General features: G+C 61.0%; 48 protein-coding genes, 1 tRNA gene and 1 other RNA gene (2 of these 50 only partly in view). 19 read left to right on the top strand and 31 right to left on the bottom strand.

Going from position 1 to position 57,671, the window contains the following annotated elements:
- Positions 1-767, bottom strand: the 5' portion of a protein-coding gene (locus tag AC0N03_RS11025; RefSeq protein WP_474288807.1) for a TIGR01459 family HAD-type hydrolase. The gene continues 139 nt to the left of window position 1, outside the view; only the first 767 of its 906 coding nucleotides appear in the window; its start codon is at positions 765-767; its stop codon lies beyond the left edge, outside the window.
- A 99-nt stretch (positions 768-866) separates the two neighbouring features.
- Between AC0N03_RS11025 and AC0N03_RS11030 the strand changes: the two genes are divergently transcribed.
- Together AC0N03_RS11030 and aptA are read left to right on the top strand one after the other, a co-directional pair.
- Positions 867-1,310, top strand: coding sequence for an organic hydroperoxide resistance protein (locus tag AC0N03_RS11030; protein WP_474288808.1), 444 nt, complete (start codon positions 867-869; stop codon positions 1,308-1,310).
- A 301-nt stretch (positions 1,311-1,611) separates the two neighbouring features.
- Positions 1,612-2,940: an omega-aminotransferase AptA gene (gene aptA / locus AC0N03_RS11035; RefSeq protein ID WP_474288810.1), complete on the top strand. Its 1,329-nt coding sequence runs from the start codon at positions 1,612-1,614 to the stop codon at positions 2,938-2,940.
- 386 nt (positions 2,941-3,326) lie between these two features.
- Here the strand turns inward: aptA and AC0N03_RS11040 are convergent, their stop codons facing one another.
- The 6 genes from AC0N03_RS11040 to AC0N03_RS11065 all read right to left on the bottom strand — a co-directional run bounded on the left by AC0N03_RS11040 (position 3,327) and on the right by AC0N03_RS11065 (position 10,506).
- Positions 3,327-3,554, bottom strand: a complete 228-nt coding sequence (locus tag AC0N03_RS11040; RefSeq protein ID WP_474288811.1) for a formate dehydrogenase subunit delta — start codon at positions 3,552-3,554, stop codon at positions 3,327-3,329.
- Complete coding sequence (gene fdhD, locus AC0N03_RS11045) at positions 3,547-4,365, bottom strand: formate dehydrogenase accessory sulfurtransferase FdhD (protein WP_474288812.1); 819 nt, start codon at positions 4,363-4,365, stop codon at positions 3,547-3,549. Before fdhD ends, AC0N03_RS11040 begins: the two co-directional genes overlap by 8 nt.
- Positions 4,366-4,409: 44 nt before the next feature.
- Positions 4,410-7,253 (bottom strand): formate dehydrogenase subunit alpha, encoded by a 2,844-nt coding sequence (gene fdhF / locus AC0N03_RS11050; protein WP_474288814.1) that lies wholly within the window; start codon positions 7,251-7,253, stop codon positions 4,410-4,412.
- Positions 7,254-7,418: 165 nt separating this feature from the next.
- Positions 7,419-8,960 carry a formate dehydrogenase beta subunit gene (locus AC0N03_RS11055; protein ID WP_474288815.1) on the bottom strand — a complete coding sequence of 514 codons (1,542 nt, stop codon included), beginning with the start codon at positions 8,958-8,960 and terminating at the stop codon, positions 7,419-7,421.
- On the bottom strand, positions 8,960-9,466 hold the full coding sequence (locus AC0N03_RS11060) for a formate dehydrogenase subunit gamma (RefSeq protein WP_474288816.1): 507 nt from the start codon (positions 9,464-9,466) through the stop codon (positions 8,960-8,962). The genes AC0N03_RS11055 and AC0N03_RS11060 overlap by 1 nt, the downstream gene beginning before the upstream one ends.
- A 104-nt stretch (positions 9,467-9,570) precedes the next feature.
- Positions 9,571-10,506, bottom strand: a complete 936-nt coding sequence (locus tag AC0N03_RS11065) for a LysR family transcriptional regulator (protein ID WP_474288817.1) — start codon at positions 10,504-10,506, stop codon at positions 9,571-9,573.
- A 133-nt stretch (positions 10,507-10,639) separates the two neighbouring features.
- Between AC0N03_RS11065 and glmM the strand changes: the two genes are divergently transcribed.
- The 4 genes from glmM to serA all read left to right on the top strand — a co-directional run bounded on the left by glmM (position 10,640) and on the right by serA (position 16,059).
- Complete coding sequence (glmM, locus tag AC0N03_RS11070; protein ID WP_474288818.1) at positions 10,640-11,980, top strand: phosphoglucosamine mutase; 1,341 nt, start codon at positions 10,640-10,642, stop codon at positions 11,978-11,980.
- Between the two features lie 192 nt (positions 11,981-12,172).
- Positions 12,173-13,033 (top strand): outer membrane protein, encoded by an 861-nt coding sequence (locus AC0N03_RS11075; protein ID WP_474288819.1) that lies wholly within the window; start codon positions 12,173-12,175, stop codon positions 13,031-13,033.
- A gap of 154 nt (positions 13,034-13,187) precedes the next feature.
- A complete protein-coding gene (locus tag AC0N03_RS11080; protein WP_474288820.1) occupies positions 13,188-14,354 on the top strand; it encodes a phosphoserine transaminase in 1,167 nt (388 codons plus the stop codon).
- A 121-nt stretch (positions 14,355-14,475) separates the two neighbouring features.
- A complete protein-coding gene (gene serA / locus AC0N03_RS11085; RefSeq protein WP_474288821.1) occupies positions 14,476-16,059 on the top strand; it encodes a phosphoglycerate dehydrogenase in 1,584 nt (527 codons plus the stop codon).
- A gap of 94 nt (positions 16,060-16,153) precedes the next feature.
- Here the strand turns inward: serA and AC0N03_RS11090 are convergent, their stop codons facing one another.
- On the bottom strand, positions 16,154-17,065 hold the full coding sequence (locus AC0N03_RS11090) for a DMT family transporter (protein ID WP_474288822.1): 912 nt from the start codon (positions 17,063-17,065) through the stop codon (positions 16,154-16,156).
- Between the two features lie 207 nt (positions 17,066-17,272).
- Between AC0N03_RS11090 and AC0N03_RS11095 the strand changes: the two genes are divergently transcribed.
- Together AC0N03_RS11095 and AC0N03_RS11100 are read left to right on the top strand one after the other, a co-directional pair.
- Entirely contained in the window at positions 17,273-18,568 is a 1,296-nt protein-coding gene (locus AC0N03_RS11095) for an adenylosuccinate synthase (RefSeq protein WP_474288823.1), read from the top strand.
- A 34-nt stretch (positions 18,569-18,602) separates the two neighbouring features.
- Complete coding sequence (locus AC0N03_RS11100; protein WP_474288824.1) at positions 18,603-20,141, top strand: hypothetical protein; 1,539 nt, start codon at positions 18,603-18,605, stop codon at positions 20,139-20,141.
- Positions 20,142-20,269: 128 nt separating this feature from the next.
- Here AC0N03_RS11100 and rpoH read toward each other — a convergent pair whose 3' ends face one another.
- Positions 20,270-21,175: an RNA polymerase sigma factor RpoH gene (gene rpoH, locus AC0N03_RS11105; RefSeq protein WP_474288825.1), complete on the bottom strand. Its 906-nt coding sequence runs from the start codon at positions 21,173-21,175 to the stop codon at positions 20,270-20,272.
- Between the two features lie 232 nt (positions 21,176-21,407).
- Between rpoH and AC0N03_RS11110 the strand changes: the two genes are divergently transcribed.
- Positions 21,408-22,310: a LysR family transcriptional regulator gene (locus AC0N03_RS11110; protein ID WP_474288826.1), complete on the top strand. Its 903-nt coding sequence runs from the start codon at positions 21,408-21,410 to the stop codon at positions 22,308-22,310.
- A gap of 15 nt (positions 22,311-22,325) precedes the next feature.
- On the opposite strand, the gene acuI is transcribed toward AC0N03_RS11110, so the two are convergent.
- The 3 genes from acuI to AC0N03_RS11125 form a co-directional block, all read right to left on the bottom strand.
- Positions 22,326-23,306: an acrylyl-CoA reductase (NADPH) gene (gene acuI / locus AC0N03_RS11115; RefSeq protein ID WP_474288827.1), complete on the bottom strand. Its 981-nt coding sequence runs from the start codon at positions 23,304-23,306 to the stop codon at positions 22,326-22,328.
- 61 nt (positions 23,307-23,367) lie between these two features.
- A complete protein-coding gene (locus AC0N03_RS11120) occupies positions 23,368-24,600 on the bottom strand; it encodes an MFS transporter (protein WP_474288828.1) in 1,233 nt (410 codons plus the stop codon).
- Between the two features lie 161 nt (positions 24,601-24,761).
- Complete coding sequence (locus tag AC0N03_RS11125) at positions 24,762-25,724, bottom strand: L-threonylcarbamoyladenylate synthase (protein WP_474288959.1); 963 nt, start codon at positions 25,722-25,724, stop codon at positions 24,762-24,764.
- Positions 25,725-25,839: 115 nt separating this feature from the next.
- On the opposite strand from AC0N03_RS11125, the gene AC0N03_RS11130 reads away from it, so the two are divergent.
- Positions 25,840-27,576, top strand: a complete 1,737-nt coding sequence (locus AC0N03_RS11130; protein WP_474288829.1) for an acyl-CoA dehydrogenase — start codon at positions 25,840-25,842, stop codon at positions 27,574-27,576.
- A gap of 27 nt (positions 27,577-27,603) precedes the next feature.
- On the opposite strand, the gene AC0N03_RS11135 is transcribed toward AC0N03_RS11130, so the two are convergent.
- The 6 genes from AC0N03_RS11135 to AC0N03_RS11160 form a co-directional block, all read right to left on the bottom strand.
- Positions 27,604-28,998, bottom strand: coding sequence for an FAD-binding oxidoreductase (locus AC0N03_RS11135; RefSeq protein ID WP_474288830.1), 1,395 nt, complete (start codon positions 28,996-28,998; stop codon positions 27,604-27,606).
- A gap of 92 nt (positions 28,999-29,090) precedes the next feature.
- Positions 29,091-30,332, bottom strand: a complete 1,242-nt coding sequence (locus tag AC0N03_RS11140; protein WP_474288831.1) for a class I SAM-dependent RNA methyltransferase — start codon at positions 30,330-30,332, stop codon at positions 29,091-29,093.
- Positions 30,333-30,341: 9 nt separating this feature from the next.
- Positions 30,342-31,070, bottom strand: coding sequence for a TlyA family RNA methyltransferase (locus AC0N03_RS11145; protein ID WP_474288832.1), 729 nt, complete (start codon positions 31,068-31,070; stop codon positions 30,342-30,344).
- Positions 31,067-32,977 carry a 1-deoxy-D-xylulose-5-phosphate synthase gene (dxs, locus tag AC0N03_RS11150; RefSeq protein ID WP_474288833.1) on the bottom strand — a complete coding sequence of 637 codons (1,911 nt, stop codon included), beginning with the start codon at positions 32,975-32,977 and terminating at the stop codon, positions 31,067-31,069. Before dxs ends, AC0N03_RS11145 begins: the two co-directional genes overlap by 4 nt.
- 107 nt (positions 32,978-33,084) lie before the next feature.
- On the bottom strand, positions 33,085-33,324 hold the full coding sequence (locus AC0N03_RS11155; RefSeq protein WP_474288960.1) for an exodeoxyribonuclease VII small subunit: 240 nt from the start codon (positions 33,322-33,324) through the stop codon (positions 33,085-33,087).
- 109 nt (positions 33,325-33,433) lie between these two features.
- Positions 33,434-33,901, bottom strand: a complete 468-nt coding sequence (locus tag AC0N03_RS11160; protein ID WP_474288834.1) for an Lrp/AsnC family transcriptional regulator — start codon at positions 33,899-33,901, stop codon at positions 33,434-33,436.
- 126 nt (positions 33,902-34,027) lie between these two features.
- Between AC0N03_RS11160 and ald the strand changes: the two genes are divergently transcribed.
- Entirely contained in the window at positions 34,028-35,143 is a 1,116-nt protein-coding gene (gene ald / locus AC0N03_RS11165) for an alanine dehydrogenase (RefSeq protein ID WP_474288835.1), read from the top strand.
- A gap of 243 nt (positions 35,144-35,386) precedes the next feature.
- Entirely contained in the window at positions 35,387-35,608 is a 222-nt protein-coding gene (locus tag AC0N03_RS11170) for a hypothetical protein (RefSeq protein ID WP_474288836.1), read from the top strand.
- A gap of 151 nt (positions 35,609-35,759) precedes the next feature.
- Here AC0N03_RS11170 and AC0N03_RS11175 read toward each other — a convergent pair whose 3' ends face one another.
- Complete coding sequence (locus AC0N03_RS11175; protein WP_474288837.1) at positions 35,760-38,144, bottom strand: ATP-dependent helicase; 2,385 nt, start codon at positions 38,142-38,144, stop codon at positions 35,760-35,762.
- Between the two features lie 191 nt (positions 38,145-38,335).
- Here AC0N03_RS11175 and AC0N03_RS11180 point away from each other — a divergent pair, with 191 nt between their 5' ends.
- Together AC0N03_RS11180 and AC0N03_RS11185 are read left to right on the top strand one after the other, a co-directional pair.
- Positions 38,336-39,742 carry an FAD-binding oxidoreductase gene (locus AC0N03_RS11180; protein ID WP_474288838.1) on the top strand — a complete coding sequence of 469 codons (1,407 nt, stop codon included), beginning with the start codon at positions 38,336-38,338 and terminating at the stop codon, positions 39,740-39,742.
- A gap of 74 nt (positions 39,743-39,816) precedes the next feature.
- Complete coding sequence (locus AC0N03_RS11185) at positions 39,817-43,326, top strand: AsmA family protein (protein WP_474288839.1); 3,510 nt, start codon at positions 39,817-39,819, stop codon at positions 43,324-43,326.
- Positions 43,327-43,421: 95 nt separating this feature from the next.
- Here AC0N03_RS11185 and AC0N03_RS11190 read toward each other — a convergent pair whose 3' ends face one another.
- From AC0N03_RS11190 to ssrA, 4 genes are all read right to left on the bottom strand, one after another.
- The gene (locus AC0N03_RS11190) at positions 43,422-43,667 is read right to left on the bottom strand and encodes a ribbon-helix-helix domain-containing protein (protein WP_474288840.1); all 246 of its coding nucleotides are present in this window, start codon (positions 43,665-43,667) and stop codon (positions 43,422-43,424) included.
- Positions 43,664-43,867: a DUF4169 family protein gene (locus AC0N03_RS11195; protein ID WP_474288841.1), complete on the bottom strand. Its 204-nt coding sequence runs from the start codon at positions 43,865-43,867 to the stop codon at positions 43,664-43,666. Before AC0N03_RS11195 ends, AC0N03_RS11190 begins: the two co-directional genes overlap by 4 nt.
- Before the next feature lie 26 nt (positions 43,868-43,893).
- Positions 43,894-44,529 carry an SspB family protein gene (locus AC0N03_RS11200; protein WP_474288843.1) on the bottom strand — a complete coding sequence of 212 codons (636 nt, stop codon included), beginning with the start codon at positions 44,527-44,529 and terminating at the stop codon, positions 43,894-43,896.
- Between the two features lie 27 nt (positions 44,530-44,556).
- Positions 44,557-44,909, bottom strand: a transfer-messenger RNA (tmRNA) gene (gene ssrA, locus AC0N03_RS11205).
- Between the two features lie 65 nt (positions 44,910-44,974).
- Here ssrA and AC0N03_RS11210 point away from each other — a divergent pair.
- Positions 44,975-45,880, top strand: coding sequence for a hypothetical protein (locus AC0N03_RS11210; protein ID WP_474288844.1), 906 nt, complete (start codon positions 44,975-44,977; stop codon positions 45,878-45,880).
- Between the two features lie 85 nt (positions 45,881-45,965).
- On the opposite strand, the gene AC0N03_RS11215 is transcribed toward AC0N03_RS11210, so the two are convergent.
- Both AC0N03_RS11215 and AC0N03_RS11220 read right to left on the bottom strand, forming a co-directional pair.
- Positions 45,966-47,549, bottom strand: coding sequence for a DHA2 family efflux MFS transporter permease subunit (locus AC0N03_RS11215; protein ID WP_474288845.1), 1,584 nt, complete (start codon positions 47,547-47,549; stop codon positions 45,966-45,968).
- Entirely contained in the window at positions 47,550-48,779 is a 1,230-nt protein-coding gene (locus tag AC0N03_RS11220; RefSeq protein WP_474288846.1) for an HlyD family secretion protein, read from the bottom strand.
- 224 nt (positions 48,780-49,003) lie between these two features.
- Between AC0N03_RS11220 and AC0N03_RS11225 the strand changes: the two genes are divergently transcribed.
- The 3 genes from AC0N03_RS11225 to AC0N03_RS11235 all read left to right on the top strand — a co-directional run bounded on the left by AC0N03_RS11225 (position 49,004) and on the right by AC0N03_RS11235 (position 52,112).
- Positions 49,004-49,645 (top strand): TetR/AcrR family transcriptional regulator, encoded by a 642-nt coding sequence (locus AC0N03_RS11225; protein ID WP_474288847.1) that lies wholly within the window; start codon positions 49,004-49,006, stop codon positions 49,643-49,645.
- 305 nt (positions 49,646-49,950) lie between these two features.
- Positions 49,951-51,906 (top strand): methyl-accepting chemotaxis protein, encoded by a 1,956-nt coding sequence (locus tag AC0N03_RS11230; protein WP_474288848.1) that lies wholly within the window; start codon positions 49,951-49,953, stop codon positions 51,904-51,906.
- 130 nt (positions 51,907-52,036) lie between these two features.
- A tRNA-Glu gene (locus AC0N03_RS11235) sits at positions 52,037-52,112 on the top strand.
- Between the two features lie 74 nt (positions 52,113-52,186).
- Here the strand turns inward: AC0N03_RS11235 and AC0N03_RS11240 are convergent.
- Positions 52,187-52,738, bottom strand: coding sequence for a phosphatase PAP2 family protein (locus AC0N03_RS11240; RefSeq protein ID WP_474288849.1), 552 nt, complete (start codon positions 52,736-52,738; stop codon positions 52,187-52,189).
- A 188-nt stretch (positions 52,739-52,926) separates the two neighbouring features.
- Between AC0N03_RS11240 and AC0N03_RS11245 the strand changes: the two genes are divergently transcribed.
- Complete coding sequence (locus AC0N03_RS11245; protein WP_474288850.1) at positions 52,927-53,943, top strand: glycosyltransferase family 4 protein; 1,017 nt, start codon at positions 52,927-52,929, stop codon at positions 53,941-53,943.
- Position 53,944: 1 nt separating this feature from the next.
- On the opposite strand, the gene AC0N03_RS11250 is transcribed toward AC0N03_RS11245, so the two are convergent.
- The 5 genes from AC0N03_RS11250 to AC0N03_RS11270 all read right to left on the bottom strand — a co-directional run.
- The gene (locus AC0N03_RS11250; protein ID WP_474288851.1) at positions 53,945-54,319 is read right to left on the bottom strand and encodes a YybH family protein; all 375 of its coding nucleotides are present in this window, start codon (positions 54,317-54,319) and stop codon (positions 53,945-53,947) included.
- Positions 54,320-54,430: 111 nt separating this feature from the next.
- A complete protein-coding gene (locus AC0N03_RS11255) occupies positions 54,431-55,345 on the bottom strand; it encodes an SMP-30/gluconolactonase/LRE family protein (RefSeq protein ID WP_474288853.1) in 915 nt (304 codons plus the stop codon).
- Positions 55,346-55,366: 21 nt separating this feature from the next.
- Positions 55,367-56,320, bottom strand: a complete 954-nt coding sequence (locus AC0N03_RS11260) for an ABC transporter permease (RefSeq protein WP_474288962.1) — start codon at positions 56,318-56,320, stop codon at positions 55,367-55,369.
- Positions 56,320-57,306: an ABC transporter permease gene (locus tag AC0N03_RS11265; RefSeq protein WP_474288854.1), complete on the bottom strand. Its 987-nt coding sequence runs from the start codon at positions 57,304-57,306 to the stop codon at positions 56,320-56,322. Before AC0N03_RS11265 ends, AC0N03_RS11260 begins: the two co-directional genes overlap by 1 nt.
- Positions 57,306-57,671, bottom strand: the end of a protein-coding gene (locus AC0N03_RS11270) for a sugar ABC transporter ATP-binding protein (protein ID WP_474288855.1). 1,104 nt of this gene lie beyond the right edge of the window; the window shows 366 of its 1,470 coding nt (coding positions 1,105-1,470); its start codon lies beyond the right edge, outside the window — the gene reads right to left on this strand; the stop codon is at positions 57,306-57,308. Before AC0N03_RS11270 ends, AC0N03_RS11265 begins: the two co-directional genes overlap by 1 nt.

A 57,671-nucleotide genomic window follows, 5' to 3' on the forward strand; every position in this document is an offset into this window, starting at 1 on the left:
TCAATATCCTGCCGCACGGCGCCCAGCACATCCGTGCGCAGGGCATCGCCAATGGCCAGCACCCGCGATCTGGGCGAGGGCGCGCCACGCGCCGTCTCGGCCAGACGCAGCGCCTCGCGGTAGATCGGCTCATAGGGTTTGCCGGAATAGGTGGTCTCCCCGCCAAGCGCGATATAGCGCTCGCCCAGCGCACCCGCGCAATAATAGAGTTCATGGCCGACATGCACGATAATGTCGGGATTGGCGCAGATCATCGGCAGCCCGCGCGCACGCATCTGCGCCAGCATGGCCTCAACCGGCTCCGGCAGCGGCCTGTCGGCATAATCATCGGGCGCGGGATCATCATTAGTGAGCCCCGTGCACAGCACATAAGCGGCCTCGTCAAGGCCGGTGACGGGCGGCATCACCGGCACGCGGCGGCGCAATTCCTCAAGCAGGGCGAGATCGCGCTTCGGGCCGATATGATACAGCGGCTGCGTGCCCTTCTCGGCCATCAGCGCCAGCGCCACATCGCCGGATGTGACAACGGCGTCAAAGGCGGAGCGCGGCACGCCAAGTTGCTCCAGCTGCTTGTGAACGGGGCCGCTGGGGCGCGGCGCATTCGTGATCAGAACAACCGTACCGCCGCCGGCGCGAAAGGTTTCCAGCGCAGCGCAGGCCGGGCCATAGGCGCCGACACCATTATGCACCACACCCCATATATCGCTCAGAATGACATCATAGCGGGCGGCGATCGGCGCAAGGCCATCGAGAACAAAATCCTTCATGCTGCGGAGATAGTCACGTCTGCGCGAGCGGTCAAGTCTGGCCTTGCCAAAGCTGCGCCGTCCCCTAATTTTAGGAAATTGCCCACAATGGAGGATTCAATGCCCGCCTATACGATCAAGCCCCTCGTCACCGCCGTCGCCAACAGCACCGGCGGACGTAACGGCCATTCCGAAACCACGGATCATTCGGTCAGCGTCAACCTTTCGGTGCGCAAGGAAATGGGCGGGCCGGGCCTGCCCAACACCACGACACCGGAACATCTGTTTGCCGCAGGCTATGCCGCCTGCTTTGGCGGCGCGCTGGAATTTGTCGCCAGCCAGCACAAGAAGGACGCGTCCGGCGCTGTGACGACCTGCTCGGCTTCCGTCGGCCCGCGCGAGGGCGGCGGCTTCGGCATCGCCGTGAAAATGCATGTGAAGGCGCCCAACCTCTCGCAGGCGGATGCCGAGGCGCTGGTCAGTGAAACACACGAAAAAATCTGCCCCTACAGCCACGCCACCCGCGGCAATATTGATTTTGAACTGACGGTTGAAGGGAAGTAAGCGGCTTGAGGTGAACGAACGTGGATACGCGGGCCAAGCCCGCGTATGACGCGTTTCATTCTGCATATTATCGCTTAAGCTCGTCATGGCCGGACTTGATCCGGCCATCCACTCGATATGAATAGGCAATTTTTAAACCATCATCGTGGATGCACGGCGCAAGCCTGCCTGTCCCGCATGATGCACAACCCAAATTCATTATTTCGATCAAAATTTTGACTGGAATTCCCACCCGGAGCACCTTACTTCGCGCCGCATTCCTGCTATGCTCCTGACCAATCAGTCAACTTGGGAGTTCTGCATGTCCAAATCCGCTGCCGTTCCGAACGATCTTGACGCCTTCTGGCTGCCCTTTACCGCCAATCGCGCCTTCAAGAAAAACCCGCGCATGATCGCGCGCGCGAAGGACATGCATTATTACACCCCGGACAACAAGGCCATTCTCGACGGCACCGCCGGCCTCTGGTGCTCGAATGCCGGCCACACGCGCGATTCCATCGTCGATGCCATACAGAAACAGGCCGCCGATCTCGATTTCGCGCCCTCGTTTCAGTTCGGTCATCCGATGGCCTTCGAGACCGCATCGCGCATCGCGGCGCTGGCCCCCGGCGACCTCGACCACGTGTTTTTCGCCAATTCCGGCTCGGAAGCCGTGGATACTGCACTGAAAATTGCCATTGCCTATCACAATGTCAACGGCAACGGCTCCCGCACCCGCCTCATCGGCCGTGTGCGCGGCTATCATGGCGTTGGCTTCGGCGGCATTTCGGTGGGCGGCATCGTCCCCAACCGCAAGTTCTTCGGCTCTCTCCTCACCGGCGTCGACCACCTGCCCCACACCTACAACCGCGCCGAACAGGCCTTCACCAAGGGCGAACCGGAATGGGGCGCGCATCTGGCCGATGAACTCGAAAACATTGTCGGCCTGCACGATGCCTCGACCATCGCCGCTGTCATTGTCGAGCCGATGGCCGGTTCCACCGGCGTGCTGCCGCCGCCCAAGGGGTATCTCAAGCGCCTGCGTCAGATTTGCGACAAATATGGCATTCTGCTGATTTTCGACGAGGTGATCTCGGGCTTTGGCCGGCTTGGCCATGCTTTTGCCGCCGAGCGCTACGGCGTCATTCCGGATTTCATCACGTTCGCCAAGGGCGTGACCTCAGGCACGGTGCCGATGGGCGGCGTCATTGCACGCAAGGGCATTTACGATGCCTTCATGAAGGGGCCGGATCATGTCATCGAACTGTTCCACGGCTACACCTATTCGGCGCATCCGCTGGCCTGCGCCGCCGCGCTGGCCTCGCTCGACATCTACCGCGACGAAAAATTGTTCGAGCGCGCCCGCAAGCTCGAGGACAAATGGGCCGATGCCATGATGAGCATGAAGGGCCTGCCCAATGTGCTGGACATCCGCACGCTGGGGCTGGTGGCCGGCATCGATCTCGCCTCGATCCCGGACGGCGTGGGCAAGCGGGCCTTTGCCGCGCTGGATCACGCCTTCCACAAGGAAGGCATCATGATCCGCACCACCGGCGACACCATCGCCCTCACGCCGCCGCTGATCATCTCCGAAAACCAGATCGACGAGATCGTCACCAAGGTGAGCAACACGATCAGGGCCGTGGCCTGAGATTGGCGGGGCTGAGATATCGCCTGAATGCCCCTCACCCTAACCCTCTCCCCGCAAGCGGGGAGAGAAGAGTTTGTGTTTATGCTGTCCCTCGCCCTACGGAAGAATGAAAGGATAAGGGATTGTCATGCACTTAAATACGCTGGCATGGCGAACTTCTTCGTCATTGCGAGCGTAACGAAGCAATCCAGCCGCCAGCATGTATGGATGTCATCTCTCATGCGCGCCCGAATGCCCCTCACCCTAACCCTCTCCCCGCAAGCTGGGAGAGGGAATATCCGGCAAAAATGACATTTTGCGCGCTGCACGTCCCTTCGCCCTCGGGGGCAGGAACAGGATAGTGGCCAGCAAAGCTTCCACATGAAAAAGCGTGAAAAGACCGCGGTTTAACCCGCCTTGGGCGGGCGCACCTTTCGCGCGGCTTTCATCACCAGCGGCTCGAACCCTTCACCGCCGGCTGCGGCCAGTTGCAGAAATTCCCGGCGCATGCGCGGATCCCAGAATTTATTTATGTGATTGGCAAGGCCATCTATGGCTTCCGTCTCCGGAAACGAGCGAAAATATGTGGCCATCTGATTGGCCATCTTGACCAGCCTGTTGTCACCCTCATGCATTTTCCATATCCCCGATGAATGACTGTCCCTGAAAAACCAGCGCGGAATCGGCCCGCGCCACGGCGACAAGCGCCATATCATGTGCTTTGGCGCGCGCCACCGCCAGCGATGTCGGCGCGGAAACCGAAACCAGCCCCCGCGCACCGAAACGCGCCGCCTTCTCCACCATCTCAAACGAGCAGCGGCTGGTGATGACAACGAAGCCATCCTGCGCCGCGCGCCCCTGCCGCAGCAAGGCGCCGATCAGCTTATCCAGCGCGTTATGCCGGCCCACATCCTCGCGCACCGCCAGAATATTGCCGTCAGCATCGCAGAATGCCGCACCATGCACGGCGCGCGTCGCGGCGTTGAGCGGCTGGCTGCCCTCCAGCTGCTGCAGCGCGCGCCGGACAGCCTGCGGCGCCAGATGAAACGCGCCCGAATGCGGCATCACGGCCTGCGGCAGCGCGTTCAGGTCCTCGATACCGCACAAGCCGCAACCTGTCCGTCCGGCCAGAGCCCGCTTGCGCGCCATATGCTGCTGCAGTTTCTCCGCCCGCAGCCTGATCTCAAGCCGCAAGCCAAGTTCTTCTTCCGCAACGGCGACATCCATAATATCGGCAGGCGTATCGATCACGCCTTCCGTGAAACTGAATCCATAGGCAAAATCAACGAGATCGGCCGGGCTGGCCATCATCACGGCAAAGGGAAGCGGCGCATAGATAACGTTAACCGGCGTCTCCACGGCAAGCTCGCGGGTCTTTTCTTCCCCAAGCCGGACATAATCCAGCGTGTAGGCATGCATGGGCAGACTGGATTTCATGTCACTCATGGTCAAAGCCGGAGCAGCGGCGCTCGCGCGCCGCTGCCGCCATCCTATTCTGCCGCAATCGTATGGCCGGCAATCTGGCGCATGGCCTCGCGCTCGGCCAGTTCCTGCTCCTGCCAGTCCGAGATGCGGTTGGTGCGCCGCACCTCAACTGCCGTAACCTTGTATTCGGGACAGTTCGTCGCCCAGTCCGAATTATCTGTGGTCACGACATTGGCGCCGGAATTGGCATGATGGAATGTCGTATAGACCACGCCCGGCTGCATACGCTCCGAGATCATCGCGCGCAGCGCCGTATCTCCGGCGCGCGAGGCCAGTGAGACAAGATCGCCGTCCTTGATGCCGCGCTGTTCGGCGTCGAAGGGGTGAATCTCCAGCACGTCTTCCGGATGCCAGGTGGAATTGGCGGTGCGCCGCGTCTGCGCGCCGACATTATATTGCGAGAGAATGCGCCCGGTGGTGAGCAGCAGCGGGAAACGCGGCCCGGTACGCTCGTCCGTGGGCACGAATTCGGTCAGCATGAACCGCCCCTTGCCGCGCACGAAATGGTCGACATGCATCAGCGGCGTGCCCTCGGGAGCCTGCGCATTGCAGGGCCATTGCACGGAGCCAGCTTCATCGAGCTTCTTGAAGGAAACGCCCTGGAAGGTTGGGGTAAGTGCAGCGATTTCATCCATGATTTCAGAGGGATGATTGTAATGCATCTCATAACCCATGGCTTTGGCGAAGGCCAGCGTCACTTCCCAGTCGCCCATGCCGGATTTGGGCTGCATCACCTTGCGTACGCGGTTGATGCGCCGCTCGGCATTGGTAAATGTGCCGTCCTTTTCCAGGAATGAGGAACCGGGGAAGAACACATGGGCATATTTCGCCGTCTCGCACAGGAACAGATCCTGCACGATGACGCATTCCATGGCCTCCAGCCCTGCCGTCACGTGTTTGGTGTTCGGATCGGACTGGACGATGTCCTCGCCCTGCACGTAAAGCCCCTTGAATGTGCCGGCAATGGCTTCGTCAAACATGTTGGGAATGCGCAGGCCCGGCTCGTCGGAGATGGTCACGCCCCAGAGATGCTGGAACATGTCGCGCGTCGCCTCATCCGAGACATGCCGGTAGCCGGAAAGCTCGTGCGGGAAGGAGCCCATGTCGCAGGAGCCCTGCACATTGTTCTGGCCGCGCAGCGGGTTCACGCCCACGCCCTCACGGCCGATGTTGCCCGTGGCCATGGCGAGATTGGCCATGCCCATCACCATTGTCGAGCCCTGGCTGTGTTCGGTCACGCCGAGGCCGTAATAAATGGCCGCATTGCCGCCCGTCGCATAGAGCCTTGCGGCGGCGCGCACATCAGCAGCCGGAACGCCGGTATGCGCTTCCGTCGCCTCCGGCGCATTTTCCTCGCGGGCTATGAAGCGCGCCCAGAGCTCGAAGGCATCGAGATCGCAGCGCTCCCGCACAAAAGCCTCGTTCACCAGTCCTTCGGTGACAACCACATGCGCCAGCGCGTTGATCAGCGCGACATTCGTGCCGGGCAGCAGCGGCAGATGGTAATCCGCCTTGATATGCGGTGATTTCACAAGATCGATGCGGCGCGGATCGGCCACGATCAACTTTGCACCGGCGCGCAGGCGCCGCTTCATGCGCGAGGCAAAAACCGGATGTCCGTCGGTGGGGTTGGCGCCGATAACCATGATGACATCAGCTTTTTCCACCGATTTGAAATCCTGCGTGCCCGCCGACGTGCCGAAAGTCTGGTTAAGGCCGTAGCCGGTCGGCGAATGGCAGACGCGGGCGCAGGTATCGACATTGTTATTGCCAAAACCAGCGCGGATCAGCTTCTGCATCACGAAGACTTCTTCGTTGGTGCAGCGCGACGAGGTGATGCCGCCGACGGAATCCCGGCCATATTTTGCCTGAATGCGCTTGAATTCCGAAGCGGCATGGCTGATAGCCTCATCCCAGCTCACTTCTTTCCACGGATCGGTGATTTTGGCGCGGATCATCGGCTTGGTGATGCGGTCCTTGTGGGTGGCATAGCCATAGGCGAAGCGGCCCTTGACGCAGGAGTGGCCCTCATTGGCCTTGCCGTCCTTGTAGGGCAGCATGCGCACGATACGCTCGCCCTGCATTTCCGCCTTGAACGAACAGCCGACGCCGCAATAAGCGCAGGTGGTGACGGTTGAATGTTCCGGCTGGCCGAATTCGATAATGCTCTTTTCGGTGAGCGTTGCGGTTGGGCAGGCCTGCACGCAGGCGCCGCAGGACACGCATTCGGACGACAGGAAGTCGACGCCGCCCGCCGAAACGCGGCTGTCGAAGCCACGGCCTGAAATGGTGAGCGCGAAAGTGCCCTGTACTTCCTCGCAGGCGCGCACGCAGCGATTGCAGACAATGCACTTGCTTGCGTCATAGGTGAAATAGGGGTTGCTTTCATCCTTTTCGCAATCAAGATGATTTTCGCCCTGCATGCCATAACGCACATCGCGCAGGCCAACGGCACCCGCCATGTCCTGCAATTCGCAATCGCCATTCGCGGCGCAGGTCAGGCAGTCGAGCGGGTGATCGGAAATATAAAGCTCCATCACGCCCTTGCGCAGCTTTGCGAGGCGTTCGTTCTGCGTGTGCACCACCATGCCGTTCTCGGCCGGCGTGGTGCAGGAGGCCGGCGTGCCGCGGCGTCCCTCGATTTCAACCAGACACATGCGGCAGGACCCAAACGGCTCCAGCATGTCGGTGGCGCAAAGTTTCGGAATGGCGGTGCCCATCTGCATTGCCGCAGCCATGACGGACGTTCCCTCCGGCACAGTGACGGATACGCCGTCGATAAGCAGCGTGACCGTCTTTTCGGCGACACGGATCGGCGTGCCGTAATCGAGTTCCTTGATGAGCGCCATCTTCGTCTCCTGAACCTTACCTCAATAACCCGGGCAATGATGTAACCCTGCCCTTACGGTATTCCTTTGCCCCTCACCCCGCACTGTCCCCGTAATCGGGGAGAGGGAATTTAGGTCCCAACCCTCTCCCCGCCTGCGGGGAGAGGGTTGGGGTGAAGGGGCATTTTATTCCGCCGCCAGAGCCTTGCGTGGGGCGAAATCCTCGGGAAAATTGTTGAGCGCGCTCTCGACCGGCAAAGGCGTCAGGCCGCCCAGAGCGCACAGCGAAGCATCCGTCATCGTGGCGCAGAGATCGCGCAGCAAGGCCTCGTTTTTCGCGGGCTCGATCCCGGCGACAATCTTGTCGATGGTCTCGGCGCCGCGCGTCGAGCCGATACGGCAGGGCGTGCACTTACCACAACTCTCCTCGGCACAAAAATGCATCGCGAAACGCGCCTGCGCGGCGAGGTTCACCGTGTCGTCGAAGACAACCACGCCGCCGTGTCCCAGCATGCCCTTGGCTGCGAGCATGGCCTCATAATCCAGCGGCGTATCAAGTTGCTTCTCGCCGAAATAGGCCCCCAGCGGGCCGCCCACCTGCACCGCCTTGACCGGACGCCCGGACAACGTGCCGCCGCCGATATCGAAAATAAGCTGGCGCAGAGTTATGCCGAAAGCCAGTTCATACAAGCCGCCACGGCGGATATTGCCCGCGAGCTGCACCGGCAGGGTTCCGCGCGAACGGCCCATGCCGACATCGGCATAGGCTTTGGCGCCATGCGCGATGATCCACGGCACGGACGCCAGCGACATGACATTGTTGATCACCGTCGGCTTGTCGAAAAGCCCCCTGATGGCCGGCAGTGGCGGCTTGGCGCGCACCACCCCGCGCTTGCCCTCCAGGCTTTCCAGCAGCGAGGTTTCCTCGCCGCAGACATATGCCCCCGCGCCGACGCGCACCTCCATGTCGAAAGCCTTGCCGCTGCCCAGCAGCGAGGCCCCGAGCAATCCGGCATCACGCGCCGCCGCAATAGCCGCATTCATCGTGGATATGGCATGCGGATATTCGGAGCGGATATAGACATAGCCATAGGTTGCGCCCACCGCGACTCCGGCGATCGCCATGCCTTCTATCAGGCAGAAAGGATCGCCTTCCATCAGCATGCGGTCGGCAAAAGTTCCGGAATCGCCTTCATCGGCATTGCAGACGATATATTTCTGCTCGGCCTGCGCGCCCAGCACCGTGCGCCATTTGATGCCGGTTGGAAAGCCTGCGCCGCCGCGCCCCCGCAGCCCTGAGGCCGCCACTTCCTCAACAACGTCCCGTGGCGTCATTGCCAGCGCCTTGATCAGCCCTGCACCGCCGCCGTGAAGGCGATATTGCTCAACCGAAAGCGGATCCGTCAGGCCGACGCGGGCAAAGGTGAAGCGCTGCTGAATGCTGAACTGGGCCAGTTCCTCCACCTTGCCCAAGAATAAATCATGCTTGTTCCTGAAGCCGCTTTCAAACAGGCTTTTCACATCGGCAGGCCGCACCGGCCCATAGGCAAAACGGCCCTCTTCGGTTTCCACCTCGACCAGCGGCTCAAGCCAGAGCAGGCCGCGCGAACCGTTGCGCACCAACTCGACATCCATCTTTCGTGCCCTTGCCTCCTCGGCAACGGCAGCAGCAACGCGCTCTGCTCCGACGGACAGCGCCGCCGCATCTCTGGGGACGAAAATCTTCATCAGTGCACCCCGGCTCCGGCTTCACGTATCAATTGGTCCAGACGATCTTGATCAAGACGACCGATCAACTCGCCATCAAGCATCGCGGATGGTCCGAGCGCGCAATTGCCGAGGCAATAGACCGTTTCAATCGTAAGGTTGCCGCCCGCGTCGGTCTCGCCGAATTTGCGGCCCAGAGCCCCCTCGACATGATCGACGAGCGTCTCGACGCCCATGGCCTGACATGCTTCTGCCCTGCAGATCTTCAGCACATGCCGTCCCGCCGGCTTGCTGCGGAAATCGTGATAGAATGTCATCACGCCATGAACTTCCGCTTTGGAAACATTGAGAATACTGGCGATAAGCGGCAATGCCCGCGCATCGATGTAGCCAAACGCCTCCTGCAGGGCGTGGAGAATGGGCAGCATTGCGCCGGGACGATGCGCATGCTCTTCTATGATCGACAGGGCCTGACCTTCATCGAACGGTCGGCGACCCAGCTTGGCAGGGCCTGCTTTTGCTTGCAAACGTCGCTCTCCCCTTTTTATATTTGTTTATACTAATTTTAATTATGCGCTGTTTAAACGCATTTGCAAATCAAAACCCTTGTGAAGTTGATAGCATATTCCTATCAAGTCTCATCCCTGATCAGAACCTGCGCCGGTTGCGGCGGCTGCAAAAGCCGGCCAAGGTCAAGCGGTCTGGTCATGGCGAACAAGCTGCGCGCGAGCGGCGAAACGGGCTCGCGCTCCGAAATGACGAGACCCACGGTGCGCTGCACCTGCGGCTCCGTAAGCGCCAGCGCGCGCGTGCCCAGCGGCTGGCCGAAGAAATGCAGCAATTGCCGCGGCACGATCGAAGACCAGTGCCCGGAGGCAGCATGCGAACAGAGATTGAAGATCGAATTCGTCTCCATCGCGGGTTTCGGCGTCTTGCCGACAGACCGGAAGATGCCATCGACAATGCGACGGTTCTGCATATCCGGCGTCAGCAGGCATAACGGATGTTCCGCCGCATCCGACCAGCTTATATGGCTAATATGGGTATTTTCGGCATTGGCGCGGGTCAGGAAGAAATAATCCTCCGGGTAAATGGGCTTGGCCCGCATATGGCTCAGCGGCTCATTGTCAAGATAAGTGACACCCGCATCGATTTCATAATCGGCGATGCCTTTCTCGATGTCCTGACTATTGAGAGACAGCACGGTGATCGAGACTTTGGGATGGCGCTGATAAAAAGGGATGGTCAGAAGCGAAATGACGGGCAAGGCCGTCGGCACCACGCCCAGCCTCAGTCGGCCGGACAGGCCGCCGCCCATTTCATCGAGATTCTGCCGCATCATGGCGCATTCAGCCAGCACGCGCTTGGCATGTTCCAGCACCACCTGCCCCTGCGGGGTCAGGCCATTGAAGCGATAGCCGCGCTCGACAACGGGCACACCCATGTCTTCCTCAAGCTGGCGGATGGCTGCGGACAATGTCGGCTGCGACACGTTGCAGGCTTCCGCCGCGCGGCCAAAATGCTGCTCACGCGCCAGAGCGACAAGATAGGTGAAATGTTTGATCATCGCTTCTCCCCGGAAAGCTTTACCTAGGGCATATCAGAACATTGGCGAGAGCGGCAAAAATCAGCTAGATATGTTGACAAGCAAAAGACAATTTTGAACAAGTCACCGCGTTGAGAAAGAGAGAGCGTCCAGAATGGCAGGAAAATATTTCGGGACTGATGGCGTGCGCGGCAAGGCCAATTCCATCATCACACCGGATCTGGCGCTCAAAATCGGACAGGCGACCGGCCTCACCTTCCGGCGCGGCGATTACCGCCACCGCGTCGTTATCGGCAAGGACACGCGCCTCTCAGGCTATATGATTGAATATGCGCTGGTGGCCGGCTTCACCTCCGTTGGCATGGATGTGCTGCTGCTCGGCCCCGTGCCCACACCGGCAGTCGCCATGCTGACGCGCTCGATGCGCGCCGACCTTGGCGTGATGATCTCGGCCTCTCATAATGCCTACGAGGACAACGGCATCAAGATATTCGGCCCCGACGGGTTCAAGCTCACCGATGAAATCGAACAGGCGATCGAGGCCTTGCTCGATTCCGATCTCTCGCGCCGCCTCTCCGCCGCGCCGGATCTGGGACGCGCCAAGCGCATTGAATCGGTGCAGGCCCGCTATATCGAATTTGCCAAGCGGACCCTGCCGCGCAACCTCTCTCTGGAAGGATTGCGCATCGTGGTCGATGCCGCCAATGGCGCAGCCTATAAGGTGGCCGAGGAAACATTCTGGGAACTGGGCGCGGAAGTCTTTGCCATCGGCGTCTCGCCCAACGGCTTCAACATCAACCAGAATGTCGGCTCCACGGCGCCCGAAGCCCTCGCCCGCAAGGTCAAGGAATTGCGCGCCGATATCGGCATTGCGCTGGACGGCGACGCCGACCGGGTGCTGATCATCGATGAAAAGGGACAGGAAGTGAACGGCGACCAGCTCATGGCCGTTGTCGCCACAAGCTGGCACGAGGATGGCCTGCTCTCGAAGCCGGGCATTGTCGCGACCGTCATGTCCAACCTCGGATTGGAGCGTTATCTCGAAGGGCTGGGCCTGCACCTTGCGCGCACCGCCGTCGGCGACCGCTACGTTCTCGAATATATGCGCGAGCATGGCTATAATGTCGGCGGCGAGCAATCGGGCCATATCATCCTCTCGGATCATTCCACCACCGGCGACGGCATTGTCGCGGCCCTGCAATTGTTGGCCGTTGTCAAGAAGCAGGGCAAGCCGGTGAGCGAGGTCTGCCATCTGTTCGAGCCTTTGCCGCAGGTCTTGAAAAATGTACGCGGCAAGAACGGCGCCGATATCCTGCGCAAGAATGTCGCTGCCGCCATAGATGCCGGCAAGACCCGGCTCGGCGCCTCTGGCCGCCTGCTCATCCGCCCCTCCGGCACGGAAAAGATGGTGCGCGTTATGGGCGAGGGCGAGGATCTTACGCTTGTCAACGAGATCGTCGATAACATCTGCTCGGCATTGGCAACAGCCGAATAAAGCAACCCGTCCAGCATAATCAGAATTACTATAATTATAAAAAAGTAAAACCTGAAAATAAACGAGACAAAAACAATATATTAAACAACAAAACAAACCAGAATACTATCATGGTTAAGAGCGATTTAACAAATTTCTGAGATTTTAAATCGGCGTTATTGAATAATTTCGCCTGAGTTAAAGGATCAGACTATGTATCGCGTCAGAACGCTCGCTCTTGCCAGCCTTTACTTGATTATCGCTGCGTTTGCGGCAAAAGCCGCTGATCTGAACCTTCCGCCCCCGCCAACGCCCGCACCGGAGCATTCAACATCGGCCGAATGGGAGTCGGGTTGGTATCTGCGCGGCGATCTCGGCATTTCCAAAGATAGCCAGCCGCCCGTCAACGCCGACATGAGTTACAGCAACAATGCAGGCTCAAAATCGGCATGGGCCGGCCAGATCGGTTTCGGAAATCAGGTCAGTTCATGGCTTCGCCTCGACACCACGTTTGAACTTCCAAACAAAATGAATGCCAATGCCCAGACCGCTGCGACACCCTGCCAAACTGGCGCAGGGGCTCTGTACGACAGCGGCGGCAAAATAATCGGCTCCTCGCCGGTTTATGGCTCCTGCTATGGCGATCAGCATGCGAGCCTCACGCGGTGGAACCTGATGGCGAACGCCTACGCTGACCTGGGCAAATACGCGAATGTGACGCCCTATGTCGGCCTTGGGCTGGGCCTTTCTCATTCGACGCTGGCAGGCAATGTCGCCTATTATAATGCAGGCACAACGACGCCCTACAACGCGGCCTGGACAGACCCTTACACCGGCGCAGCCAAGACGCAGAACTGGGATAAGTCCTACCCCGCAAAAGCCACGACGCGACTGGCATGGGGATTGATGGGCGGCATATCCGTCGATGTCACCAACCATCTGAAAATGGACATCGGCGGCCGCTTTCTCAACGAAGGCCGCCTGAAATACACAGACAGCACCACCGGTAATGTGATCAGCAGATCCCTCATATCCAGACAATTGAAGCTGGGCATCCGCTATATGATTGATTGAACGGCGGCCTGTCAGCAGTAAACCAAGGCGGGTCTGTACCCGCCTTTTTTGCGGGCGCACGACAAAAGCGCTTGACCGCCGGGCGCACCTGCTATAGCCACATCAGCGGGACACTTCTCCCCAACGAGAAGCGCCCATCTGAAAGGATGGTTACATGACTGATATTATTTTGCCTGCTTCACGCCCGGCTTGCGCCAATTTCTCCTCTGGCCCATGCGCCAAGCGCCCGGGATATTCCCTCGAAAATCTGAAGAATGCGCCGCTTGGCCGCTCGCATCGCGCCAAGGTCGGCAAGGCCCGTCTTAAGGCCGCCATCGACAAAACGCGCGAAATTCTGAACGTTCCGGCTGACTACCGCATCGGCATCGTGCCCGCCTCGGATACGGGCGCGGTTGAAATGGCGCTCTGGAGCCTGCTGGGCCCGCGCCCCGTCGATATGGTGGCATGGGAAAGCTTCGGCTCCGAATGGGTGACCGACGTCATCAAGCAGCTCAGACTGCCCAACGCCCGCACGCTCAAAGCCGGATATGGCGAAATTGTCGATCTCTCGACCATCAATTTCGATCATGATGTCGTCTTCACCTGGAACGGCACAACCTCCGGCGTGCGTGTGCCAAACGCCGATTTCATCCCCGCCGACCGCGCGGGCCTGACCATCTGCGACGCGACATCCGCCGCCTTTGCGCAAAACCTCGACTTTGCCAAGCTCGACGTCGTCACCTTCTCCTGGCAGAAAGTGCTGGGCGGCGAGGCCGCGCACGGCATGCTGATCCTTGGCCCGCGCGCTGTCGAGCGCCTTGAATCCTACGCGCCGTCCTGGCCGCTGCCGAAAATCTTCCGCCTGACCAAGAACGGCAAGCTGATCGAAGGCATTTTTGAAGGCGAAACGATCAACACGCCGTCGATGCTTTGCGTCGAGGATTATATCGACGCGCTGGACTGGGCCGCCTCCGTCGGCGGCCTTGCCGGCCTCATCGCCCGGGCCGATGCCAATCTGGCCGCAATCGCCGATTGGGTCGCCAGAACGCCATGGGTGGATTTTCTGGCAAAAGACCCGGCCACCCGGTCCAATACCTCCGTCTGCCTGAAGGTGGTTGATCCCGCCATCACGTCGCTGGCGCCGGACGCGCAGGCCGCCTTCGCCAAGGCGCTGGCCGGCGCGCTGGAGAAAGAAAAGGTCGCCTACGATATCGGTGCTTACCGCGATGCGCCTCCCGGTCTTCGCATCTGGTGCGGCGCGACGGTCGAGACCGCCGACGTCAAGGCCCTGACCCATTGGCTGGACTGGTCTTTTGCCAAGGCCAAGGCTGAATTGGCTTAAATCTACAGCCCTCATCCCAACCTTCTCCCTTCAGGGAGAAGGAGCAGTTTGAGCTATCCCTCTCCCGCCGGGAGTGGGTCAGGGTGAGGGCAAACTTCGATCCCACACAAGGAAACCTCCCATGCCTCGCGTTCTCATATCCGACGCCCTCTCTCCCGCCGCCATCGCCATCTTCAAGGAGCGTGGCGTTGAAGTTGATTTCCAGCCCAATCTCGGCAAGGACAAGGACAAGCTTGCCGAAATCATCGGCAATTATGATGGTCTTGCCATTCGCTCCGCCACCAAGGTCACCGACAAGATTCTGGCCAACGCCACCAATCTGAAGGTGATTGGCCGCGCCGGTATCGGCGTCGACAATGTGGACATCCCCGCCGCCACCGCCAAGGGCGTCATTGTGATGAACACGCCATTTGGCAATTCTATCACCACAGCCGAACATGCCATCGCCATGATGTTTGCGCTGGCGCGCCAGATTCCGGCAGCCGATACATCGACTCAGGCCGGTAAATGGGAGAAGAACCGCTTCATGGGCGTCGAGTTGACCGGCAAGACGCTGGGCATCATCGGCTGCGGCAATATCGGCTCCATCGTCGCCGAACGCGCCATCGGCCTGAAAATGCGTGTCATCGCCTTCGACCCCTTCCTGAGCGTCGACCGTGCGCTTGATCTGGGTGTCGAGAAGGTCGAGCTTGACGATCTGCTTGCCCGCGCCGACATCATCACCCTGCACACGCCGATGACGGCACAAACGAAAAACATTCTCTCTGCGGAGAATATCGCCAAGACCAAAAAGGGCGTGCGCATCATCAATTGCGCCCGTGGCGGCCTTGTCGACGAAGTGGCGCTGCGCGCCGCGCTTGAGTCCGGCCATGTCGCCGGAGCCGCCTTCGACGTCTTCATCGAAGAACCGGCAACCGCCAATCCGCTGTTCGGGCATCCCAATGTCGTCTGCACCCCGCATCTGGGCGCGGCAACCACCGAAGCACAGGAAAATGTCGCTCTGCAGGTTGCCGAGCAGATGTCCGATTATCTGATGCGCGGCGCCATTTCAAATGCAGTGAACTTCCCGTCCATAACGGCGGAAGAAGCGCCCAAGCTCAAGCCGTTCATTGCTCTGGCCGAGAAACTCGGCTCTTTCGCGGGCCAGCTCACCGAGTCCGGGATCAAGAAGGTCATCATCACCTTTGAGGGCCATGTCACAGATCTCAAGACCAAGGCGCTCACGGCTGCGGCCATTGCGGGGCTGCTGCGTCCGCTGCTGTCCGATGTGAACGTGGTGTCCGCGCCGGTCGTGGCCAAAGACCGCGGCATCGTCATCGATGAAGTGACCCGCGCATCCGCCGGCGATTACGAATCGCTCATCACGCTCACCGTTGAAACCGACCGCCAGACGCGCTCTGTCTCGGGCACTGTGTTTGCCGACGGCAAGCCGCGCATCCTGATGATCAAGGGCATCAAGGTGGATGCCGAATTCGCGCCCTCGATGATCTACGTCACCAACGAGGACAAGCCCGGCTTCATCGGGCGTTTCGCCGGCCTTCTTGGTCAGGCGGGCGTCAATATCGCAACATTCGCACTTGGCCGCGACAAGGAAGGCGGCTCGGCCATTGCCCTTGTTGAGGTGGATGGCGACGTCCCCGCCGATGTGCTGGAGACGATCCAGCATATCCCCGGCGTCAAGCAGGCCAAATCGCTCAAGTTCTGAGCATTCGGCGCCCAATCAGACGCCGCCGCCCCTGCTGCGGTGTCTGAACAGCGCCACATCGGCGCAAGGAGCTGAGGGGCGGAAGGTCATATGCTCATGACCTTCCCCGCTCCGCCACAAATATACCCGCCAGAACAAGCACGAGCGCCAGCGCATGATAGAGGGCGAAACTCTCGCCCAGCATGACGATCGACATAAGCGCGCCCATCACCGGCAACAGATTGCCAAAAAGCCCGGCCCGCCCCGGCCCGATAAGCTCCACCCCGCGCATGAAGAAAATCTGCCCGACCAGCGAGGGAAATAGCGCGACATAAAACAAAACGCCGATGCCAAGCGGCGTCGGCCAGATGAAATCGCCCCAGGTGATGTCCCAGATGAACAGCGGCACCGATGTCGCGAAGGCCACCGCCGACATCACAGCAAAAAGCCCCATGGCGGAAATCCGGGGCCGGTTGCGCAGCGCAAGCGCATAGGCAGCATAGAATACCGAGGCGATCAGCATGAAAATATCGCCGATATTGAAGTGAAAGGCGGCGAGATTGGCAAGCTCGCCCTTGCTGGCCACCAGAACCACCCCTGCCAGCGTGACAGCAAGCCCTGCGATCTGCAGCGGCGAAAACCGCATATGCAGAAACAGAAACCCGCCCAGCATGGTGAATATAGGAAACGAACCCTGCAAAATGGCAATGTTGACGCCGTTGGTGTAGTGCGCAGCAACGTAAAACAGCGCATTAAAGGCCGTAAATCCCAGCAAGCCGCCAATGATCACCAGCGGCCAGTGCCCGCTGAGCGCGGCCAAATCGCGGCGGATTGTCTGCCTTTGCGTCATGGCCATTATGGCACTGACGATCAGCCAGCGTCCGGCCACAAGCGTCATCGGCGAAATCTGCCCGACGGCAAGACGCCCCGCCACGATATTGGCGCCCCACATTGTCATCGTCGCAAGCAGTACGAGCCAGCCTGTGGCATAAAATTTTTCAAACGTCGATTTGATCAGGATCAGCACATTTCTCTCCTGCCGCGCCGGGCGGAAACTGCCATAACACGAAAAATAGCAAGCTGTTTACGCAATAAATGCCAATCAGGCCTGCGCTTTGCGACAATACGCAGATTATGCCCCGGCTTTACAGCCGCGCCGTCATCCGTTAAACGTTCCCTGCAATAGCCTCGGCCTTGCGCCGGGGCTTTTTATTGAGACGCGAAGGCTGTTGGCATGGCAAATGTGGTTGTGGTTGGCGCCCAGTGGGGCGATGAGGGCAAAGGCAAGATCGTGGACTGGCTCTCGATCGAAGCCGATGTGGTGGTGCGCTTTCAGGGCGGGCATAACGCCGGCCACACGCTTGTCATCGACGGCAAGGTCTACAAGCTCTCGCTTCTGCCCTCAGGCATCGTGCGTCCCGGCAAGTTGTCGGTGATCGGCAATGGCGTCGTCGTCGATCCGCACCATCTCGTCGCCGAAATCGCCAAGCTGCGCGAGCAAGGCGTCGAAGTGACGCCTAACACGCTCAAGCTGGCGGAAAACGCGCCGCTTATTCTCTCCCTGCACCGCGAGCTCGATGCCCATCGCGAAGGCGCCAGCACCGATGGCACCAAAATCGGCACGACCAAGCGCGGCATCGGCCCGGCCTATGAGGACAAGGTGGGCCGCCGGTCGATCCGCGTCATGGATCTCGCCGAACCCGATACTCTGGACGAAAAGATTGCCCGCCTGCTGGCGCATCATAATCCGCTGCGCCGCGGTCTCGGACTTCCCGAGATCAAGGCCGCCGACGTGCGTAACGAACTCATGTCCGTAGCGGGGGAAATCCTGCCCTATATGGATGCGACCTGGGATATTCTTGATAGCCTGCGCCGCGACGGCAAACGCATCCTGTTCGAGGGCGCTCAGGGCGCATTGCTTGATGTCGACCACGGCACTTATCCTTTCGTGACCTCGTCCAACACCACGGCTGGCTATGCCGCGACAGGGTCGGGCCTCGGCCCGCGCGCCATCGGTTATGTGCTTGGCATTGCCAAAGCCTATACCACACGCGTCGGCGGCGGCCCTTTCCCGACTGAGCTTCTCGATGAGACCGGCCGCCTCATTGGCGAGCGCGGACATGAATTCGGCACCGTGACAGGGCGCGCCCGCCGCTGCGGCTGGTTTGATGCCGTGCTCGTGCGCCAGACCGTAAAATCCTCCGGCATCGACGGTATTGCGCTGACCAAGCTCGATATTCTCGACGGCTTCCGGGAAATCAAGGTCTGCACCCATTACAGGCTCGACGGCCAGATCATCGACCGGCTGCCGGCATCGCAGGCCGCACAGGCCCGGGTGGAGCCCATTTACGAAACCATCGAGGGCTGGGAAGGCACGACGGCAAACGCCCGCTCCTGGGCAGACCTGCCGGCGCAGGCCATCAAATATGTCCGGCGCATCGAGGAATTGATCGGCGCGCCGATAGCCCTGTTGTCGACAAGCCCCGAGCGCGAGGATACTATTCTGGTTCACAATCCTTTCCAGGATTGATTCCACCCCATCGCAAGGAACGCGCTGACCGCAGATGGCTGATTATCATCAATTGATCTCGCGCGCTGTCGCCAACCTGCCGCAAAATGCGCCCGAGTCACGCCGCGCCATTTACAACAGGGCGCGTGGCGCGCTGACGAAACAATTGCGCTCGATGCAGCCGCCCGTGCCGGAAGCGGATATCGAGCGCGAGAGTCAGGCGCTTGAGGATGCGATTGCCCGCGTCGAAAGGACGCTGGCGCCTGAAGTCGTTGCCGCGCCTGAAGTCATCTCCCCGCCGCAACCTGCTCCGCCGCCCGAACCAACCGCCGCGCCCGTCCCGCCGCGCGAAATACCGCCTGCCCCGGTCAAGTCGCCACCGCCTCCCGCACCTGCCGCTCCCGAACCGCCGCCAGTACCCGTGACACCAGCGCCGCCATCGGAGCCGGTAACGGAGCCAGAGCGCAAGAGCGAGCCTGCGCCAGCTGGCCGGAAGAGCCGGACGTCCCGCAGCGAACTAGCCAGACCGGAAGCGCCCGGCAAAGAAAAAGCAGCCGAGATCCCCGGGCCGGTGATAAAGCCGCTGCCGGTGGCAGAGCCTGCGCCGTTCTCGCCGCCCAAGCCGATTGTCGTGACGCCGACGCTTGCAGCGCCGGAACCGCCGCCAGCATCAGAACCCGAAGCCCTCGCCCCTTTGCCGGATGTCAACGCCTTCGGATCCGACGAGGAGCAAAAGCCCGAGACGGGCGACATCGCCCCGAAGGATAACATCCGCCCCGTTGCGGCCATTGTGCAGCCGCGCGAGCGCTTCAATACACGCCTTTGGATCATGCTCGGCGCGGCCGTTGTCGTGGTTGGCGGCGTCGCGGGAACCGCTATCTGGCTCAAGCAGAATTCCGACGATCCGGCGCGCAAGCTCAAGATCAGCGGCGGCGCCTCCGATGGTGACACCAGCGGCAAGATCGCGCTGCGCGCCTCCGATGGCGCCGTTCCGCCTGTTACGAACATCACGCCGGCCAAGCCTGCTCAGGACGCGGCCGGCCAGTCTGTTCCCGTTGCGGCGCGGGCAGCGCTGCTCGTGGAAGCGCCGGAAGAGCCGTCCAAGGTCAAGACCTACATCGGCAATGTCATATGGACGACAACCATCAAACCCGGCGCCAGCGGGCCGGTAGCGACCATGCATGGCGAAATGAACGTACCCGACGCCGCCATGACCTTCTCGTTCGATCTGCAATCCAACGATGATGCCAGCCTTCCGGCGGCCTATGTCATGGATTTGCGCTTCAATCTCGGCCAGAACAGCAAGATTCCAGGCATCAAGGCCGTGGCCGTACCGGAAATGCGGCAGGAAGACGGGCCTCCGCCGCAATCGCTTCTTGGCAGCATTGTCGCGATCACGCCAACAGATTATCTGGTCGGCCTGACAAAACCCGAACCGGGTCAGACCAGCAATGTCGAACTGATGAACGAGCGCGGCTGGTTTGACATCCGGTTCATTCTTTCAGACGGGCGCGCAGCCAAGATCACCCTTGAGAAGGGCGTTGCGGGAGACAAGGCCCTCGCCCAGGTAACAAGCACACCCTCGCGCAAGTAATAATCCGGCAAGATCGTCTACGCGGGCTGCGCTTCGGCCACTCATCCTGAGCCACAGCTTCCGCCCCCATCCTGAGCCTGTCGAAGGACGAGGGGAGGAAGCAAAGCCTGTCGACGATGGGGACAGAGCTAATGCGATGCCGTGAGCAGAGGCGGCTGGCGCGGCGCTTCAATGCGCGCAAGGCCGCTTTTTACCGCAGCCTGCACCTTTTCAAAGGCGCGCACCTCAATCTGGCGCACGCGTTCGCGCGAAATGCCGAATTGCTCCGACAATTCTTCCAGCGTCACCGGATCGTCAACAAGGCGGCGCGCCTTGAAAATATGCCGTTCGCGCTCGTTGAGCACCATCAGGGCATCCTTGAGCGCATCGAGCCGGTTATTGCTCTCCTCGCGCTCCACCATCATGTTTTCCTGACTGGCGCTGTCGTCGACCAGCCAGTCCTGCCATTCGCCTTCTCCATCGACCCGTAAGGGCGCGTTGAGCGAGGCATCGCCGCTCAGGCGGCGGTTCATTTCCGTCACTTCCTGCTCGGGCACGCCGAGACGTGTGGAAATGGCCTTCAGTTGCTCGGGGTTGAGATCGCCCTCGTCCAGCGCGGAAATCTGGCTCTTGGCCTTGCGCAGGTTGAAGAACAGCCGCTTCTGATTGGCCGTGGTGCCCATTTTCACCAGCGACCAGGACCGCAGCACATATTCCTGAATAGAGGCTCTGATCCACCACATGGCATAGGTCGCCAGACGAAAGCCTTTCTCCGGCTCGAAGCGCTTCACAGCCTGCATGAGGCCGACATTGCCTTCCGAAATCACTTCGCCGATCGGCAGGCCGTAACCGCGATATCCCATGGCGATCTTGGCGACAAGCCGCAGATGCGAGGTCACAAGCTTCTGCGCTGCATCGCGATCGCCATGCTCGCGCCAGCTTTTGGCCAGCATATATTCTTCCTGCGGCTCCAGCATGGGGAAACGGCGAATTTCCGCCAGATATCTGGATAACCCACTCTCCGCCGAAATGACCGGCAGTGTCGCAGAACTCATCCTAACCTCCAGATGCGCAACGCATTGCGCTTGTATCATCCGCCGCTTTCACCAGGCTTGCCATGACAATTGACAAAATTTACATGGCAAAATGACGGCGCTTAAAATCGGCGGGCGCCTCTTTATGTCTTGCTTATTTGCAAAACAGATGCATATTTAATAGCATTTATCATGCGCAATAACAAACAAAATTGTTAGTTCAACTTATTACGGCCCGGCCAGAGGATCAGAAATGAACCCAACCACGTCCTGGGATGACTTTAGGCTGGTGAAAGCCATCGCCGACCACCAGTCGCTGGGCGGCGCAGCGGAAGCCCTCGGGCTCAACCATTCAACTGTGTTCCGCCGCCTTGGCGCATTGGAATCGATGCTCAAGACCCGCATTTTTGAGCGTTCCCGCAACGGCTACACGCCCACGGCGGCCGGAGAGCGCATGGTTGCTCTGGCGGCGCAGATGGCCGACCAGATCACCGGCTTCGAGTTGAAATGCGCCGGGCGGGACGTACAGCCTTCGGGCGATCTGCGCATCACCACCAACGACACCATGCTGGTGCATCTGCTGACGCCGATCTTTGCGGGCTTCATCCGCGCCTATCCCGAAATCCGCCTTGAGATCGTCGTCTCGAACCAGGCCCTTAATCTGTCCAAGCGCGATGCGGATATTGCCATCCGCGCCACGAAAAACCCGCCGGAAACCCTGATCGGGCGCAATATCACCTCCATTGCCTGGGCCGAATATGCCTCAGTGGAAATGGCCACGCAGGAATCGCCCATCAACCGCGAAACCGCGCGCTGGATCGGCTATGGCGATGCGCTCGCCAATATCTCCGCCATGCGGAGCGTTTATGACAAGATCAGCCCGGAAAGGCTGGTCTACAGGGTCAATACGGTGCTGGGCCTCGCCGAGGCCATAGCCGCCAATATAGGCATCGGCTACCTGCCCTGCTTCATCGGCGACCGCACGCCCGGCATCCGGCGCATCAGCGAACCTGTCCGCGAGATGGACGCCAGTCTCTGGCTGCTCACGCATCCCGATCTGCGCAATTCCGCCCGTATCCGCGCCTTCATGAATTATGCCGGCACCGAACTCAACAAGCAGAAAAAAATGATCGAGGGCAGCGTCGCCCCCGCCTGAAACCCTTGATTGAAATCACATCTCCACCACAAGACGCCCGCGCACCTTGCCGTCGAGGAGCGCCTGCGCCGTCGGAATGACATCTTCGAGCGCAATCGTGCGGGTTATGCTGGCCAGCTTGCCCGGATCGAGATCGCGCACCAGCCGGCCCCAGGCCTCAAGCCGCCGCGGCTTGGGACACATCACCGACTCGACGCCCAGCAGAGCGACATTGCGCAGGATGAACGGCGCAACGGTTGCGGGCAGGTCAAGCCCCTGCGCCAGACCGCAGGCGGCAATGGCCCCGCCATATTTCGTCTGCGCCAGCACATTGGCCAGCGTATGCGAGCCAACGGAATCGACACCCGCGATCCAGCGCTCCTTGCCGAGCGGACGGCCCGGCGCCGACAGTTCCTTGCGCTCGATGATCTCGCTGGCGCCAAGGCCCTTGAGATAATCCGCTTCTTCCGGGCGTCCGGTCACGGCCAGAACCGTCCAGCCGAGCTTGGCGAGCACTGCGACGGATACCGAGCCGACGCCGCCTGCGGCGCCAGTCACCACCACAGGCCCCTGTTCCGGCGCGAGGCCAAAACGCTCCAAGGCCATGACGCAGAGCATGGCGGTGTAACCCGCCGTGCCGATGGCCATGGCCTGCGCTGCCGTCAGGCCCGTGGGCAGGGGCACGAGCCAGTCGCCCTTCACCCGCGCCTTTTGCGCATAGCCGCCGAAATGCACTTCGCCGACGCCCCAGCCGTTGAGAACCACTGCATCGCCGGGCTTGAAATCCGGATTGGCAGAGCTTTCCACCACTCCGGCAAAATCGACCCCCGGGATCATCGGGAAGCGCCGCACCACGGGCGAGCGGCCCGTGATCGCCAATCCGTCCTTGTAATTCATGGTGGAATGGGTCACACGCACCGTCACGTCACCTTCCATCAGGTCAGCCTCGGAAAGGGATACGATCTTCACGTCCTGCCCGGCGTCTGTCTTGCTGATCTGAATGGCCTTGAATGTCATGGCTTGATCTCCCGGAACGGGCCGCGCGGCCCCTTATAAATTGGTTCAGCTATACATTGGTTCAGGCGGTGGCGGCCGCGCTCTGGCGCGGCACCGGCCGCTCGATAATCGGCACGTTGATGAGAGCCGAGGCTACACCAAGGCCAATGGAAAGCCACCATACGATGGTATAAGAGCCTGTCTGCTCGCGCAGTATGCCGCCCAGCAGCACGCCGAGAAAGCCACCCACCTGATGCGAGAAAAAGGCAAAGCCATAAAGCATGGCGATATAGCGGGATCCGAACATCAGGCCGATAAGCCCGGATGTCGGCGGCACGGTGGAGAGCCACAATAATCCGGTCAGAATGCCGAAGGCATAAGCCGAGACATTCGTCACCGGCATCAGCAAAAATACAATCGTGACGAGCGAGCGCGACAGATAGATAAACGAGAGCAGCCAGCGGCGCGGCATGCGCGAACCAAGCCAGCCGGAGGAGAGCGAGCCCATAATGTTGAATATGCCCACCAGACCAAAGGCCCAGTAACCCACGTGCGCATCAAGCCCGGCCTCAACCACGTAGCGCTGGAAATGCACGGTGACAAACGCAAGCTGAAACCCGCACGTGAAAAAGCCCGTGACCAGAAGCACATACGAACGGTGGCTGAAGGCTTCGACCAGCGCCTGACGAACCGTCTGCTGCGGCGCGGCATCGGCATGGCGATGCTGCGCGGGGCTGGCGACAAAGAACGACAGAGGCACGATGAGCAGCATCAGCAGGCCCAGAAAGATTGTCGTGATCTGCCAGCCAAATGCGCCCACCAGCCCGCCGGTAAGCGGCGCAAACAAGAATTGCCCGAGCGAACCCGCGGCTGTGCCCAGACCATAGGCCATGGATCGTCTGTTCTCGGGAATGAGCTTGCCGAACGCGCCCAGAACCAGATTGAACGAACAGCCGGAGAGCCCGAAACCGATCAGCGCCCCGGCACTCAGGTTGAACAGCAGCGGCGTTGCCGAAAACGCCATCAGGACCAGACCTGCGGCATAGAGCAGACCGCCCAGCATCAGAACGCGCATCGTGCCAAAACGGTCGGCCAAGGCCCCTGAAAAAGGCTGGCCAATACCCCAGAGCAGATTTTGCACGGCAATGGCCAGAGAAAATTCTCCGGTGCTCCAATGCGTGTCGCTCAGAATGGGCAATTGAAACTGGCCAATGGTGGAGCGCGGCCCAAACGTGAGCAGGGCGATCAGGCAACCTGCAATCAGCACGATTTCCGTGGGCGCGGCAGCGCCTTTTCTGGATGAAGACAGAGACATATCGACTTTCATACCGGAGTTTTAGAGCAACACGGCAAAACCGAGCGAACCGCAACTTCCCTGTGCTCCGACCTGCAGAGAAAGAACCGGCGCAGCGTCTCAGTCTGCAATGATTTTGTTTTATCTAACGCGGCGCACCAAAAAATCCAAGCCTGCGCCCATTATGCTTTCGGCGCGGCCGCACGGGCAAGACGCTCGTTGATCGCCTCGCCGAGCCCCTCATGCGGGATGGGCGCGACCGCGATTCCCTTCGCGCCCATGGCGTCAAGGGCGCGAAGGTCGGCAAAGAGCCGGGAGGCAGCCTCGCGCAGGTCGCCCTTCGCAGAAAGATCGCGCGTCGCATCTGGCTGGCTCGCGCCAAAATCAAGAAACAGTTCGCCCGCTCTTTTATCTTTCGCGTCAAGGCGCAGCGGCGTGGTTGGCGCATAATGCGAGAGCAGTTGCCCCGGCGCGATCGGACGCTCAGGGTCAGCCTCGGCCTCGGTTGGCGCCGCGCCCAGTACGGCAGCGACATCCGCGCGCGTCACCGCGCCGGGGCGCAGGATATGTACCTTGCCGCCCAAACAGGACAGAATGGTGGATTCAACCCCGATGCCGCTTGCGCCGCCATCGAGCACCATGTCGATACGGCCATTGAGGTCCGCCATCACATGCGCGGCCAGCGTCGGGCTGACATGGCCGGAACGATTGGCCGATGGCGCGGCTATGGGGCGTCCGGCGGCGCGGATAAGCTCAAGCGCCACCGGATGCGCCGGCAGGCGCAGGGCGACGCTGGCGAGCCCGGCGCGTGCAAGATCGCTCACCGAACAGCTTGGCGCCGCAGGTACGACCAGCGTCATCGGCCCGGGCCAGAAGGCGCGCGCCAGCGCCAGCGCCGCACCGGAAAATACGCCTTCGCGCTGCGCCGCAGCGAGATCGGCGACATGGGCAATCAGCGGATTGAACGAAGGCCGGCCCTTGGCCTCGTAAATGCGCGCCACCGCTTCGCCGGATGTCGCATCCGCGCCGAGGCCGTAAACGGTCTCCGTGGGAAAGGCCACAAGCCCGCCCGCGCGCAGGATCGCCGCCGCCTCCGAGAGGCTTTGCGCATTCACCGGCAATAATCTGGTCCGCTCCGTCATCATTCCACCTGCATCATGTGCACCATCAGCGGCATCCGACTTTTCGGGCATAGACGGGACACCACTTTCCGGCGCAAATAAACGCATCGGCTTTCAGCCGCCGCTGCAAGAGGACATGATGACATATCGCGCGCCCGTCAATGATATTTTGAGCACCATGATTCATGTCGCTGGCGCAAAAGCCGACATGGAGGCCGGACTATACGGCGATATCGATCTTGATTTTGTCCGCTCCATTCTTGAGGAAGCCGGCAAATTCGCCATCAGCCAGCTGGAGCCGCTCAACCGCGCGGGCGACAGGCATGGCGCAAGTCTGACGCCGCAGGGCGTTATCGCAGCGCCCGGCTGGCGCGATGCCTATGCACGTTTTGTCGAAGGCGGCTGGAATGCGGTTTCCGGCCCCGTCGCCTATGGCGGCATGGGCCTGCCCGAAATGGTCAATATGGCCTGCGCTGAAATGTGGAATTCAGCCAATACGGCCTTCAGCCTGTGCCCGCTGCTGACCATCGGCGCGGTTCACGCGCTTGAGGCCTATGGGTCCGACACGCTTAAGCGGCTCTATCTGGCAAAACTCGTCTCGGGGGAATGGACCGGCACGATGAACCTCACCGAGCCGCAATCGGGCTCCGATCTCTCGACCCTGCGCACACGCGCCGAAAAACAGCCGGACGGCACCTATCGCATCCGCGGCCAGAAGATATACATCACTTACGGCGACCATGACCTGACCGACAATATCGTGCATCTGGTTCTCGCCCGCCTGCCCGGCGCGCCCGAGGGCACGCGCGGCATCTCGCTCTTTCTCGTGCCAAAATTCATCGTGAACGAAGATGGCGTGCCGGGCGCGCGCAACGACGTGATCTGCCATTCCATCGAGCACAAGCTTGGCATTCACGCCTCGCCCACCTGCACCATGGTGTTCGGGGACGGCGCGGGCGCTGTGGGTTATCTGATCGGCGAGGAAAACCGCGGTCTGGCCTGCATGTTCACCATGATGAACTCCGCCCGCCTTGGCGTGGGTGTTCAGGGCGTGGCCGTGGCCGAGCGGGCGACGCAAAAGGCACTTGCCTTTGCTGGAGAACGCAGGCAGGGCAAGGCCCCGGGCCGGACAGAGACAAGCGCCGCCATCATCCATCATCCGGACGTGCAACGGATGCTGCTGACCATGAAAAGCCTGACACAGGCGGCGCGCGCCATATGCACGCTGACCGCCGCCAGCCTAGACCGGGCGCATTTTGCTGGAGATGCTGCCGCCCGCGACCGCGCCAGCCTGCTCACACCCGTCGCCAAGGCCTTTTCGACCGATATTGCCAATGAAGTGGCCTCGCTCGGCGTGCAGGTGCATGGCGGCATGGGCTTCATCGAGGAGACCGGCGCAGCGCAATATCTGCGCGACGCGCGCATTCTGGCCATATATGAGGGCACCAACGGCATACAGGCCATCGATCTTGTGCAGCGCAAGCTGCCTCTGAACGGCGGCGCCTGCATCGCACAGGAAATTGACCGGATGCGGGCCGACGTCGAAGCGGTTACGGACGAAGACGCGTTCGGCCATGCCAGGCTGCGTCTGGACGAGGCCGTTGAATCCCTCGCCGCAGCCACGCAATTCCTGCATCAGTGCGACCCGCATACGGCGCTGAGCGGCGCTTCGGCCTATCTTCGGCTGTTTGGCCTTGCGCTGGGCGGCACGGCGCTGGCGCGGATGGCTCTGGGCGAGGACGACCCTGCCCGGCGGCCGGCCCGCATCGCCCTTTGCCGATTTTTCGCCGAACAGATCGCAACCGCTGCGCCCGCCCTTGCTGCCAGTATACTGCACGGCGCTGACGCCATATCGCCTGACGGGCTGGCGGAATAGATCGGTGGCGACGCGCGGACGCGGCCGCTACAGCACCTTGCCCGGATTCATGATGCCGAGCGGATCAAGCGCCGCCTTGACCGCCCGCATCACCTCGAGCGCCACCGGGTCCTTCACCTGCCGCAGAAGATCGCGCTTCAGCTGGCCGATGCCATGCTCTGCCGAGATGGACCCGTGCATGTCCAGCACAACGCCGTTGACGATGCCGGTCATCTCATCCCAGCGCGCGAGAAAAGCCGCCTTGTCCATGTCCGTGGGCTGGGAGATATTGCAATGGATATTGCCGTCGCCGACATGGCCGAAGGGCACCATCCGCGCACCGGGCATGGCGGCAACAACGCGCCGCGACACTTCATCGATAAAATCGGCAACCCGCGCCACTGGCACCGAGACATCGTTCTTGATCGACCCGCCCTCGCGGCCCTGAACCTCCGACATCAGTTCACGCAGCCGCCAGAAATCGGACGCCTGCTGCACCGACCGGGCAAGGGCCGCATCTTCGATCAGATCATCCGAATGGGCCACCGCAAGCAGGCTTTCCAGCGTCTCATCAAGGCCGGACTCCTCTTGGGAGGAAAGCTCAAGCAGCACATACCAGTCATGGCGCGCGCCCAGAGGATCGCGCTGCCCGGCATGTCTGGCGACAAAATCCAGTCCGATGCGCGGAATAAGCTCGAATGCCGTGATCTGCCCGCCCGCACGGGCGCGGGCAAGATCAAGCAAGGCCAGCGCCTTGTGGGGGCTGGCAAGGCCGATGAGAGCCACAGCTACGCTCTGCGGGCGGGGAAACAGTTTCAGGGCGGCTGCCGTGATGATGCCAAGTGTGCCTTCCGCCCCGATGAACAGATGCTTGAGATCGTAGCCGGTGTTGTCCTTCCGGAGTTTGGACAAGCCGTTCAGCACCCGTCCGTCTGCCAGCACCACCTCCAGCCCCTGCACGAGATCGCGCATCATGCCATAGGCTATGACGCCGGTGCCGCCCGCATTGGTGGCAAGATTGCCGCCGATGGTGCATGAGCCTTCCGAGGCCAGAGAGAGAGGGAAAAGCCTGCCTGCCGCCTGCGCCGCAGCCTGCGCCGCTGCAAGCGTCATGCCCGCTTCAGCAATCATGATATTGGATGTATGATCGAGTTCGCGCAGCCGGTTGAGCCTCTGAAGGCTCACAATCAGCGCGCCGCCATCGCCCGTCACCTGTCCGCCGACAAGCCCGGTATTACCGCCCTGCGGCACGACCGGCACGCGCGCCGCGCTGCACAGCCTGAGCAGCGCCGAAACTTCCTCCACGGTGCCGGGCCGCGCGACGGCCAGCGCCCTGCCTTCAAACTTGCGGCGCGGCTCAACGAGATATCCCGCCATATCCGCGCCGCGCAGCACATGGACGCTGCCGACGATTTCCTGCAATTGGATAAGAAAATCCTGCATCCCCGGTGCCTGTTGTATCTCAGTTGTATTGCTCCTCTCGCCCTCCAGAAAAGGGGAAGGTGCACTCACATCGTTCCCGCCAGACAGAACTGCTACCCCAGCAATCGGCGTTTCTTCTTTTGCGGCGCGCGGCGAAACACGCCGACAAGCTCAACATGCGGCGAATAGCGAAACTGATCAAACGGCGCAACATGGCTCAGCTCAAAGCCGCCATCGACAAGAATGCGGGCATCCTCGGCAAAGCTCTGCACATTGCAGGAAATGCCCACAACCAGCGGCACCACCGAACGGGCAATCTCGCGGGCCTGCGCCTGCGCCCCGGCGCGGGGAGGATCGAACACCACGGCCTCGCAATTTTTGAGGTCCTCGGCCTGCAGCGGCCGGGTGAACAAATCGCGGCGGATGGTCTCTATCGGCTGCAGGGCGGGATTGCGCGCCGCCAGCGCCAGCGCCTGCAGGGCCTCGGCATCGGTTTCGGCGGCGAGTACACGGCCCTGCTGCGCCAGACGCAGCGCAAACGTGCCGATACCGCAAAAAAGATCGGCGACCTGCCTCGCGCCGTTCACCGCCTCCAGCACGGCGCGGGCCAGCGCCTCCTCTGCAGCCAGCGTCGCCTGCAAAAAAGCTCCTGCGGGCGGAATCACCTGCGCAACGCCCATGCGCAGCACGGGCGGACGCTGCTCCAGCACCACCGTGCCGTGGTTCGAAAGCCGGGCAAGATCAAGCTGCTGCGTGAGGCGGGTGAGCTTCTGCACGTCGGGCGCGCCGAGTGGCCCCAGCCCGCGCAGGTCGACGTCAAGGCCGCCGTCCGTGGCGCTGATGACAATATCCATCGGCTTGCCGCGATGGGCCAGCGCCTGCGCCAGCGCGCGCGCCGCAGCAAGCGCGTTTTCCAGTTCCGGCGCCAGCAGCGGACAGGCCGCGATCTCGACCAGCTCATGCGAGCGCGCCTGCATGAAGCCCACCCGCGCCCTGCCGTTCTCGGCGCGGGCATGGAAGGTTACGCGGCGGCGGCCAGCACCGTGCACATCCTGCATCGGGAGCAGATCCGTCTCGATCTTGTGGAATTTGAGCGCTTCGGCCACGAGCCCCTGTTTCCATGCCGCATAGGCCCCGGGGGCATAGGCCTGAACGGCGCAGCCGCCGCAGACGCCGTAATGCGCACAGACCGACTCAACCCGGTTCTTGCCGGGCTGCAGCACTTTGACCAGCGTGCCGCGCGGACCCCTGACCTCGGCCTCGATCACGTCTCCGGGCAGGGCATAAGGTATATAGACCGGGCCGGGCGCGATGCCCTCGCCCTTTTGTCCGAGTTTTTCAATTGTGATTTTCATGGGTAAGATTTAAGCCCTGTCCGCGCAAATGAGAAATTCAATATTGCCTTCGCCGCCCGCGATCGGCGAAGGAATGAACTCGCGGGCATGCCAGCCTTCGGCTTGCAGAAACTGCACCATATCGTTGCAGACGGCCTGATGCACGCGCGGATCGCGCACAATGCCCTTTTTATTCCCGGCCTTGCCTGCCTCGAACTGCGGCTTGATCAGCGCGATCAGCGTCGCCGGATGCGCCGCCAGCCGCAGCACGGGCGGCAGCAGAACCTTGAGCGAGATGAAACTCGCATCGCAGACAATCAGATCAGGCGGGCGGCCCACCTGCTCGGGCGTCAGCGCCCGCGCATCCTGATGCTCGATATAGGTCAGGCGCGGATGGTCCTTGAGCGAGACATGCAATTGCCCATGGCCAACCTCGACGGCCAGAACATGCGCCGCGTCACGGTCCAGCAGCACATGCAAAAAGCCGCCCGTTGATGCCCCCACGTCCAGACAATATCTGCCCTGCGGATCTATGCCGAAATGCTCCAGCGCACCGGCCAGCTTCACCCCGCCGCGCGATACCCATCGATAAGGCGCGCTGGCCTCCACCTTTGCCCCCTCGCCGATCAGGGCCGAGGGCTTGGTTAGCGCCGCGCCGTTCACCGTCACAAGCCCGGCCTCGATCGCCTCTCTGGCCTTGGCCCGGCTTTCAAACAATCCGCGCGCCACAAGCGCAAGATCGGCGCGCTGGCCGCTCATGCCGTCAGGCCCTTGGCCTCCTCAGCCGTGCCGAGGGCACCGAGCACCTTGGTGACGATGCCCCTGGCATCGAGACCGGCTTTTGCCAGTTGCCGTTCCGGCTTGTCGTGATCGATATAGACATCCGGAAAGACCATAGAACGGAACCTGAGCCCCTTGTCGAACAGGCCCTCGTCGCTCAGAAGCTGCTGCACATGACTGCCAAATCCACCGACAGACCCCTCTTCGATGGTCACGAACACGTCATGCGTGCGGGCGAGCCGCAGCACCAGTTCCCGGTCGAGCGGCTTGGCAAATCGTGCATCGGCGACTGTCGTGGGAAGACCCCGCGCGTCCAGTTCCTCGGCGGCTCTGAGGCTGTCTGCCAGACGCGTGCCGAGCGAAAGAATGGCGACGCGGCTACCCTGCCGCACGATACGTCCCTTGCCGATTTCGAGAACCTCGCCCTGCGCCGGCATTTCAGTGCCTATACCCTCGCCGCGCGGATAGCGGAAGGCAATCGGCCCATCATCATAGGCGGCGGCGGTCGCCACCATGTGCACGAGTTCGGCCTCGTCGCTTGGGGCCATCATCACCATGTTCGGCAGACAGGCAAGATAGGCGATATCGAAGGAGCCGGCATGCGTCGCCCCGTCTGCGCCCACTTGTCCCGCCCGGTCTATGGCAAAGCGCACGGGCAGGTTCTGCAAGGCCACATCATGCATCACCTGATCATAGGCGCGCTGCAGGAAAGTGGAATAAATCGCGCAGAACGGCTTGAAGCCTTCGCTCGCCAGACCGGCGGCGAAGGTCACCGCATGCTGCTCGGCGATGCCGACATCGAAAGTGCGATCGGGAAAGGCCCTGCCGAACAGGTCAAGCCCGGTGCCGCCCGGCATGGCGGCCGTCACGGCCACGATCTTGTCGTCCTTATCGGCCGCCTTGACCAGACTTTCGGCAAAGACGCGCGTGTAGGCGGGCGCATTGGCCTTCGGCTTGGCCTGCGCGCCGGTGATCACGTCAAATGCCGCAACGCCATGATACTTGTCGGCTGAAGCTTCGGCCGGGGCATAGCCCTTGCCTTTCTGCGTGACCACATGCACCAGAATTGGCCCGGTCGGCGCATCGCGCACATTTTTCAGCACCGGCAGCAGATGATCGAGATTATGCCCGTCGATAGGCCCGACATAATAAAAACCGAGCTCTTCGAATAATGTCCCGCCGGTCAGAAAACCACGGGTGAATTCCTCGGCCTGACGGGCCTTGTCATAAAGGAATTTGGGCAGCTTCTTCGCAAGTTGCTTGCCGAATGCCCGCAGCGAACCATACATGCGGCCGGAGGCCAGACGGGCCAGATAAGCGGACATGGCCCCCGTGGGCGGCGCAATCGACATGTCGTTGTCGTTGAGAATGACAATGAGCCGCGAATTCATCGCGCCGGCATTGTTCATGGCCTCATAGGCCATGCCCGCGGACATGGCGCCGTCGCCGATCACGGCCACGACATTATTGCGGCCTTTGGAGAGATCGCGCGCCACCGCCATCCCCAGCCCTGCCGAAATGGAGGTGGAGGAATGCGCCGCGCCGAAGGGATCATATTCGCTTTCCGCACGCCGCGTGAAGCCCGACAGCCCGCCCGCCTGCCGCAAGGTGCGGATGCGGTCGCGCCGTCCCGTGAGAATCTTGTGCGGATAGGCCTGATGGCCGACATCCCAGATCAACCGGTCGCGCGGCGTATCGAACACATAATGCAGCGCAACGGTCAGTTCGACCACACCCAGACCCGCGCCAAGATGACCGCCGGTTACGGAAACCGCGCTGATCATCTCCGCGCGCAATTCATCGGCGACCTGGCGCAGCGCGCTTTCCGGCAGACGGCGCATAAGGTCAGGTGTGGGCAAAGTATCGAGAAGAGGTGTCTGGCTCACGGGATCTGTCTTAATCTGCAATGGCGCACCCAAAAGGCGGCATCTGGTCGTCGTCTCTTCAAATCAGGGGCGGGCCCGGTACGCATCGGGCGCAAACCAGCCTGGCTTCAGAAAGCCGATGCATCGGGATCAAGCGGAGCGACGCCCTTGGGCTTGCCATCTGCGCCAAGCGTAATCTTCTCGATCCGCATTTCGGCATTCTTGAGCAAGGCTTCGCAATGTTTCTTGAGCTGTTCGCCGCGCTCGTAAATGGCGATGGATTCATCAAGGGACACCTGCCCCTTTTCCAGCCTTTCGACAATCGTCTCCAATTCGCGCAAGGCATCCTCGAAAGACAAAGAATTCAGCGATTTTTCGGCTGATGGCGTGCGCTCGCTCACAGTGCAGGTCTCCAAATAAACTCTCCCGCCCTGTCTAATACGTTAACGCGGCGCTGTGAAGCATTTCCGCGCCGGTTCAGATCGGCAAGGCCGTGGTCTTTTTCACGGTGCGCAGAGCAAGCGTGCTCTGCAAGCGCGAAACGCCGGGCAATTGCGTGAGAATTTCGGTGTGAATGCGCTCGAAATCCGCCGAATCCCGGTAAATCACCCGCACCATATAATCGGCGGAGCCGGCCAGCAGGTAAACCTCCAGAATTTCGGGAAAGCGGGCAGCCGCGCTTTCAAAAGCATCCAGCGCAGCCCGGCCCTGCTGATCCAGCGTCACCAGCACGAAGGCAACGCCGCGCAGGCCCGCCAGCATCGGATCAAGCAGCATGACGTAACCTGAGATCAGTCCGGCCTCCTCCATCAGCTTGACGCGGCGCAGACAGGCCGAAGCGGAGAGGTGAACGCGCTCGGCGAGTTCCGCATTGGTGAGGCGTCCGTCGCGCATCAGTTCCCGCAAAATCGCACGATCGATTGTGTCTGGTTCAAATTTTTGCATAATATTTTTATAATTCAAAAATTATTAAAATAAAATGCCAAAAATGTGATGAAACCTCCATGTTTTTGGCGAGATATTTCATCAGAACTGCAACATTCTTGCTCATCAACACGATGGGGGAAAATCATGAAAATCGGCGTACCAAAGGAAATCAAGAACAACGAATTTCGCGTCGGCCTGACGCCGTCCTCGGTGTCCGAACTGGTGCATCATGGCCATGAGGTCGTTGTTGAAACTGGCGCGGGCGAAGGCTCCGGCCTCTCGGATGCCGAATATGTCGCGGCCGGCGCGAAAATCGTCGCCGATGCAGAAACCGTCTATGCGCAGGAGATGGTGGTCAAGGTGAAGGAACCGCTGGCTGTCGAGCGCAAGCGGCTCAAAAAGGGACAGGTGCTGTTCACCTATCTGCACCTTGCCCCCGATGCGGAACAGACCCATGACCTCATCGCCTCGGGCGCGACATGTATCGCCTATGAAACCGTGACCTCGCCGACGGGCGGCCTGCCGCTGCTGACCCCGATGTCGGAAGTAGCCGGGCGCCTTGCCCCGCAGGTGGGCGCGCATGCGCTGGAAAAGGCCGCTGGCGGACGCGGCATTCTGCTCGGCGGCGTGCCGGGTGTTCCCGCGGCGGAAGTTGTCATCCTTGGCGGCGGCGTCTCCGGCACGCATGCCGCAACCATCGCGCTCGGCATGGGTGCGAATGTGACCGTGGTTGACCGTTCCGCCGACGTGCTGCGCCGTCTCTCGGCCCAGTTCGGCACTGGCGTGCGCACCATTTTCTCAACCCGCTCGGCCATTGAGGAACTCGTCAGACGCGCGGACCTGCTGATCGGCACTGTGCTTATTCCGGGCGCAGCAGCGCCCAAGCTGGTGACGCGGGTCATGCTGAAAACCATGAAGCCCGGCTCGGTTATCGTGGATGTTGCCATCGATCAGGGCGGCTGCACCGAAACTTCCTATGCCACAACCCATGCCGAACCAACCTATGTGGTTGATGGCGTTGTGCATTATTGCGTGGCCAATATGCCGGGCGCCGTGGCGCGCACCTCGACCTTCGCGCTCAACAATGCCACCCTGCCCTTCGCGCTCGCCCTTGCCGACAAGGGCTGGAAAAAGGCCCTCAGCGATGACAAACATCTGCGCAACGGCCTCAATGTGCATGAAGGCAAGGTCACCTATGCCGCCGTCGCGGAAGCGCACGGCCTTGGCTACACCAGCGCGGAGAGCGTGCTTGGGCTATAAAAAGCCCGATAATCCAAATAATATTCAAGACAAAGCCCGCCAACCGGCGGGCTTTTCAATATTTTGATCCGAATGACCTGAAATATATTTATCAGGATCGGATTCAATAAAGTGATTTTTAATTTAAACATATGAAATATGGCGTCATATAGGTGAAATTAGCCTGACTTTCGTGTCGTTTCATTGAATTTTACGGGCAAGAGGACTATCATTCAGCCTCAATATATTAAATGAGGCCCTACAATGTCAGGCGGATGGAACGCGATCATATCGTCGCCCAGTCTCGCGGGCGAAAATACCAAGCGCAACTATATTATCGCCATCGCGGAGCGAGATGCTGCCGAACGGGCGCTGCAGCGCAAGATCAGCAGCGCGCAGGAGCGTATAGAAATGGTGAGTCAGGTACCCGCCGACATTCTCGACGAATTCGGCCTGAAAACCGGCACGATCTGGGGCCTGTTCTGATCGTCGCGCCGGCAGCATTGCGCGGTCTCATTTGCCCGCACACGCCCCTCATCCTGAGCCTGTCGAAGGATGAGCCTGCCGAAGGATGAAGAGAGGCAGGCAAAAATCAGAGCAGGTTCATGAAACCTGAGAGGCTCTGCACAAAACAGCCTCACCCCCGTTTGACAAAGCTGTCGAGCACCATCTTGCGCCCGGCCTTGTCAAAATCCACCGTGAGCTTGTTGCCATCGATGGCGGCCACCGAACCGGGGCCGAATTTCAGGTGAAACACCCTGTCACGCACACTGAAGCCGGAAGCCGAAGGCGCGGCGGAACTGGCCACAACCTTGCCCTCCAGCAGGGGCGGTCCGCCGCGCCGCAGGCTGCCGACATCCGAACCGCGTCCTGACGCCATGCCGGTCTTGCGCTCGGCCTCACGCGCCTGCCCGCGCTGCCAGCCCGGCGTTGCATAGCCGGAAGAAAAACCGGGATTGCGGTCGAAGCGCGATTGGCCGTATCCGCCGAAATTCTGTCCGCCCGGCGCTTCCACCACTTCAACATGGGCCTGCGGCAGTTCGTCGAGAAAACGCGAGGGAATAGTGGTCTGCCACAGGCCGTGAATGCGCCGGTTGGTGGCAAAATAGAGCTTGGCGCGGCGCTTGGCACGCGTCAGGCCGACATAGGCCAGCCGGCGTTCTTCCTCGAGCCCGGCCCGGCCAGATTCGTCGAGCGAGCGCTGATGCGGAAACAGCCCCTCTTCCCAGCCCGGCAGGAACACGGTTTCAAATTCCAGCCCCTTGGCGGCATGGAGCGTCATGATCGAGACACGCGGCCCGGCATCGTTCTGCTCAGCGTCCATCACCAGCGAAATATGTTCGAGGAAAGCCCCCATATCAGGAAACTCCTCCATCGAGCGGACAAGTTCCTTCAGGTTTTCCAGCCGCGAGGGGGCATCGGGCGCCTTGTCCTTCTGCCACATGTCGGTGTAGCCCGATTCCTCCAATATGGTCTCGGCCAGCTGGTGGTGCGGCGTGTTTTCCAGCATGTCGGACCAGCGGGTAAAAGCGCTCATCAGGTCGCGCAGCGTGGCGCGCGGGCGCGGCTTCAGTTCTTCGGTCTCGATAAGTATGCGCGTCGCCTGCATCAGGGGAATGCGCGCACCGCGGGCATATTCATGCAGCACCTGCAAGGTGGCATCGCCGAGGCCGCGCTTGGGTACGTTGACGATGCGTTCGAAGGCAAGATCGTCGGCAGGCTGGGCCACACAGCGCAGATAGGCGAGCGCATCGCGGATTTCGGCGCGCTCGTAAAAGCGCGGCCCGCCGATGACCTTGTAGGGCAGGCCGAGCGTGATGAAACGCTCTTCAAATTCACGCATCTGGAATGAGGCGCGCACCAGCACCGCCATTTCATCAAGCGAATGCTGCTTGCGCTGCAATTGCTCGATTTCCTCGCCGATGACACGGGCCTCCTCTTCCGAGTCCCAGACACCGGTGACGGTGGGCTTCTCGCCATTCTCGTCGTCGGTGAACAGCGTCTTGCCAAGTCGTCCCTCGTTGCGGGCAATGAGATGCGCCGCCGCGCCCAATATATGTCCGGTGGAGCGGTAGTTACGCTCCAGCTTGATGACCTTGGCGCCCTTGAACTCGGATTCGAAGCGCAGGATATTGTCCACCTCCGCCCCGCGCCAGCCATAGATCGACTGGTCGTCGTCGCCGACGCAGCAAATATTCTGCCGCCCCTGCGCCAGCAGGCGCAGCCAGAGATATTGCACGACATTGGTGTCCTGATACTCGTCCACCAGCATATACCTGAACCGCTCCTGATAGAGCTTCAGCACATCCGGGTTCTCGCGCAGCAGACGCAGCCCTTCCACCAGCAGGTCGCCAAAATCCGCGGCATTGAGAATCTTGAGGCGCTCCTGATAGAGCTTGTAGAGATAAGCCCCCTTGCCGTTGGCAAAGGCGCCGGCCTCGCCGGCCTGCACCTTATCAGGCGTCAGGCCGCGGTTTTTCCAGCCGTCGATGAGATAGGCGAGCTGGCGCGCCGGCCAGCGCTTGTCGTCGATGTTCTCGGCCTGCAACACCTGCTTGAGCAGCCGGATCTGGTCGTCCGTATCCAGAATCGTGAAATCCGAGCGCAGGCCCACCAGTTCAGCATGGCGGCGCAGGATCTTGGTGCCGATGGCATGGAATGTGCCAAGCCAGGGCATGCCCTCGGCCGAAGGGCCGACAAGATGCACAATACGCTCCTTCATCTCGCGCGCGGCCTTGTTGGTGAAGGTTACAGCCAGAATTTCATGCGCCCGCGCCTTGCCCAAAGCCAGAATATGCGCGATGCGGGTGGTGAGCACCCGCGTTTTGCCGGTGCCTGCCCCCGCGAGAATAAGCAAGGGCCCGTCGATCGTTTCGACCGCCTCGCGCTGCTCCGCGTTCAGGCCCTCGAGATAACGCGCGCTTCCCGTGGCCATGGCCTTGGCCCGTGCGGCGATACCGCCCGCGGCGGGCGTGTAGGAAAGATCGGAATTCGACAAAGGTCCGGCCACAATAAAATCCATTTAACGAATCATCAGACCCTAATGTGGGGCTTCACATGCCAAATGTCGAGAAATGGCGGCCGCCGCGCATAGCCGCCGGAAATGACAGGCTGCAACGCCCGCCTGAGGCCACGCATACGGCACGAGAAACATTGCATCCCGCCCCCTCAGCGCCTACATTCGCGCCAATAATAACCAGTTCAGAGTCCAACATGCCCGCATTATCCGATCCTGGCGCGCCCGCTCCCGATATCCGGGCCGCGACGGATGAGCTTTCCGCCCTTCTCGGAGCGCGTCTCTCGACCGCGCCAGCCGTGCGTGACCAGCACGCCCATACGTTGAGCTGGACAGCGCCGCAGCCGCCCGATGCAGTGGCTTTTCCGGAGACGAGCGCCGAAGCCGCGGCCATTATCGCCATCTGCGCCAGACATGCGGTGCCGGTTATCCCGTTCGGCACCGGCACCTCGCTGGAAGGCCATGTCAACGCGCCGCGCGGCGGCATATCCATCGACATGTCGCGCATGAGCGAAATTCTGGCCGTTCATGCCGAAGATCTCACCTGCACCATCCAACCCGGCGTCACCCGCAAGAAGCTCAATGAATATCTGCGCGATGTCGGGCTGTTCTTTCCTATCGACCCCGGCGCGGATGCAAGCCTCGGCGGCATGGCCGCCACGCGTGCGTCGGGCACCAATGCCGTGCGTTACGGCACGATGAAGGACAATGTGCTCGCGCTCAAAGTGGTGCTGCCCTCCGGCGAGATCATCAAAACCGGTTCGCGGGCAAAAAAATCCTCCGCTGGTTATGATCTGACGCGGCTTTTTGTCGGTTCGGAAGGCACGCTCGGCCTGATCACCGAACTGACACTGAAGCTGCATCCCATCCCCGAATCCATCGCGGCGGGCATCTGCCCCTTTCCCAGCGTGCGTGCCGCCTGCGAAGCCACGATCGCCACAATACAGAGCGGGCTGGCCATCGCCCGCATTGAATTGCTCGATGCGCTGCAGGTGAGTGCCTGCAACCGATATTCGAAACTCGACCTGCCGCAGACGCCGTTGCTCTGCGTGGAGTTTCACGGCACAAAGGCCAGCGTCGCAGAGGATACGGCGCGCTTTGGCGAGATTGCCGCCGAATTTGGCGGCGGTCCGTTTGAATGGGCCACAAAGCCGGAAGACCGCAGCCGTCTCTGGCAGGCGCGGCATGATGTCTATTGGGCCACGCAACTGTTGCGCCCCGGCGCCAAGGTTCTGTCCACCGACGTCTGCGTGCCCATCTCCCGCCTTGCCGATTGCGTGGAGGAGACCCAGACCGACATTGCAGCAAGCGGCCTGATTGCGCCGATTGTCGGCCATGTCGGCGACGGCAATTTTCATCTTGGTGTGCTGGTGGACATGGACAACGCGCAGGAAGTTGCGCGGGTGGACGAATTTCTCGCGCGTCTGGTGGCCCGGGCTCAGGCCATGGATGGCACCTGCACCGGCGAACATGGCGTCGGACAGGGCAAGATGAAATTTCTCGCCGCCGAGCATGGCGAGGGTGCGCTGGCGCTCATGCGGCGCATCAAGAGTTGTTTCGATCCACAGAACATCATGAATCCCGGCAAGATCCTCGGGGCCTGAGCAATTGCAACTCTCCGTCAGACAGCGCATGATCGTCTTCAGTTTTCAGCCTCGATCAAGCAGGACGATGTCTTTTGCGTGAGAGCCTGACCATCATCGCCGCCGCCCTCGTGCTGGCGCTGACAGCCGCGCTGATCGGGCCATATTTTTATGATTGGTCGCACGCGCGCCAGCCCATCGAGGCGCAATTGTCGAAAAGCCTCGGCATGCCGGTGCATATAGCCGGGGCGATCGACGTCAGATTGCTGCCGACCCCCTATCTCGTCGCGAACAACGTGTCCACGCACGCCGTCTCCGACAGGGACATCAGCTTCCATGCCCGCTCAATCCGGCTGGAACTGGCGCCCGTGGCGCTGCTGCGCGGCGATTTCACCTTCACCGACGCCAGACTGGACGAACCTGATTTTGTCCTTCCCGTAAATCCGGCAGCCGCCTTTGCCAGCCACGCGGCAGGTTTCAACCCGCAGGATGTTCATTTTGACCACATCGCCATCAGCAACGGCTCGTTCAGCCTTGTCGATGCCGACCACACCTTCCTGCGCCTGCACGGCGTTTCGGCGACCGCCAGCGCGGTATCGCTGCAGGGGCCGTTCACCGCCGATGGTACATTCCTGACGGGAAGCAGCCGCACGGCCTTTCATCTCAACACGGCCAGCATCGAGCATGACCAGCTTCATCTGCGGCTTGATCTTGTGCCCAAGGGAGAGTCCAGCGGCATGACCTTCGATGGCAGCCTCGCACTTAAAACCCTCGAATTCGATGGCCTGATCAACCGCAGCGGCACGCTGGCTCTTGCCGGGCTGAACCTGCCCTATGCCCTTTCCGGCCCGGTTCACCTCACCATGACTCAGGCGCAGGGCGAGCGTCTCGAACTGCGGCTGGGCAGCGAAACGCATTCGGTCAAGCTGACGGCCAGCGCCAAAATAACGACACAGCCCAGACCACAGCTGGAAGCCAGTCTTGCCGGCGGCACGCTTGATCTGGATGCGATGATGGCCAGCCAGCCACAAAGCCCGTTAAGTCTGGCCGGTGGCAGCGATGCGGTCTTGCGGAGCCTGCTTGAGCAGGCCCGGCAGATTCCCGGCACGATCGGCGTGACGCTGGACAGCGTCATCCTCGGGCAGGACAGCCTGTCCAATATTGAGGCAAGGCTTTCGTCAGGCCCGGAGGCCAGCAAGGTCGAGATTTCGGGCGCGGGTCCCGCCGCCTCAAGCCTTGCGCTGAGCGGTGTGCTCGATGCTTCATCCGAGTTCAACGGCAATATCGATCTCAGGATCGGCAATATGCCGCGTTTCCGGAGCTGGCTCGCGGGCGAAACGAAGCCTGCGAACGGCTGGCTGCATGCCTTCGCCGCCAAGGGGCCATTTCACTTGGGCAAGGAGATTTCCAGCTCCGGCCTGACGCTGACGCTCGACCGTTCTCAGGTGCAGGGCGCCGTGTCCTTCCGGCCCGCCAGTACGGGACAATCGAGCGCCTTCTCCGCCGACCTGACATCCGATGCGCTCGATCTCGACTCGGTTCCCGATTTTGGCGCGCTCGCCGGCCCGCAGGATACCGGCGATTTCAACCTCAGGCTGGATGCGCGCGCCATCAGGCTCGCGCAGTTTGGCGGGGGCGCTGTCGAAGCCGGACATATCCGGGTCGATATGACGCGCAGCGGCAGCGGGCTGAACATCCGCACGCTCAACCTCGACAATATCGGCGGCGCAAATCTCACGGGCAGCGGCACCATCGCGCCGGAGGGCGTGAAATTCTCCGCGCATGTCAATGCCGATCAGACGCGCGATCTCGCAGCCCTGCTCAGAAAGCTCTTCCCCTCGAAACTCACGACAATGCTGGCCGCGCGCGCGCCGGTGCTGGCGCCGCTGCGGCTGGATATGACCGGCGAATTTACCCATCCGGCGGGCGCCGATGGCTGGATCTGGCATCAGCTCGCGCTTGACGGGTCTCTGGCCGCAACCGGAATACACCTCGCCATGCCGGCCAGCCAGCGCGCCGAACTGCGCCTGACATCCCCCCGGCTGGCGGAATTCTTCGCCCAGATCGGCCTGCCGAGTCTGCCTGTCAACCTTGACGGCGGCGCGCAGGTCAGCCTGACCGCCGATCATCTCGATGCCGCCGCTCCGGATATCGAACTGGGCGCAAATCTCGCGGGTAGCACCCTCGCCGCCACCGGAAAGCTGAACGACCACCAGACATTCGCCGGTCAATGGTCGCTTAAAAGCCCGGATGCCGCCCCGATGCTGCAGGCCATGGCCATTCTTCTGCCCGATATCCAGACCAGCCTGCCGGTGGAACTGGCCGGCAAAGCCCGCCTCTCAGCCACGCGGCTGGAAGCGGCGGAACTGAGCGGCCTGTGCGCAGGCACCCATATCGATGGCGGCTTGACGCTGGACTGGAGCGCAGACCCAAGACTCACCGGCGCTCTGAAGCTCGACACCATCAACGCCGCAACTTTGCTCGCACCGTTGTTCGGGCCATCCTCCCCCGTCAAGCCGGGCAGGATCTGGCCGGACAGCGCCTTTGAGACCGCCATGGGCGATCTTCCCGCCACGCAGCTTGATCTGGCCATAGGCAAGCTGGGTATCGGCGCGTTCAGCGCCTCCGAGGCGAAACTGGGCTTCGCCGTCTCTCCGGGGCAGGTGGCGCTTGCGCCTGTAAGCCTGCACATCATGGGCGGCGCTCTGTCCGGCAAGCTGCTACTGCGCCGCTCGGCTGCGACCGGCTCCCTCACTGCCGAAACGCAATTCGACAAAATCGACCTGAATAACGGCCTGCTGCGGGCCAAGGCGAGCGGAAGCCTCAATCTGGCCGGAACCGGCCAGAGCTGGGACGCTCTTATCGGCAGTCTGGCCGGCACAGGTACATTGCGGCTTCAGGACGGCGATATCGGCATGATCAATGTGCCCGCGCTGGCGCGGGTGATCGGCGCCGCCGAGCAGGATCAGCTGCACACCGACGTCGCCAGCCTCAATGCTGCGCTGGAGGCGGAATTCGAGCGCGGCCGCGCAGGCATCGGCGCCGAGCCCGTTCCTGTCAGCATCGCCAGCGGCCAGTTGCGCGCCGGTCCCGGCCAGTTGGACGGCACAGGCGCGGCCCTGCCTTGGACAGCCGCCTTTGACCTCGAACAGGGCACGTTTGATTTTGCCACCAGCCTCGCCTTGCCGGAGCCGCCAAAAGGCTGGAAGGAAACACCCCCCGCCATCGAATTCAGCTGGCATGGCGACTTCAGCCACCCGCAGCGCACTCTCGACGCCTCGGCGCTGGCCAATGCGCTGGCGGCGCGCGCCATTGCGCGCAGTCAGGCAAAAATTGAGGCCATGGACGCCGATATCCGCGAAAGAGCCTTTTTCGTGCGGCGGCTGAAAGCCTCGCGGGCGGCGGACGCACGGCAGAAAGCCGAAGACGAAGCCGCACGCAAACAGGCCGAAGAGCTCCTGCTGGGCCCACCCAAGGTGATCGGCCCCGCTCCCGGCGCAAACTTGCCGCAATATCCGGCGGCACCCGCTCTTGCGCCGCCGCTGAGCATTTCTCCGCAAAATATCGCGCCCGCGCCGGATGCCGCAACACCGCCAGCCAATTAGTCGAAATCAGGGAAGATCACCCGCTGCCATCCCGGGCCTGTCATCCCGCCTTCATCCTGAGCCTGTCGAAGGATGCCTGCGGCACACACGCCTTTTCAGCGCTTCATGGCCTCGCGCAGACAAAAGACGCGGATTGCCGACGACAGATTGGCATTGCGCCTTTTGCCGTCGATTTCCGCGACGAGCCCGGCGACGGACATGTTTCGCGAATCGGCAAAATGCCGCAGCGCCTGCCAGAAATCCTCTTCAAGCGAGATGGAGGTTGAATGTCCCGCAATCACGAGCGAGCGTTTGATCACCCGGCCAGAAGGCAAAATCGAAGGCATGTTCGCGCTGGTCATGCCTCACCTTCGGGCTTTTTCGGCGCGACATCGCGTTGATGCGCCTCCAGCTTGCGCAGATCAGCTTCGATTTTTGTGCGCAAGGCCTGCCGCTCCTGCTGCGACATGCCGAAATCGACGCGGTTCTGGGCGGCCTGCATTTCGGCCTGCTCCCGGGCTTTCCATTTTCGCCGCTGCCGCAGATTGATCACATCACCCATGGGCCCTCATCCGGCGAAAGCGCTTGTCATTTCTTGCGAAATGCGTCGATGGATACGATTTTGGCGTCGCCCTTCGGGTCTTTTTCAGGCATATCGCCCGCATCGCCCGCAGCGGCTTCTGGCTTCACGGCAGGAGCCGCCTTCGGCTCCTCGCGCTTGGTTTTTGCGGCCGGCTTTGCTTTGGGTGTTGCAGGTCGCTCGGGCTGAACCTTGCCTGCGGCCTCAGCTTCCTCCGGCGGAACCAGCTTGGGCCCGGAGCCGGACGGCAATTTGGTGACGCTCGCGGCTTTTTCGTCGTCTTCCTCGATGCGCGGTTCGAATTTGAGGCCGAACTCCGCCGCGGGATCGGAAAAGCCGGTAATGGCGTCATAGGGCACGAGCAGGCGCTCCGGCACGCCGCCAAAGGAGAGCCCCACCTCGAAACTGTGATCGTTCACCACCAGATCCCAGAACTGATGCTGCAGAATGATGGTCATCTCGTCGGGGTAGCGGGTGCGCATGCGCTCTGAAAGACGCAGGCCAGGCGCCTTGGTGCGGAACGTGATGAAGAAATGGTGGTCGCCGCGCAGGCCATCCTTGGCCGTATCCGAGAGAACCTTGCGCACCACCTGCCGCAGCGCATCCTGCACGAGAAGATCATACCGGATTAAATCACTCGCCATTCCGCCCGCCCCAAGCCAAAAGAATCAAGTGGAGGCTTCTGTTGCCAGGTGCCTCCGGACCCCGCCTAGAAGTGCAAACCCCTAGGACTTTGATTTCGGTTTCGGCACTGCATTACGCAGCGACAGCCACCGGAGCATAGTTGTCATTTGCAACTACAAAATGGCCCGATAACGACGGTACCATACCGGGCAAAAGTCCATTCTTTACACCCTCGTCGATCCTGTTTCGCCCCCATCAGAAAAGCTGATCCAGCTTTTGTGGTGGAGGCGCCGGGTACCGCCCCCGGGTCCGAAAGGCTTATTCCAATGAACGTTTATCACCATAGTCGGCTTGCGCCGACATCAGGAATATAGGCAATGTTACGTCCAAGTGAAAGGGGCTTGGCCAGCTATATTCAATTTGTCTCAGTTCGGTTACACTCCCTCACGTCCGGGGAAGGCGCGCGTGTCGATAGACCAGATCATGTTTTTTGCACTTGGGTTGCTGACGGCTCTGCTGTTCACCCTTGCGCTCGTGCCCGCTTTGTCGCGGCGGGCCATGCGGCTGGCCCGCAAGAGAATGGAACTTCTGGTGCCGCTCTCGGAAGCGGAAATCCGCGCCGAGCGCGATCTGATCCGCGCGGCGCACGCCGTGCAGATCCGCCAGCTGGAACAAAAGCTTGACGTCGCCGCCGCCGCACAAGCCAGGCTGGCCGGCGATCTGGGCCGCCGTACCGTTGAGGCTGTCTCGCTGGCTCAGCAGGCTGCCGCCAGCAAGGCCGAGCTTGAGCGCGCCGGGGCAGATCTGGCAGCGGCGGAGCGTGAAATCGCCGAATTGCGCGGCCAGCTTGGCACGGCCCTGATGACCGTCGAGGACGAGGACAGCAGCCTCCAGAAGTTACGGGATGAACTGATCGAGATGAAAAAACGCCTTGCAACGGAAATTGAAGCCAGAAACGACCTCAAGGCCGAACTGGCAGGACTGGACGCGATGAAGGCGGGTGTTGAACTGCAGGTTGCCGAGGATGCACGCCAGATCGAAGAGCTCAAACGCCAGATTGCCCTTCTCTCTCAGGATAACATCACTCTGACGCAGGAACGCGATCTTGAGCGCCATACGGCCGAAAATCTCGCCAAGATCCGGCTGCGTCCGGCGGCGGGTGCCGCGCTGCCCGCGGAAACAGCAACTGACGCCGATCTCGAAATGCTGCGCGAGATGATTCTCGAGGTCGCGGCACAGGTGGTGCGGCAAAATCTGGCCCGCACCCCGGAGGGCTCCCCCCTGCGCCGCCTTGTGGAAATGCCGCAGATGCCGCCTGCGAGCGGACTGGCCGAAAAAAGCCTGATCGAACGGATCAAATCCGCCGGATAGAGCATTGTTGCCCCGGACGGCAAGCGTGCCGGCCGTCTCGTGCCTGATCGTGCTTGGGCAAGGTCACACCGCGCAAAACCAATGACTAATGTCCGCCGCCGCCGCCCGTCAGCATGGCGGGACGGCGCATCATCGGCGCCATGATCACCAGCGCGATGAAGAGAAAAGTCAGCAGCAAAAACACATCGGCCATGGCGCCGACCATGGCTTCGCGATGCGCCAGCAGATAAAGCTGGCGGGTGGCGGCCAAGGGCGCATCGGAGCCGAACCGGGCAAAGGCCTGCGTGAGGCTGGCCAGCATGTCCTCGGCGCGCGGATGCCCCCATGCCACCGCCTCATGCAGGCGCTGGGCATGGAATTCGGTTCGGTCGGTCAGCACCGTATTGATCAGGGCCAGCCCGACGGCGCCGCCCAGATTACGCGTCAGGTTGAACAGGCCGGACGCATTCTTCATCTTGTCCGGCGGCATCGTTCCCAATGCCAGATTGTTGATCGGCACCATCGAGAGCATCAGGCCGAAGCCGCGCAGGATCTGCGGCACGAGCAATTCGCCGAAATCCCAGTCATGATTGATGAGCGAGGCCTGAAATGTGCCGACGGCAAACATAGCAAACCCGGTGGCGATCATCCAGCGCGGATCAACGCGGTTCATCAGACGGCCGGTGATCGGCGCGGCAACGAACATGCAGACGCCCGTGACAAACATCGTCTCGCCGATCTGCAAGGCCGAATAGCCCCGCACCCGCGCCAGAAAGACCGGATAAAGATAGGTCAGCCCGTAAAGACCAATGCCAAGCACGAAGGAAAACAGCGATCCCGTCCAGAAATTGCGGTTGAGGAAACAACTCAGGTCGACAATCGGCTGGGGGGCGGTGAAAGCACGGTAAAAGAAGATCAGCGCGCCAAGGCCGGAGGCCGCAGCCGCATAGATGATCAGTTCGGACTGAAACCATTCCTTTGTCGTGCCCTCTTCCAGCACATATTCCATGGCGCCGAGGAATACCGCCATGGAGATCAGCCCCCACCAGTCGAAATTCTTCAGCAGGGAATAATCCGGCTCGTCAAAATCGATCAGGGTCCAGGCTGCCAGCGAAACAACAATCCCCGGCCCCACATTGACAAGAAACAGCCAGTGCCAGGAGAAAATATCAGTCAGATAACCGCCCACGGTCGGGCCTATCGTCGGCGCGAGCGTGGCCACAAGCCCGATGATGGGCGTGATGATCGACATTTTGGAACGCGGAAAAATCGTATAGGCCGAGGCAAAGACCGTCGGAATCATGCCGCCGCCGATAAAGCCCTGCAACGCGCGCCAGATGATCATCTCGTTGATGGAACTGGAGAACGCGCACATCACGCTCATCAGCGTGAAGCCGACACAGGACAATGTGAACATGACACGCGTGGAGAGCACGCGGCTCAGCAGGCCGGAAAGCGGAATCATGATGACTTCCGCGATCAGGTAAGAGGTCTGCACCCACGAAATCTCATCGGCGCTGGCCGAAACGCCAGCCTGTATTTCCGCCAGCGACGCTGAAACGATCTGAATGTCGAGAATGGCCATGAACATGCCAAAAACCATGGCAATAAAGGCCAATACCCGCATCGGTTCGAGCCGGTCCGCCGCGTGCGGAAGCGGCAATGCGCTCACTCTGGCACTGGTGCTCATTTATCTGGCCACCGGTCTGGCCGCCGCGCCATCCGAAAATCCGAACAGCGAAAGCAGCGAGGGCTTGGGCGCGCCGCTCTCGCGCGTATGCACGGTGGCGACGACGGAAAGCCCGGGACGCAGCAGGCCTTCGCGCGCAAATGCCGGATCAAGCTTAATGCGCACGGGCACGCGCTGAACGATCTTTGTAAAATTGCCCGTGGCGTTTTCCGGCGGCAACAGCGAGAATTCCGCTCCGGACGCCGGGGCGATACCCTGAACCACGCCTTCAACGGACCGGCCCTTCAGCGCATCAACCTCGACATCAACCTTCTGTCCGGCCTTCAGCCCCGCCAATTGCGTCTCCTTGAAATTTGCCTCGATATAGACCTGATCAAGCGGAACCAGCGCCATGAGCCGCGCGCCCGGCTGCACATACTGACCGGGCTGGGCCGCGCGGTTGCCAACAACGCCGTCGAAGGGCGCGAGAACGTCCGTTGAGGCAAGATCGTGCTCTGCCTTGGCAAGCGCGGTTTCCAGTTCCGCCCGCTGTGCGCTGGCTTCGGCGCGCTGCGCCCCGATCACGCCAAGCGCGGCATTGGCGCTGTCCACCGCGGCTCTGGCGCCTGCAACCGCCGCCGCCGCGCGATCACGGTCCGCGCGGGCCTGATCAAGCGCGGCCTGCGAACTGCTGCCGTTCTGCGCCAGTGTGGAGGTGCGCTGGAAGGCGGCAAGCGCCCGATCCTGCTCGGCCTGTGCCGATGCAAGCTGTGCCTGCGCCTGCGCCACGGCGGAATTCTGCGCCTCCATCTGCTTGCCTATGCGCGCGATGGCGGCATCCTGCGTGGCCAGACGGTCCTGCGCTGCCGTAACGGCCAGCTTGTAATCGGTGGGATCGATGCGGACGAGCACGTCGCCCGCCCTGACCCGCATGTTTTCCTCAAAAGGCACCGCCACGACATAGCCGCCCACCTTGGCGGCCATCACCGATGTATCGGCCTTTACATAAGCATCGTCAGTGCTGACCAGAAAGCGCCCGGCGACATAATAATCATAGCCCTTGTAGGCCGCGAAGGCGACGCCGGCGCCGACAATGCCGATGATCAGCATCTTCCTGAAAGCGCCTCTGGCCGAAGACTTTGCGCCGGGTGCAGGAGCAAGCTGTTGCCCGGGCAATTCCGACGGAGTCGATTCTATGCGCACCGGCGCAAGTTCGGTCACATTCGCTGGCTTTATCTTCGCATCCTGCATGGTTCTGGTCTCTTTCTTCCGGGAATGAGGCCCGCCACATGTCCCATATCGGACAATGCCATGCCGCCCCGGCTTGCAATATTGCCCTTGACATAGCCCAACCCCCGGGCCTATTCAAGATCGAACCGAACAGTTCAGTTCAAATATTATTTCAATCCTGTCTATTTCGATAAAACGAGCCTACATTTGATCTGACCAAACAGACCGAGCAGAGAACGGCCGCAATGCACACAAACGACAATGACCCTGTAATTACGCAGGACATTTGCGACTCGATGAAACGCCAGCAGATTTTAGACGGTGCGCGCGAGATATTTCTGCGCGACGGCTTCGACGGCGCCAGCATGAATGACATCACCCGCGCTGCCGGAGTTTCCAAAGGTACCGTCTATGCCTATTTCCGCTCGAAGGAGATGCTTTTCGAGACGCTGATCCGTGAGGACAAGCGCCGCAGCGTCGAAACCATCGTTGCCATGGACTGGAGCAGCACAGATCTGCCGGATGTGCTGTTTCGTCTGGGCATGGAACTGGTCAAATTATTCACCAACCCCGCCGCCACGGCGCAAATGCGCATCGTGATCGGCGCGGCAGCGAAATTCCCACAGATCGGCGCTGCCTTTTTTGAGGCCGGGCCGAAGGCCGGTCAGGCCCGCCTTGCACAATATTTTCAGGAATTGCAGGCGAACGGCGCGCTGGCAATCACCGATTACGCGCTTGCCGCCAGCCAGTTTGTCGGCCTGTGCCGGGGCGATTACATGCTGCGCGGCCTGCTCGACATCAAGCCGGCACCAAGCCCCGAAGAACTGGACTATCATGTCCGCGCCGCTGTCGACATATTCCTGAAACAATATCGCGCGTCCGATTGAACGCAGCCCTCAGACGTTTTCAGTAAAGCGCGCCATTTTCCGGCCTGTGCCTGCGAATAGCAGACCATCTGCCCACCTCCGCCATTTCGCGCCGGATGCAAGAACTGACCACTCAAAAATCACTCGATACCCAGCCCCGGGGACTGGATCTTAAGCTTTTATTTAGATTTCAACTTTAAGTTGTAATTAATAATAATAACTACCTATGTTTGCATTCTCCATGCAGATCAAGTCTTCAATCCTGCTGCGTATCGGGCCGTCAGTGCGCGTCAATTTCCGTTCAACCGAATATTCCGGGGTAAATCATGTGGAATAACTTCAAAATAGCAAAAAAGCTTGGCATCTCTTTCGGCGCCATCATCGCCGTAATCATCATGGTTTCCTCGGCTATTTTCTACTCGATCGGCCAGTTGCAGAGTGCCAACGAATGGAATGAGCACACCTACAAGGTCCTGGCCCATATCGACAAAGTGGTCGCCGGCATGGTCAATCAGGAGACGGGCTTGCGCGGCTATCTGATGGGTGGCAACGAGAACTTCCTCGAGCCTTTTAAGGCCGGTGCGCTTCTGGCCGACACAGCTCTCAACAACGTGCAACAGCTGACTTCAGACAATCCGAACCAGCAAAAGCGCGTCGGGGAGATCCATAACCTGATCGCACAATGGCGCGATGAACATGCAAATCAAGCCATCAAACTGATGGGCGACCCTGCAACCCGCGACAAAGCCCGCGAATTGGAAACAAGCGGCGCCGGCAGGAAATTCATAGGCAAGATCCGCTCCATCGCAAAGGAAATGAGCGACATGGAAAGCGCCCTGCTGGAAACGCGCTCCGCTTATGCTGATAAAATGTATTCAATTTCGCAGTGGGTGCTGCTGATCGGCGGTATTTTTTCCGGCAGCCTCTCGCTGTTCATGGGCTTTCTGTTCTCCCGCACAGTGACCGGACCAGTGGTAAAAATCACAAGCGCCATGAAGCGGATTACCGAAGGCGACGTCAACGCCAGTATCGATCCCACGGACCGCACCGACGAAGTCGGCAATCTGTCGCAGACCGCCATCGCCTTTGCCGCCGCTGCGCGCAAGCTCAAGGCCGAGGCCGAGGCCAGTGTCGACCGCGATACTGTGGAACGTGAGCGCATTGCCCGCGAGGAAGCCAAGGCACGCGAATCCGCCGAGGATCTTCTGGCGATCACCGAACTGGGCAAGGGCCTGAAAGCCTTGTCCGACGGCGACCTGACCTATCGCATCAACTCCGAATTTGCCGCCAAAACCAAGCAGTTGCGCGACGACTTCAACGACTCCATCGCCAAGCTGGAGCAGAGCCTGATGGTTGTGGCCAGTAATGCCGCCACGATCCGGCTTGGCACGGATGAAATCACCTCGGCCTCCGACGACCTCTCCCGCCGTTCGGAAACCCAGGCCGCAAGCCTCGAACAGACAGCGGCGGCGCTCGACGAGATCACGGCCACGGTGCGCAAGACGGCGGAAGGCGCAACCCATGCCCGGCAGGTGGTCGGCGCAGCCAAGGAAGACGCCGCCCATTCCGGCCAGATCGTCCGTCAGGCTATCGATGCGATGAACGGCATCGAACAGGCATCCTCGCAGATCGCGCAGATCATCGGCGTTATCGATGAGATTGCCTTCCAGACCAATCTTCTGGCGCTCAACGCCGGCGTCGAGGCTGCCCGAGCCGGCGATGCGGGCCGGGGTTTCGCCGTGGTGGCCTCGGAAGTGCGCGCACTTGCCCAGCGCTCCGCCGAAGCGGCGCGCGAAATCAAGCAGCTCATTTCCGACTCGACCACCCGCGTCGAACAGGGCGTGGATCTTGTCGGGCAGACGGGCACTGCGCTCGAGCGGATCGTGACGCAGATTGTCGAACTCAACACCATCGTTGCCGATATTGCCAATTCCGCCAAGGAACAATCCACCGGGCTGGAGCAGGTCAACACCACCGTCAATCAGATCGATCAGGTGACCCAGCAGAACGCCTCTATGGTGGAGGAATCCACCGCCGCAAGCCATGCGCTGGCGCAGGAAGCCGAACAGCTGGCCCGTCTCATCGGCAATTTCAAGATCAGCCGCGACAATTCCGGCGCAGGCGCCGCACAGCAGAAGGTGCAGCGTCCCGCCAAGCCCGCGGCGGGGCGCACCGCAGGCACTGCCGCTGCCGCGCAGCACACCGTCACGGCGATGAAAACAACCGGCCGCGGCGGCGCCGCGCGTAAGCCGCAGGCGGCAGAGGAATGGTCGGAATTCTGACCGGTCTCCGGCCTGTTTCAGCCCTTTGGCCGGGCGCACGCGCCCGGCCAATTTTTTGCGCGCGCTTTCTGCCCTACAGCCTGCTTTCCGCTTGCGTTCCGTCTGTGCCCCCGATATAGAACGGCCATGGGCTCCCATCGTCTAGAGGCCCAGGACGTCGCCCTCTCACGGCGAAAACAGGGGTTCGAATCCCCTTGGGAGCGCCAATTTTCTCTTAAAATTGCTGAATGGAGAGCACCCAGTCCGCGCCCGTGCGCCGCGCGTTGAAACCTGCGCGTAATCACACGCCAAATTTCTGGATATGGTGCAGCAGGAACAAAGATGCGGGATAGGCGATGAGAAAGGCGATCAGCGTCCCGCCCAGAACATCGCTGACAAAATGATGCGCCGTCGCCACGCGCGCCCAGGCCATGACAATCCAGAGTAGCGCGCATAAGCCCAGCATTGAGGGAAAAACCAGCAGAATCGGCGTCAGCACGCCGGTCAGCATCATGATATGGCCGCTGGGGAAGGAGTGTTCATCCAGCGTCGGCAGGGCCGATTGCAGATGCGCCGAAATCTGAAACGGGCGGGGACGCGAAATCCAGCGTTTCAACGGCTTGTAGACCGATTGCAGCAGCGCCACATTGCACAGCGCCGTGAAGATGATGGCGAGGCCGCGCAGCCAGTCAAACACCAGCAGGGCGAGCGCGATGGGCAGATAAATCCACAGATTGCCAAGACGGGTGATTGTCCGCGCAAGGCCAAGGCTGGCGGGCCTGCGCGCCGACGCGGTGAACAGGCCCACCAGAGCCAGTTCAAGACGTTGCAGTGTCGGCCTGAATTTCGTCATATGCCTGAGTGCCGCGCAGAAATCGGATTGTCAAATCTTGGCTTACAGTCTTGAGCGTGATCGGTAAAGCATGGCGGATATCGGCCTCCCCAATTATGCGCCAAAGCGCATTACAACGCCTGCAAACTTCTGTATGAGTGGCGCATGCAAATCTTCAGTCTTTTCATTCCTGCTCCAAGATCGATCGGATGAGCCGAATTCACATCGCATTCGTGACGGATACCTGGGTACCGCAGGTTAATGGCGTTGTTATGGCAATCAAGGCGCTGGTCGCCGATGCCGCCGCCAACGATTGCCAGATCACCATTGTCAGCCATCATCAGTTTGCTTCCCTTCCGGTGCCGACATACCCCGAATTGCGTCTGGCGCTGGCGCGCCCCGCCCGGATCGGCAAACTGATCGAAGCCAGCGGCGCCGATCATATTCATATTGCCACCGAGGGCACCCTCGGTCTGGCGGCGCGTCTGTGGTGCAGGAAGGCGGCGCGGCCCTTCACCACCAGCTTTCACACCCGCTTTCCCGAATATATAGAGGCGCGGTTCCCTATTCCGAAAAGCTGGAGCTATGCGGCCTTGCGCTGGTTTCACAATGCCGGAGCGGGGGTTTTCGTCACCACGCCGACGCTGCAGGGGGAACTTGCGGCGCATGGCTTTGCCAATGTGCGCGTCGCGCCGCTCGGCGTCGACCTGAAGAATTTTCAGCCGGGGCCGAGGGATTATCTCGGCCTGCCGGGGCCTGTCTTTCTCTATCTTGGCCGCGTCGCCGTGGAGAAAAATCTCGAGGCATTTCTGGCGCTCGATCTTCCCGGCTCGAAGGTGGTGGTGGGCGACGGCCCGGCGCGCGCAGCATTGCAGGCGCGCTATCCGGAGGTGCATTTCCTCGGCATGAAGCCTCATGCTGAAACGCCGCTCTATTATGCCGCGGCGGATGTGTTCGTCTTTCCCAGCCTCACCGACACATTCGGCACGGTGATGCTGGAGGCCATGGCCTGCGGCCTGCCTGTAGCGGCTTTCCCCGTTCCCGGCCCCAATGATGTGGCGGGTGAGGGCGGCGCGCTCAATACCGATCTGAGACAGGCCTGCCTCGACGCCCTGAAGATTCCGGCCGACGCGGCCCTGCGTCAGGCGCAGAAATTCACGCAATCGGCCAGCAGCCGCAGTTTTTTCGAGCAGATCCGCGCTTTGGTGGGGCGCCCGCCGGTTTAGTCTAGGCGGCCTGCCGCGGCGAGCCGTGATGCTGCGCAATGCGCCAGTTGCCGTCCTGCCTGACAAGCGTCCATGTCACGCGATAGGGCGCGAGAACATCGCCGTCGGCGAAATCCACCCAGGCGGCCGTCACGGCCACATCGGGGCGAACATAGACAATTTCCGGCGCCGGATAATGCCGGACATGCACATTCGGCCCCAGCGCCGAGAAATAGGCGCGGACCGCATCGCGCCCTTTTTTAAGTTCGGGTACCGAGCCGAAAAGCATGGCATCTTCGGTGTACAGGCTGGCATGGGTATCACGATCCCGGCTGTTAAAAACCTCAATCCATTTGCTCAGCAAGGCTTCAACAGTCGGCGTGGGCACATTGATCATCGGCAGAACTCCCCGGTTGGCGCTAGAGCTTGATGCGTTAAAGCGGATACCATAATGAACGTCCGTTCTTCCTTGGGAGAATGAGACGGGTCCATCTGAAGGCAAGGCACGCTAGAACGTCTTGGCGCCGTTGACAAAAAGCCGCACGGAATAAAGCGATGTCGTGCCGCAGATGAAGAGGCGGTCGCGCTTGGGCCCGCCGAAACACACATTGGCGACAACCTCCGGCACAAGCACCTTACCGATCAATGTCCCGTCGGGATCATAAACATGCACGCCGTCGGCGGCCGAGGTCCAGACCCTGCCTTCGTCGTCGAGCCTGAAGCCGTCAAATAGGCCGGCAGTGCAATCGGCAAAAACCTTGCCGCCCGACAGCGCACCCTTGTCCGAGACCTTGAAGACCCGCATATGGGCCGGGTGATGCGCGCCATGCGTGCGTCCGGTATCCACCACATAAAGCAGGCTCTCGTCCGGCGAGAAGGCAAGGCCGTTCGGCTTGATGAAATCGTCGCAGACCACCCTGATCTCGCCATTCTGCGGATCGACACGATAAACATAGGATGCGCCGATTTCGCTCTCGGCCTTGTTGCCCTCATAATCTGAATCAATGCCGTAAGTGGGGTCGGTGAACCAGATCGAACCGTCGGATTTGACCACGACATCGTTGGGGCTGTTCAGCTTCTTGCCTTTGTAATTATCGGCGATCACGGTGATGCTGCCGTCGTGCTCGGTCCGGGTCACGCGGCGCGTGCCATGCTCGCAGGTCACGAGCCTGCCCTGCCGGTCCACCGTATTGCCATTGGAATTATTTGCGGGCTGGCGGAAAACACTGACCGCGCCGTTGGTTTCGTCATAGCGCAACATGCGGTTGTTGGGCGCATCCGACCAGATGAGATAACGTCCGGCGGGAAAATAGGCCGGGCCTTCGGCCCAATGGCATTCGCCATAAAGTTTATGCACCCGGGCATTCATGCAGGGAAGGCGCGCAAAACGCTCATCCATAACCAGATATTCATGCTCTGCCATGTCGTTCTCCCTTTAATGGATTCAGCCGCGGCCGCGCTCACCCTCTCCGGCGGCGACAATCACCGCGATGATAACCAGTCCGGTCACCAGAAGACGGATGCCCGCGCTCACCCCGAACGTGTTCAGCATCGTCAGCAGCAGCACAAGAAACAGCGAACCGCCCCAGATGCCGGGAATATTGGCCTTGCCACCTGCCACCGAAGTGCCGCCGATCACGACGACGGCAATTGAGGTGAGCAGATATTCATCGCCAATTTCAAGCGACGAGCCCCGGAAATAGCCCGCCAGCAACGCGCCGCAGATGCCGCCCAATGCGCCGCACAGGGCATAGGTGAGAAAGCGCACACGTTCCACCGGCACGCCGGCCAGCCAGGCGGCGCGCGAATTCTGGCCGATGGCCAGAACCGAACGGCCAAACAGCGTACGCGTCAGCACGATATACATGGCGAAGCTGAAAGCCACCGTGCACAAGGCCAGAACCGGCAGGCCCGCGATCTTCTGGATCGAGAAATCCGCAAAGCTCTCCGGCGGCTTGATCTGCAATCCGCGCCCATAGGAAATGCCGACGGACTGAATGATGAAGCTGGCTGACAAAGTGGCGATGATGGGCGGAATGCGCAACAGCCGGATCAGCAGATAATTGCCAAGGCCGATGAGAAACCCCGCGCCCAGCGCCGCGGCAAGGCCGAGTGCAATGCGCGAATCCGAACCATCCATGATTTTCATGGCGATGGCGCTGGCCAGTCCGATGTTGGTTGGCAGTGACAGGTCGACATTGCCCGGCCCCAGCGAGATCACAAACATCTGGGCAATGCCGACGATGGCGGTGAAAGCCGCAAGCGACATGGCCGTCACCAGCATGCCGCTGGCGCCCTGCCCTCCTGTGAACAGCGCGGCGGCAATCCATACGCAGACCGCGCCGACAAACGAGCCGATCCAGGGATATCGCGTCAGGCCTGCCTGAAGTGCGGCGATCATTTCTTGCGCTCCTCGGCAGTTTTGATCAGCATCCGCGCCGCCAGCACGATGATCAGGATGCCGCCTTGCGCGCCAACCTGCCAATCCGGCGAAATACGCATGAAATTGAGCAAGGCGCCCGCAAGGGTGAGCGTCAGCGCACCAATGACCGCGCCGATCGGCGAAACGCGCCCGCCGACAAATTCGCCGCCGCCAAGAATGACCCCCGCGATGGATTGCAGCGTATAGCCCTTGCCCAGATTGGCATCGGCCGACGTGGTGAGGCCGATCATCGCAAGGCCCGCCAGCACGCCGAAGAAACCGCAGAGCGAGAACATCGTCACCTTGGCCCGCAGCATCGACCAGCCAGCGCGGGCGACCGCATTGGCATTCCCGCCCGCGCCGCGCAGGATGACGCCATAAGATGTGCGCATCAGGCCAAAATGAATGATCAGTCCCAGCGCGACAGCTATGACAATCGGCCATGGCACGAAGGGCGTATGCAATGTCGCCAGCGAATGCAGCCATTCGGGCGATTTGCCGCCCGGCTTGGGCAGCACTAGAATAGCAAGGCCCTGCCACACGAACAACATGCCCAGAGTAACCACGATCGAGGGCAGATTGCGCAGATAAATGATGGCACCCAGCAGGCCATAAACCGCAACGCTTGCCGCGAGCACCAGCACCCCCATTACCGGATTGTCATGCAGCAGCGTTGCGGCAATGCAGCCCACAAAGCCGATGAACGGCCCGATTGAAAGATCGAGATCATTGGTGGTGATGACGAACATCTGCGCAATCGTGGCAAAGACCACCGGAATCGCCAGATTAAGCATCAGGTTCAGGCCGAAATAGCTCATCGCGCGCGGATTGACCCAGGCAATGGCAAGAACGATCAGCGCGAGAGACAAGGTTGGCAGCAGCGGACGCAATGTCCGCCGCGAGAACAGGCGGCTCCAGCTTTTTGCGGATGTGCCGCCGGCAATGGCAATATCATGTGTCATCAGGCGGCATGATCCTCAAATGATGCAGCGATGATGCGCTCCTCGCTCAGTTCATCGCGGTGAAGTTCGCCGATGATCCGGCCATTGCGAAACACATAGATCCGGTCGCAATGGCTGAGTTCGGCGATTTCTGTCGTATACCAAAGGAATGTGCGCCCGGCGGCGGCTTCCTGAGCCACAAGATTATAGACCTGCTCCTTGGTGGCGACATCGACGCCGCGCATCGGATCGTCCATCAGGATGATCTGTGCATCCGAGCCCAGAGCACGGGCAAACAAGGCTTTCTGCTGATTGCCGCCGGAGAGCGTGAGAATATTGTTGTGCATGTCGGGCGAGCGTATCTCCAGCCGCTTGCGCCATGAATC

The organism is Methylocystis sp. sgz306128, from assembly GCF_056032725.1.

What these genes read in the sequence shown, in the direction of transcription:
- AC0N03_RS11030 (WP_474288808.1), top strand. Translation starts at nt 867, where the DNA reads ATGCCCGCCTATACGATCAAGCCCCTCGTCACCGCCGTCGCCAACAGC.
- aptA (WP_474288810.1), top strand. Translation starts at nt 1,612, where the DNA reads ATGTCCAAATCCGCTGCCGTTCCGAACGATCTTGACGCCTTCTGGCTG.
- AC0N03_RS11040 (WP_474288811.1), bottom strand. Translation starts at nt 3,554, where the DNA reads ATGCATGAGGGTGACAACAGGCTGGTCAAGATGGCCAATCAGATGGCC.
- fdhD (WP_474288812.1), bottom strand. Translation starts at nt 4,365, where the DNA reads ATGAGTGACATGAAATCCAGTCTGCCCATGCATGCCTACACGCTGGAT.
- fdhF (WP_474288814.1), bottom strand. Translation starts at nt 7,253, where the DNA reads ATGGCGCTCATCAAGGAACTCGATTACGGCACGCCGATCCGTGTCGCC.
- AC0N03_RS11055 (WP_474288815.1), bottom strand. Translation starts at nt 8,960, where the DNA reads ATGAAGATTTTCGTCCCCAGAGATGCGGCGGCGCTGTCCGTCGGAGCA.
- AC0N03_RS11065 (WP_474288817.1), bottom strand. Translation starts at nt 10,506, where the DNA reads ATGATCAAACATTTCACCTATCTTGTCGCTCTGGCGCGTGAGCAGCAT.
- glmM (WP_474288818.1), top strand. Translation starts at nt 10,640, where the DNA reads ATGGCAGGAAAATATTTCGGGACTGATGGCGTGCGCGGCAAGGCCAAT.
- AC0N03_RS11075 (WP_474288819.1), top strand. Translation starts at nt 12,173, where the DNA reads ATGTATCGCGTCAGAACGCTCGCTCTTGCCAGCCTTTACTTGATTATC.
- AC0N03_RS11080 (WP_474288820.1), top strand. Translation starts at nt 13,188, where the DNA reads ATGACTGATATTATTTTGCCTGCTTCACGCCCGGCTTGCGCCAATTTC.
- serA (WP_474288821.1), top strand. Translation starts at nt 14,476, where the DNA reads ATGCCTCGCGTTCTCATATCCGACGCCCTCTCTCCCGCCGCCATCGCC.
- AC0N03_RS11095 (WP_474288823.1), top strand. Translation starts at nt 17,273, where the DNA reads ATGGCAAATGTGGTTGTGGTTGGCGCCCAGTGGGGCGATGAGGGCAAA.
- AC0N03_RS11100 (WP_474288824.1), top strand. Translation starts at nt 18,603, where the DNA reads ATGGCTGATTATCATCAATTGATCTCGCGCGCTGTCGCCAACCTGCCG.
- rpoH (WP_474288825.1), bottom strand. Translation starts at nt 21,175, where the DNA reads ATGAGTTCTGCGACACTGCCGGTCATTTCGGCGGAGAGTGGGTTATCC.
- AC0N03_RS11110 (WP_474288826.1), top strand. Translation starts at nt 21,408, where the DNA reads ATGAACCCAACCACGTCCTGGGATGACTTTAGGCTGGTGAAAGCCATC.
- acuI (WP_474288827.1), bottom strand. Translation starts at nt 23,306, where the DNA reads ATGACATTCAAGGCCATTCAGATCAGCAAGACAGACGCCGGGCAGGAC.
- AC0N03_RS11120 (WP_474288828.1), bottom strand. Translation starts at nt 24,600, where the DNA reads ATGTCTCTGTCTTCATCCAGAAAAGGCGCTGCCGCGCCCACGGAAATC.
- AC0N03_RS11125 (WP_474288959.1), bottom strand. Translation starts at nt 25,724, where the DNA reads ATGATGACGGAGCGGACCAGATTATTGCCGGTGAATGCGCAAAGCCTC.
- AC0N03_RS11130 (WP_474288829.1), top strand. Translation starts at nt 25,840, where the DNA reads ATGACATATCGCGCGCCCGTCAATGATATTTTGAGCACCATGATTCAT.
- AC0N03_RS11135 (WP_474288830.1), bottom strand. Translation starts at nt 28,998, where the DNA reads ATGCAGGATTTTCTTATCCAATTGCAGGAAATCGTCGGCAGCGTCCAT.
- AC0N03_RS11140 (WP_474288831.1), bottom strand. Translation starts at nt 30,332, where the DNA reads ATGAAAATCACAATTGAAAAACTCGGACAAAAGGGCGAGGGCATCGCG.
- AC0N03_RS11145 (WP_474288832.1), bottom strand. Translation starts at nt 31,070, where the DNA reads ATGAGCGGCCAGCGCGCCGATCTTGCGCTTGTGGCGCGCGGATTGTTT.
- AC0N03_RS11160 (WP_474288834.1), bottom strand. Translation starts at nt 33,901, where the DNA reads ATGCAAAAATTTGAACCAGACACAATCGATCGTGCGATTTTGCGGGAA.
- ald (WP_474288835.1), top strand. Translation starts at nt 34,028, where the DNA reads ATGAAAATCGGCGTACCAAAGGAAATCAAGAACAACGAATTTCGCGTC.
- AC0N03_RS11170 (WP_474288836.1), top strand. Translation starts at nt 35,387, where the DNA reads ATGTCAGGCGGATGGAACGCGATCATATCGTCGCCCAGTCTCGCGGGC.
- AC0N03_RS11175 (WP_474288837.1), bottom strand. Translation starts at nt 38,144, where the DNA reads ATGGATTTTATTGTGGCCGGACCTTTGTCGAATTCCGATCTTTCCTAC.
- AC0N03_RS11180 (WP_474288838.1), top strand. Translation starts at nt 38,336, where the DNA reads ATGCCCGCATTATCCGATCCTGGCGCGCCCGCTCCCGATATCCGGGCC.
- AC0N03_RS11190 (WP_474288840.1), bottom strand. Translation starts at nt 43,667, where the DNA reads ATGACCAGCGCGAACATGCCTTCGATTTTGCCTTCTGGCCGGGTGATC.
- AC0N03_RS11195 (WP_474288841.1), bottom strand. Translation starts at nt 43,867, where the DNA reads ATGGGTGATGTGATCAATCTGCGGCAGCGGCGAAAATGGAAAGCCCGG.
- AC0N03_RS11200 (WP_474288843.1), bottom strand. Translation starts at nt 44,529, where the DNA reads ATGGCGAGTGATTTAATCCGGTATGATCTTCTCGTGCAGGATGCGCTG.
- AC0N03_RS11215 (WP_474288845.1), bottom strand. Translation starts at nt 47,549, where the DNA reads ATGAGCACCAGTGCCAGAGTGAGCGCATTGCCGCTTCCGCACGCGGCG.
- AC0N03_RS11220 (WP_474288846.1), bottom strand. Translation starts at nt 48,779, where the DNA reads ATGCAGGATGCGAAGATAAAGCCAGCGAATGTGACCGAACTTGCGCCG.
- AC0N03_RS11225 (WP_474288847.1), top strand. Translation starts at nt 49,004, where the DNA reads ATGCACACAAACGACAATGACCCTGTAATTACGCAGGACATTTGCGAC.
- AC0N03_RS11230 (WP_474288848.1), top strand. Translation starts at nt 49,951, where the DNA reads ATGTGGAATAACTTCAAAATAGCAAAAAAGCTTGGCATCTCTTTCGGC.
- AC0N03_RS11240 (WP_474288849.1), bottom strand. Translation starts at nt 52,738, where the DNA reads ATGACGAAATTCAGGCCGACACTGCAACGTCTTGAACTGGCTCTGGTG.
- AC0N03_RS11245 (WP_474288850.1), top strand. Translation starts at nt 52,927, where the DNA reads ATGAGCCGAATTCACATCGCATTCGTGACGGATACCTGGGTACCGCAG.
- AC0N03_RS11250 (WP_474288851.1), bottom strand. Translation starts at nt 54,319, where the DNA reads ATGATCAATGTGCCCACGCCGACTGTTGAAGCCTTGCTGAGCAAATGG.
- AC0N03_RS11255 (WP_474288853.1), bottom strand. Translation starts at nt 55,345, where the DNA reads ATGGCAGAGCATGAATATCTGGTTATGGATGAGCGTTTTGCGCGCCTT.
- AC0N03_RS11265 (WP_474288854.1), bottom strand. Translation starts at nt 57,306, where the DNA reads ATGACACATGATATTGCCATTGCCGGCGGCACATCCGCAAAAAGCTGG.